Here is a 56,293-nt window from a genome sequence, read left to right on the forward strand (position 1 = left end):
GTTCGCGAACGCGAAGAACAACGGCGTCGCGAAGAACAGCAGCATCACCGTGCCGTGCATGGTGAACAACTGGTTGTACTGCTCGTTGGACAAGAACTGCAGACCCGGACGAGCCAGCTCACCACGCATGAGCATGGCCATCAGGCCACCGATCATGAACCAGGAGAACGACGTGGCCAGGTACATCAAGCCGATGGTCTTGTGGTCCGTGGTCCGCAGCATCATCGAGAGCCGCGAACCCTTCTCGGCCACGTGAACCGGGGAAGGCCGGCTCACGATCGGAGCGGGGGCGATCGTCACGTCCGGGAGCTTAGACGGTGCTGTGCCCGCCGGTGAGGCGGACGGCGGCGCGTCCCCCGCCGACGGGGCCCGACATCGGCGCATGATCCGTCAAAGCCGCCCTGACCTGCGAAAACGCGAGATCGCCGGCAAGGGCGGGCTCCCGGTCGGAACCAGATCGTGACCAAGGGACGGTTTGGCGCACACCGGGGCTGGACACATGATCCTCCGCGCCGGAGAGACCGACGCACGACAGCACCACCGTCACACCCTGGAGGTCCCTGTGCTCTGGAACATCATCGTCCTCATCGTCATCGGCCTGGTCGCCGGCTTCATCGCCCGTGCGGTCATCCCCGGCAAGCAGGACATGTCCATCGTCGCGACCATTGTGCTGGGCATCATCGGCTCCCTGGTCGGCAACCTGCTCGGCGGTCTGATCAGCGGCCGCGGCTTTGAGCTCGGCACCGCCGGCTGGATCGGCTCGATCATCGGCGCCATCGTGGTCCTCGGCGTCTACGTCGCCGTCACCGGCCGCAAGAGCGTCCGCCGCTGACCCACGGCGGCCCACGCCGCCACCCCGTGCCCCGCTGAGGGGCACACCGCAGGACCTCCGACGGGGGCCCGGTCCCACAGACCGGGCCCCCGTTCGCGTGCCCGGACCGATCAGGCGCGGCGGTGGATCGACACCCGCACCGCCAGGCTCACCTCGACGGGCTCCGGCAGCGTCGCGAGCGCCGCGTCCAGCGCACCCGGGGCCAGGTGCCGGGCGTGCGGCCCCATGCCCACCAGCACCCGCACCGCCGCCCTGTCCAGCCGGAGGGTCTCGCGGTGCACGCGTTCGTCGACCTGCACGAGGTGCGGTTGGAGGGAGACGGCCAACCGGTCTGCCTTGTCCGGGTCGACCCGCAGCAGACCCAGCGGGCCGACCAGCTCCGCCAGGTGGTCGGCGGCCGGTGTCACGACCACCAGCCGCCCGGCCGGGGACAGCACCCGAGCGGTCTCGGGACCGTTGCGCGGGGCGAACACGACGAGCACCCGGTCGACCGAGCCGTCCCGCACCGGCAGACCCGCCCACGTGTCGGCCACCACCGCCATCGCCCGGGGGTGCGCCCGCGCCGCCCGTCGCGCGGCGTACCGCGAGACGTCCAGCACCACACCCGCCGCGCCCGGGACGGCGTCGAGCACCCCGGCCAGGTGCGCGCCGGTCCCGCCGCCCAGGTCGAGCACCGTGCCCGGCTGCCCGTCGGCCAGCACGGCCCCGGTCAGTGCGGCCGTGACCCCGGTGTAGTGGCCGGCGGCCAGGAAGTCGACCCGGTCGGCGACCATCGCGGCCGAGTCGCCCGGGTGCGGGCTGCCGGTGGGCGGCAGCAGGGCCACGTGACCCTGCCGGGCCCGGTCGAACGCGTGCCTGGCAGCGCAGCGCAGACCCGTGCCGACGTCCTCGAGCCCGGCCCGGCAGACGGGGCAGGCCAGGACCGCGACGGCGGCCGGCGGCAGCGGCGGGGTCACGTGCGGGTCACGTGCGGGGCGGCAGCCGGTGCAGGACGACGTCCCGCAGCCGGCCGGCGTCGGCGACGGCCGTGAGGTAGGTGCAGTGGGGCTGCCGGCGCCGGTCGGTCGGCGACCCGGGGTTGAGCAACCGGAGACCACCGGGGGCGACGGTGTCCCACGGGATGTGGCTGTGCCCGAAGACGAGGACGTCGACGTCGGGGTAGGCCGCCGCGCACCGCGCCTCCCGCCCGCTCGCCGTCCCGGTCTCGTGGACGACGGCGAACCGCACCCCCTCGAGCTCGACCCGGGCGACCTCGGGCAACCGCTCCCGCAGGACACCGTGGTCGTTGTTGCCCACGACGCCGACCAGCCGGCGGGACCGCACCTCGAGCTCGTCCAGCAGGGCGACGTCGACCCAGTCACCGGCGTGCAGCACGACGTCGGCGGACTCGACGGCGTCCCACACCTCGCCGGGGAGGTCCCGGGCCCGGCGGGGCAGGTGGGTGTCGGCGAGCACCGTCAGCGCGAGGGCCACCGGCGGCTCAGGCCTGCCGGCCGGCGAGGGCGCGCAGCCGTGCGTTGTAGGCGTCCAGCTCGCCGTTGCCGCTGCGGTCGATGGCCCGGTCGCGGGCCTTGTTGCGGCGCTGCTCGGAGCCGGCCCACTGGAAGAACACGACGGCCAGCACCAGCACGGTGGGCAGCTCGCCGAAGGACCAGGCGATGGCCCCGGCGGTGTTCTGGTCGCCCAGCGGGTCGACGCCCCACGAGGCCGGTGGGTTGGCGAAGGTCTCGACGACGAGGCTGCCCGCCATCATGATCGCCACCCCGAAGAAGGCGTGGAACGGCATCGGCAGCAGCAGCTCGAGCATCCGGCCGGCGTGGCCGACGGTGCGCGGCCACGGGTCGGCGCCCAGGATCGGTCCGAAGAACAGCAGCCCGGTGACGAGGAAGTGGGCCAGCATGAACTGGTGGCCCAGGGGGTCGGCCATGAGGTCGTCGAAGACCGGGGTGAAGTAGACGCCGTACAGGCTGACGATGAACAGCGGGATCGTGAAGCCCGGGTGCGAGACGAACCGGGCGAATCGGCTGTGCAGCGCCTCCAGCAGCAACGCGCGCGGTGCGCCGGCCGCTCCCCTGCCCCGCGGGAGCGTGCGCAGCGCCATGGTCACCGGGGAGCCGAGCAGCAGCAGCAGCGGCGAGACCATGGACAGCACCATGTGCTGGGCCATGTGCACGCTGAACAGCACCATCGAGTAGCCGTGCAGCTCGGTACCGGTGACGGCGAAGAGCGACACGGCACCGGTGCCGAAGGAGAGCGTGCGCCACCACGGCCAGCGCACCCCGGCGCGGCGCAGCCGGGCGAGCCCGACGAGGTAGGCGACCAGGGCCAGGACCGTCAGGTAGGCGATCCAGGACCAGCCGTCGAGGTGGGGGGTGAACAGCCGCGCCCACGTGGGCGGGTCGGTGGGCATCCACATGTCCGAGTGGTCGTGCACTCCCCCACTGTTCCACCAGTGCCCCGGGTCGTGCTGGGGCGGCCTCGGTGCAGGGTCCCGCGGGACGCGGAGCGTCTCGCGGGGGGCACCGAGGTCCTTCCTCAATCGTGGACGGGTGCCTCGTGCGCCCGGTGCGAGGCCGACTCGAGCTGGAACGTGCAGTGCTCGACGTCGAAGTGACCTCCCAGGCAGGCGCACAGCGCGTCGAGCACCCGGCCGCCGTGCCCGTCGGCGAGGACGTCGTCGTCGACCACCACGTGCGCGGACAGGACGGGCAGGCCCGAGGTGATCGTCCAGGCGTGCAGGTCGTGCACCCCGACGACGCCGTCGACGCCGAGGACGTGGCTGCGGACCTCGTCGAGGTCGACCCCGCGGGGCGCGGCCTCGAGCAGGACGTCGAGGGCGTCGCGCAGCAGCGACCAGGCCCGCGGCAGCACCAGGGCACCGACGACGAAGGAGGCCACGACGTCGGCCGGCGTCCAGCCGGTGGTGGCGATGACGACCGCGGCGACGATGACCGCGACCGACCCCAGGGCGTCGCCGAGCACCTCGAGGTAGGCCCCCCGCATGTTGAGCGACTCGCCCTGCCCCTGCCGCAGCAGCGCCAGCGACACCAGGTTGGCCACCAGACCGACGACCGCCACGGTGAGCATGAGCCCGGACCGGATCTCGGGCGGGTCGCCGATGCGGCGCACCGCCTCGACGACGACGTAGACCCCCACGCCGAGGAGCAGGAGCCCGTTGCCGACGGCGGCCAGCACCTCGATGCGCTGCAGCCCGAAGGTGCGCCGCCCCGACGCCGGTCGCTGGGCGAGCGTCACGGCCACGAGCGCCAGGGCGATGCCGAGGGTGTCGGTGGCCATGTGCGCGGCGTCGGCGAGCAGGGCCAGCGACCCCGACAGCACCGCGCCGACGGCCTGCACGACGAGCACCGTGGCGGTGATGGCCAGCACGAGACCCAGGCGCCGGCGGTGGCCGGCGGAGGCCGTGCCACCCGGGGGCACGTGCGCGTGGGAGTGGGAGTGCCCGTGGTCGTGGCCCATCAGCCACGCCCGTCGCATGCAGGATCGCGCATACCAGCAGTGTGCCCCATCGCCCCCGCGACGACGAACGCCCCGCCCCGGGTACCGGGACGGGGCGTCGCGCAGGACTGCCTCAGGAGACGACGACGCCTCGCGCGGCCAACCACGGGACGGGGTCGACCTTCTCGCCGTCGATGCCGCCGACGTGCACCTCGAAGTGCAGGTGGGGGCCGGTGGACTGCCCCTGGTTGCCCAGCAGTGCGATGGTGTCGCCGGCCTTCACCACCTGGCCCTCGGTCACGAGGATCTGCTCCATGTGGCCGTAGACGGTGACGTCGCCGTTCTCGTGCTGGATGTAGACCGCCTGCCCGAAGCCACTGGCCGGGCCGGCCTTGACCACGACGCCGTCCATGGCGGCGTACTCGGGCGTGAGCATGGGCGCGGCGAGGTCGATGCCGGCGTGCAGGGTGCCCCACCGGTAGCCGAAGGTGCTCGACAGCCGGGCGCCGTCGACGGGCAGCACGGCCTTGGGACGGGCGGCCTCCTCGGCCGCGGCGACCGCGGCCTGGTCGGCAGCGGCCTGCGTCTCCGCGGCCGCGGCCTGGGCGTCCTCCCGCTGGGCGCGGCTGGCGGCGATGCGCTGCAGTTCGCTGACCGCGTCGGTCTCGGCGAGGGCGGCGTCGGGTGCGGCCTCCAGGCCGAGGGCGTCGGCCACGCTGGTGACCTCGGCCGCGGTGGCCTCGGCGGCGGTGACGGCGGCGCCGGCGGAGCTGTCGGCCTGGGCCTGCGGGTCACCGGTGGTCATCAGACCCACCCCGGTGGCACCGACGAGCGCGGCGGCCAGGTAGAGGGTGGGCTTGCGCATGCGGGCCGGGCCCGCGAGCACACCGCGGGCCGGCTTGGCCTGGCGGTGCCGGCCACGGGGTACGCGCCCCTCGGCGATGGCGGCGATGATCTCGGCGGCCGAGACCTCGACGTCCTCGCGTGGCTCGTCGGCGAGCACGAGGTCGCCGTCGCGGGCGTCGGCGAGGTCGACGGGCTCGGCGTCGGGGGCGACGTCACCGGTGATGTCGTCGGTGAGGTCGCGCCCCGAGCGGCGGGCGACCGCACGGATGGCGGCGTCGGTGGCGGGTCCTGCGACGAGCACGGGGCGGGCGGCGAGGTCGTCGGCCCACACGCCGACGATCGCGTTCCACTCACCCGTGGAGGGGTTGCGGGTGTCGAGGGACAGCGCCCCACCGAGCTGTCCGAGCCCACCTGTCGCCAGGAGCGGTTCCGGGTGTTGCGGGTTCATGCACCTGGCTTTCGTCAGCGTTCTCGGGGGGGTGGGCGGGGCCCATGTAAACATGCCGTGACCTGCTCGTGACCAGATCGGGGCGCAGATCACGTCGTCTTTGTGGTGCAGGTCACCACGAGACCTGCCAACGCGGCACCCTCCGTGATGTCGTGCGTGCACAGCGCTGCCCGCTCGACACGGGCTGTCGCGGGGTGTGACGGAATGCAGTCGAACGACAGCTGCGCGTCCGGTTGGTACGCCCGGGGGTGTCATCGCGTTTCGTCAGGAACAGAAGCGTTCCGGTCCCGCCGTGTCCGGCACGTGACCGGTCTCATGGGCGGGGCTGGATGGATCCGGGGCGTCGATGGCCTTGGCTGCAGGTAGACACCTGTACCCGTCGCAGAGGACCGTCGTGCCCCGCGCCCTGCTCGCCCTGTCCATCGGTGCCTTCGGCATCGGCACCACCGAGTTCGTCGTCATGGGGATGCTCCCCCAGATCGCCGACGGCCTGGACGTCTCCGTCTCCGCCGTCGGGCTGCTGATCAGCGCCTACGCCGTCGGCGTCGTCGTCGGTGCGCCCACCCTCACCGCCCTGGGTGTCCGGTTCACCCCCAAGCAGACGCTGGTCGCGCTCATGGCGGTGTTCGTCGTCGGCAACGTGCTCTCCGCGCTGGCCCCCACCTACGCCACGCTCGTCGTCGCCCGGGTGATCACCGCCCTGGCGCACGGCTCCTTCTTCGGCGTCGGAGCCGTGGCCGCCCGCCGGCTGGTCCCCCGCGACAAGGCCACCCAGGCGATCTCGCTGATGTTCGCCGGGCTGACCCTGGCCAACGTCGTCGGTGTCCCGCTGGGCACCTTCGTCGCCCAGCAGGCGAGCTGGCGCATCGTCCCCGCGGCCTGCGCGGTGATCGGCCTGGTCACGATCGCGGGCCTGCTGGCCTGGATGCCCGCGCTCACCGGCGAGCCCACCGACCTGCGCAGCGAGCTGAAGGCCTTCCGTCGCCGCCAGGTCTGGATGGTGCTCGGTGTGACCATGATCGGGTTCGCGGCCCTCTTCGCCGTCTACTCCTACGTCTCGCCCATCCTCACCGAGCTGGGCGGGCTGTCGGAGGGCTGGGTGACGCCGATCCTGGCCCTGTTCGGCATCGGCACCACCATCGGCATGCTCGCCGGTGGCCGCTTCGGCGACCGGTTCGGGCTCAAGGCCGTCGTGGGCAGCCTCGTGCTCAGCGCCGCGCTGCTGGCCGCCTTCGCGCTGACCGCCCGCACGCCGGTCGCCGCCGTCGTCCTGCTCGTGCTCTTCGGCGCGGTCTCCTTCGCCGCCGGTCCGGTCGTGCAGAACAAGGTGATCGAGGCCGCCCGCGTGCGCGGTGGCTCGCTGGTCTCCGCCGCCAACCAGGGCGCGTTCAACGTCGCCAACGCGGTCGGCGCCGCGCTCGGGGCCGCCGTCCTGTCGGCCGGGTACGGCTACACGGCCCCGATCTGGGTCGGTGCCGCACTGGCCCTCGCCGGCACGGTGCTCTGCCTGGTCGCCGTCCGCACCGAGCGGCGCGACACCCGCTCCCCCGACCCCGTCGTGGTCGACGTCGACGTCTGGGAGCGGGAGACCGCCTGCGTCGCCGTGCGCTGAGCGGCACCCGGGAGTAGACCGGGGACATGACGACGACGGCAGACCACGCCGGCCAGTTCCGCCTCGGCGACCGCACCGTGCAGCGCATGGGCTACGGCGCCATGCAGCTGGCCGGCCCGCACGTCATGGGCCCGCCGGCCGACCGCGACGCCGCCGTCGCCGTGCTGCGGCGGGCGGTCGAGCTCGGCGTCGACCACGTCGACACCAGCGACTACTACGGCCCGCACGTGACCAACGAGATCATCCGCGAGGCCCTGCACCCCTACCCCGAGCAGCTCACGGTCGTGACCAAGATCGGTGCCCGCCGGACGCCGGAGGGCGAGTGGCCCGAGGCGCTGGGCGCCGACGAGCTGCGGCAGGCGGTGCACGACAACCTCGACCACCTGGGCCTGGACGCGCTGCACGTGGTGAACCTGCGGATGCCCGGGTTCGCCGAGCCGGTCGAGCGGTCGGTGGCCGAGCCGATGGAGACGATGGCCGCCCTGCAGGCCGAGGGGCTGGTGCAGCACATCGGGGTCAGCAACGTCAGCCCCTCGATGCTCGCCGAGGCGCGGTCGATCGCACCGGTGGTGTGCGTGCAGAACCACTACAACCTCGTGCACCGCGACGACGACACCCTGGTCGACGCCCTCGCCGCCGACGGCATCGCCTACGTGCCCTTCTTCCCGCTCGGCGGGTTCAGCCCGCTGCAGTCGGCGGGGCTGGCCTCGGTGGCGCAGCGGCTGGGCCGCACCCCGATGCAGGTGGCGCTGGCCTGGCTGCTGGCCCGCTCCCCCAACCTGCTGCTCATCCCGGGCACGTCGTCGGTCGACCACCTCGAGCAGAACCTCGACGCGGGCGCGCTCGACCTGGGCCCGGACGACCTCGCGGAGCTGGACGCGCTGGCCTGATCAGGCCACGGCGACCGGGGCCCCCAGCACGCGGTCGAGGTAGGCGTTGGTCAGCACCCCGGTGGGGTCCAGGCGGTCGCGCACGGCCACGAACTCGCCGAACCGGGGGTAGCGCTCGGCCAGCCTGGCTGCGTCGAGGCCGTGCTCCTTGCCCCAGTGCGGCCGCCCGCCCACGTCGGCGGCCATCGCCTCGAAGGTGGCGAAGTAGTCGGTCGGGTCGCTGCGGGCCGGCACGTGGACGGCGACGTAGGCGGTGTCGCGCCCCGAGGCCGTGGACAGCGGGACGTCGTCGGCGGCGGCGTAGCGCACCTCGGTGGGGATGGGCAGCCGCCAGCCGCGCGCCACGGTCTGCCGGGCCAGCTCGCGGAGCAGACCGGGGACGGTGTCGCGCGGGACGGCGTACTCGCTCTCGCGGAACCGGAACCGCCGGGCGGAGACGAACACGCGGTGCGAGAGGTCGGTGGCGGTGCGCGGGCTCAGCGCCGTCGAGGCGAACCGGGCCAGCGGCGGCACCAGGGCCGGCACCCGGCGCCCGGTGGCGATGAGCGCTGCGTAGGCACCGTTGGCGAGCAGCTCGTCCTCCCACAGCGCCTGCCACCGGGGCAGCGGCGCGAGGCCCTCGGAGACCGGCACCCGGGTGTTGCGCTTGGCCAGGCACGTGTCGGTGTGCGGGAACCAGTGGAACTCGACGTGGTCGGCCGACGTCATGAACCCGTCGAGGTCCTCGAGCACCTCGGCCAGCGGCATCGGCCCCTCCTCCATGCGCAGCGCGAACGCCGGCACCGCCTGCAGCGTGACGGTGGACAGCACCCCGAGGGCCCCCAGGCCGAGCCGGGCGGCGGCGAAGACCTCGGGTTCGTGGTCCGCGGAGCAGTCCAGCACGGCGCCGTCCGGGGTGACCAGCTGCAGGGCGCGCACCTGGGTGGGCAGTCCGCCGAAGGCGGCCCCGGTGCCGTGCGTGCCGGTGGACAGCGCCCCGGCGACGGTCTGCCGGTCGATGTCCCCCAGGTTGGTCAAGGCCCAGCCCTCACGTGCCAGCGCCGTGTTGAGCCGGTGCAGGGGGATGCCGGCCTGCACGGTGACCAGGCCGTCGGGGGCGATGTCGACCAGGTCGGCGTGCCGGTCGAGTACGAGCTGCACCTGCTCGGGCCGGCCGATGCCGGAGAACGAGTGCCCGCTGCCGATCGGGCGCACCCGGCGGCCGGCGACGGACGCCTCGTGCAGCACCGTGGCGATCTCGCCGGTCGTGCGCGGGTGCCGCACGTCGATGCCCTCGGCCCGTTGGTTGCCCGCCCAGTTCCGCCACCGCACGGGCGTCATCGTGCCCGCTGCACCCGCGCCTCGTCGAACACCGGCTCGGGTGTCTCGCGCACCCGTCCGTCGGAGCCGAACACCAGGAACCGGTCGAACGAGCGGGCGAACCACCGGTCGTGGGTCACCGCGACGACCGTGCCGTCGAAGGCGGCCAGCGCCTGCTCCAGCGACTCGGCGGAGAGGACGTCGAGGTTGTCGGTGGGCTCGTCGAGCAGCAGCAGCGTCGCCCCCGACAGCTCGAGCAGCAGCACCTGGAACCGCGCCTGCTGACCACCGGACAGCGACCGGAACAGCGAGTCGCCGGCCGCGGCCAGCCCGTACCGGCGCAGCACCGCCATGGCCTTGCCGCGGTCGATGCCGGGGCGTCCGGGCTCGCCGTGCCAGAGCAGGTCGGTGAGGGTGCGCTCCATCCACTCGGGGTGGGCGTGGGTCTGGGCGAAGAACCCGGGGACGACGCGCGCGCCCAGCTTCCACGTGCCGGTGTGGTCGACGTCCTGACCGGCCAGCAGCCGCAGGAAGTGCGACTTGCCGGCCCCGTTGGACCCCAGGACGGCGACCCGGTCGCCGTAGTCGAGCTCGACGTCGAAGGGCTTCATCAGCCCGGTCAGCTCGAGGTCGGCGGCGACCAGCACCCGCACGCCGGTGCGGCCGCCCTTGAGCCGCATGGCGACCTCCTGCTGCGGCGGGCGCTCGGGCGGCGGGCCGGCGGCCTCGAACTTGGCCAGCCGGGTCTGCATGGCGTGGTAGCGGTTGGCCATGTCCGGGGAGTTGGCGGCCTGCTGCTGCATGGTGCGGGTGAGGTCGACCAGGCGCTGGTGCTCCTCCTCCCAGCGCAGCCGCAGCTCGGCCATGCGCTCGTGCCGGGCCTCCCGCGCCGCGGGGTAGGTCTGCCAGTTGCCGCCGTGCACCCAGGCGGTGCCGCCCTCGACGGTGACCACCCGGGTGGCGACGGTGTCCAGCAGCTCGCGGTCGTGGCTGACGAACAGCACGGTCTTGCGGGTCTCGGCCAGCCGGGCCTCCAGCCACCGCTTGCCGGGCACGTCGAGGTAGTTGTCCGGCTCGTCGAGCAGCAGCACCTGGTCGGGTCCGCGCAGCAGGCACTCCAGTGCCAGGCGCTTCTGCTCACCGCCCGACAGCGTCTGCAGCTCGCGGTACTTGCACTGCTCGTAGGGGACGCCGAGCGCGGCCACCGTGACGGTGTCCCAGGTGACCTCGACGTCGTAGCCGCCGACGTCGCCCCAGTGCGCCAGGGCGTTGGCGTAGGCCATCTGGGCCGGCTCGTCGTCGCGCTCCATCATCGTCAGCTCGGCGGCCTCGACGGCGTGCCACGCCTCCCCCACCGCCCGCGGGGCGAGGTCGACGAGGAACTGCTGCACGCTCGTGGCGTCGCGCACCGAGCCGATGAACTGGCGCATGACGCCCAGGCCGCCCACCAGCGCGACCGATCCGGAGTCCGGGGTCAGGTCACCGGTGATGATGCGCAGCAGCGTGGTCTTGCCGGCGCCGTTCTCCCCCACCAGCGCGGCGACCGCGCCGTCGCCCACCCGGAACGAGACGTCGTCGAGCAGCACCCGCCCGTCGGGCAGGGTGAAGCGGATCCCGGTGACGTCGACGTAGCCCACGCCGTCCAGTCTCGCCGACGGCGTCGAGCGGGTTCAGCCCAGCAGGATCGAGAAGACCACGGCACCGGCGGCGAGCACCATCGACAGGACGACGATGCCCGCCACCACGCGCTGCTTGTCCCGGTCCATCATGGCCGGACCGTAACCGGCTCAGACGGTGGCGGCTGGCTGGAACTGCGTGGGGGCGAAGCCGGCGGCCTGCTCCATCTCGCGCACCAGCGGCATCACCTTCGCGCCGAAGGCCTCGATCTCCTCCTGGAAGTGCAGGAAGCCGCAGAGGAAGAGGTCGACCCCGTGCCGGCGGAACTCGACGATGCGCTCGGCGATCTGCTCGGGCGTGCCGATCAGGTTGGTCTTGAAGCCGTCGTTGTACTGCACGAGGTCCTCGAAGGAGGAGTCGGCCCACATGCCCTTCTTGTCCCCGGTCGAGCTGCCGGCCTGCGCGACGGCGTCGCGGAACCCCTCGACGGCGGGCTTGTTCGCCTTGGCCACGATCTCGCGGAGGGTCTCGTGCGCCTCGGCCTCGGTGTCGCGGGCGATGACGAAGCCGTTCAGGCCGAAGCGCACCCGGCGGCCCAGCGGGTCGGCGACCGCGCGGACGTCGCGGATCTGCTCGTCGATGCCGGCGAGGTCCTTGCCGTTGGAGAAGTACCAGTCGCTGACCCGGCCGGCCATCTGCCGGGCCGCGGTGGAGTTGCCGCCCTGGAAGATCTCGGGGTGCGGCCGGCCCGGTGAGGACAGCGGCTTGGGCTGCAGGTCGAAGTCGCGGAAGCGGTAGAAGTCGCCGCCCAGGGTGTAGCCGTCCTCGGTCCAGATGCCGCGCAGGGCGGAGATGAACTCCTCCGAGCGGCGGTAGCGCTCGTCGTGCTCGAGCCACGGCTCGCCCATGGCGGTGAACTCGCCCTTGAACCAGCCCGAGACGACGTTGACCGCGAACCGCCCGTTGCTGAGGTGGTCGGCGGTGGCCCCGAGCTTGGCCAGCACACCGGGCTGCCACATGCCGGGGTGGACGGCGGCGATCAGCTTGAGCCGCTCGGTGGCCAGCAGCAGCGCGAGGGAGAAGGAGACCGACTCGTGCTGGTAGGCCGCGCTGTAGCTGGCCATGTAGCGCACCTGCGACAGCGCGTACTCGAAGCCGACCTGCTCCGCGGTCTGGGCGAGCTTCTTGTTGTAGTCGTAGCCCCAGTCGGTGCGCTGCTCGATGGTCGAGGTGACCAGGCCGCCGCTGACGTTGGGGACCCAGTAGGCGAACTTGGCGGCCTGCAGCTCGTCGTCGGGGGTGGTGGGTGCGCTCATGGCGGGATGTCCTCAGCAGGTCGGGAGATGGGCGTGCGAGGGCCGGCGGGATCGCCGCCGGGGTGGCGCCTGGGGTGGGAGCGGTCGCTCAGCGCAGACAGGCGGAGGTGCACACCAGGGCGAAGTCCACGACGCGACGACGCGTCAGCTCCTGGGTGCGCACGCGCCGAGGAAACCACACCGACCTGGTGGACTTCACCTCGAGGCGGGTCGCGTTCCCCACAACAACGTGTCCAGGGCGGTGCCGGCCTCGACCTCCCGGGTGACCTGCTCGCAGCGGTCGACGTCCAGCAGTGCGGCGACCGGGGCCAGCCGGTCGACCGAGTGCAGGATCGCGGTGTCCTGCGGGCCACCCACCCCGTGCACGACGTTGTCCACGTCGTGGCCCAGCACGAGCAGCCGACCACCGGGCCGCAGCCAGCCCACCGCACGGGTGAGCAGGTCCACGGTCTCGGCCTCGGGCAGGTGCAGGTAGGCCACGAGCACGAGGTCCAGGGACGTGTCGGCGGCCCGCCAGGTGGTCGCGTCGGCGACCGCCCACTGCACGTCCCGGCCGTAGGTGGTCGCCCGCCCGCGGTCGAGGCCGACGGCGGAGAAGTCGACCGCGGTGACCCGCCAGCCCCGGGCGGCCAACCAGAGCGCGTGCCGCCCCTCCCCCGCGGCCAGGTCGACGGCGTCGCCGGGCGGCAGGTCGGCGCACAGCTGCGCCACCAGGGGGTTCGGGGTGGCCGACCACTGCTGCTTCTCGGCGTAGCGGGCGTCCCAGTCGGTGGCGTGCACGGCGCGCAACCTAACCGCCGTGGCTGTGCGGTGGGGCCTCCCGCCGCACGGCACGCCCGTTTGGCCCTCCCGCGGCGACGGGCATGACGACGTGGTCTCGCGTCCAGAGAACCGGCGTCGGCATCCCCCACCCCCGAACCCAGGGAGAGCAATGCCTCCGGCACCCAAGCCCGACCAGTCCGCCCCCGCGCAGGTCAGCCCGACCGGTGTCCCGTTCGAGGCCGCCGACGGCGACCGCGACCCGCGCGCCCAGGGCGGCGACGTCCTGACCTCGCCGAACGGCGTGCGCATCCCGGACACCGATCACGCGCTCAAGGCCGGTCGTCGCGGGCCGACGCTGCTGGAGGACTTCCACCTCCGCGAGAAGATCAGCCACTTCGACCACGAGCGCATCCCCGAGCGGGCCGTGCACGCCCGCGGCGCCGGGGCGCACGGCGTGTTCACCGCGAACGGGTCGGCGGCCAGCATCACGCGGGCACCGGTGCTGGCGGAGAAGGGGCTGGAGACGCCCGTGTTCGTGCGGTTCTCCACCGTGCTGGGCTCGCGCGGCTCGGCCGACACCGCCCGGGACACCCGCGGGTTCGCGACGAAGTTCTACACCAAGGAGGGCACCTGGGACCTGGTCGGCAACAACATGCCGGTCTTCTTCATCCAGGAGGCCATCAAGTTCCCCGACCTCGTCCACGCGGCCAAGCCCAGCCCGAACCGGGAGATCCCGCAGGCGCAGTCGGCGCACGACTCGTTCTGGGACTTCGTGTCGCTGCACACCGAGGCCACCCACCACACGCTGTGGAACATGAGCGACCGGGGCATCCCGCGCAGCTACCGGATGATGGAGGGCTTCGGCGTCCACTCGTTCCGCCTGGTCAACGAGGCGCGGGAGACCGTGCTCGTGCAGTTCAAGTGGACCCCCAAGCTCGGCGTGCACTCCCTGACCTGGGAGGAGGCGCAGCTGGCGATGGGCACCGACCCCGACTTCCACCGCCGCGACCTCGCCGATGCCATCGAGGCCGGCGCGTTCCCCGAGTGGGAGCTGGGCGTGCAGGTGTTCCCGGACGACGAGGAGCAGATGTACGAGGGCATCGACCTGCTGGACTCGACGAAGATCGTGCCGGAGGAGATGGTGCCGGTGCAGACGATCGGCACGCTGCGGCTGACCGGCAACCCGACCAACTACTTCAGCGAGACCGAGCAGGTGGCCTACAACACCGGCCACGTCGTCCCGGGCATCGAGTTCACGAACGACCCGCTGCTGCAGGGCCGCAACTTCTCCTACCAGGACACCCAGCTCACCCGCCTCGGCGGGCCGAACTGGACCCAGCTGCCGATCAACCGCCCGCACGTGCCGGTGAACGACAACCAGCGCGACGGGTTCATGCAGCAGGGCGTGCCGACCGGCGAGGCGCCCTACTCCCCCAACACCGTCGACGGCGAGAGTCCGCAGCCGGCCGACTGGGCCGACGGCGGGTACGTCGTCGTGCCGCGGAAGGTCGAGGGCGAGGTCGTCCGCGAGGTCGCGTCGTCCTTCGAGGACCACTTCAGCCAGCCGGCGATGTTCTACGCCTCGCTGTCCGACGTGGAGAAGACGCACGTGGTCGAGGCGTACACGTTCGAGCTCGGCAAGGTGTACGAGCAGGCGATCAAGGAGCGCGTGCTCGGCGTGCTGGTGAACATCGACACCGAGCTGGCCACGCTCGTCGCCGAGGGCCTCGGCCTGCCGGTGCCCTCGGGCAAGCCCGCCGAGCACCTGCCCCCGTCGCCGGCCCTGGCCCAGGTGAAGGGTGAGTCGTTCCCGCTGGACGGCCGGCTGGTCGCCGTCGTCGCGGGGCCGGACTCCGACCTCGCCGGGATCGCGTCCCTGCGCACCGCCCTGCAAGCCGAGGGCGTGCAGCTCAAGGTGCTCGCACCCCGCGGCGGCGTGCTGGGCACGGGCAAGGACCAGCAGGTCGTCGAGCGGACGAACGTCACCGCCCGCTCCATCGAGTTCGACGCGGTCGTGGTCGCCGACGGCGCCCCCGACGACGGGGACATCAAGGCGACGATCCTGCTGCAGGAGGCGCTGCGCCAGCTCAAGCCGTTCGCCGCCTGGGGCTCGGGCGCCGACGTGCTCACCTCGGCCGGGGTGTCCGGGCCGGGCGTGTTCACCGGCTCGTCGGTGGACGACGTCGTCGCGGACCTGGTCGCCGCGATGGGTCAGCACCGGGTGTGGGAGCGGGCCGACCTGGTCACCGCCTCCGCCGTCCCGCCGGCGGTCTGATCGACCCACCTCCGCCGCCCCCGGGCGGCGGAGGTGGCAGCCTGACCGGGTGACCTGGTTCGTGCGCGGCTTCGCCGCGGTGGCCGCGGCGCTGGCCGTGGTCGCCCTCGTTGCCGGGCACCCGCTGCCCGGGTCGGGCATGGCGCTGACCGCGGTCGGGCTGCTCATCACCTCGGTGGACACCCGACGGCGCGAGGCCGAGCGGCGGGCGGCCTTCGCCCAGCGGCTGCGGGCCGCCCGCCGCGAACCGCAGGCCGCGGTCGTCGTCGGCCGCCTGCCGGGCGGCCTCACGGCTCGGCTGGTCCCGGTCTGGGTGGACGTCGACGGCGAGGCCCGCGGCCAGCTCGCACCCGGGGTCCAGGAGGTCTTCCCCGTGTCGGCGGGTGCCCGGGTCGTCACCGTCCGCCGTCCCTGGTCCTCGGGCCGCCCGCTGCAGGTGTTCGTCCCACCGGGCGGCACCGCCGTCGTCGACGCCTGACCCGGGGCCCGCTCAGTCCAGCTGGTCCGGCGTCCAGGGCGACGGGCCCCGGATCGGCGGCCGCTGTCGGTCGGGGGTCCGGGCTGTCGATCCACCCGAGGCGGCCCGGCGGCCACACGATGAGCGACGCCTTGCCGATGACGTCGTCGACCGAGATGGGGCCGTGGTCGCGGGAGTCCGCGGAGTTCGACCGGTGGTCGCCCATCACCCACAGCTGCCCGTCGGCGAGGGTCACCGGGCCGAACGGGCGGGCGTCGTCCTCGAACAGGTACGGCTCGTCGAGGGGCTGCCCGTCGACGAGCACCCGGCCCTGGTCGTCGCAGCACTGCACGGTCTGCCCGCCCGTGGCGATGACCCGCTCGACGAAGTCCTCGTCGCTGGGCGCCGCCAGCCCCACCGCCCGGCCCACGAACAGCGCGGCCCGGCCGAACCGCGACGACGGCTCGGAGGTGGTCACCTCGGGGTCCAGCTCGCCGGGCCCTGGAACACCGCCGTGCCGCAACCGGCGGTGACCGACGGAGCGCGGCCGACCTCGACGACCTTCGAACATCGGTTCTGAGCTGGGCTTTCGTCTTGTCCGGCCCAGTCCCGACCGGTAGACTTCGAACACCTGATCGAACAGCGGCGGGAGGTGTGCGGGGTGGGTGAGCTCGGCACCGGCGCTGCGTTCGACCCGTTCCCCGACACCGGCCTGTTCGGCGTCTCCTCCCCTGCCGACGCAGCGGCCGCCGCGTGGGCGGCGCTGGACGCCGAGGTCGCCGCGACCCGGTCAGCCGAGTGCGAGGCGGCGCCGGCCCCCGCCGCGACCGACCGGGCCGCACGCACCGCCGAGCGGGATGCAGCCCAGCAGCTGTCGACGACCGTGCCCGCCGACGTCGCCGCGGTCCTCGACGCCGCGATCGGCCTGGTCGCCGCCCAGACACCCCTCGGTGGGCCGGGGGTGGTCGCACCGGCTCTGCTGGCGCGGGTGCGGGGGCTGGCGCAGCTGGCCAACGTCGTCGACACCGCCCTGGCGCACGCAGTCCGGGCCGCGGAGAACGCCCAGGCCGCAGAGTTCGACGGCCACAAGACCATGCGGGCGTGGCTGCCCGGGCACCTGAACGTCTCACCCGCCACCGCGGCCCGCCTGGTCCGCGCCGGACGCACGCTGGAGCAGCTGCCCACCTGGGACGTCGAGGCCACCGCCGGGCGGATCACCCCGGACCAGACCGCCACGGTCTCCAAGGTCGCCACCCCCGCTCGCCTGGCCGCGGCCGCCGAGCTGGGCGTCGGGGTTGCCGACCTGGACGCCGAGCTCACCGCCTGCGCCACCGGACCCACCCCCGACACCCTCGGCCCGGTGGTCAAGCGCGCGTTGGACTGGATCGACCCCGACGGCCCCGAACCCGACCCCACCCGCCGCCGCGAACTCCACCTGAACCGGGACACCGGCTCCTTCCACGGCCGTCTCGACGAGGTCGGCTTCGAGAAGCTCGCCACCGCCCTGACCGCCTACCAGCAAGCCGGCCGCGGCAAGGACGACGACCGCACCCACGCCCACCAGATGGCCGACGCCCTCACCCAGCTCGCCGACAACGCCCTGGCCTCGGCGACCACCCCGGTGCTGCGCGGCAACCGAGCCCACGTCGCGGTCACCATCGACGCCGAGGACCTCTTCGACCCCGACACCGTGACCGACGCTGCGCGGCTGGGCTCCGGGCAGCAGGTGTCCAACGAGACGGCCCGGCACGTCGCCTGCGACTCGGCCATCACCCGCGTCCTGTTCGGTGAGGACGGCATGCCGCTGAACATCGGCCGCACCCAACGCCTGGTGCCCGCCCACATCCGCCGCGCCGCCGAGGCCCGCGACGGCGGTTGTGTCTTCGCCGGCTGCCACAACCCCACCTGGTGGTGCGACGCCCACCACGTCGCCGGGTGGGTCGCCGACCACGGCGAGACCAGCGTCGAGAACACCGCCCTGCTCTGCGAACGCCACCACACCCAGGTCCACCACGGCTACTCGGTGCGATGGGACCCCGACCACCACCGATGGCGCACCCACCGACCCGACGGCGACGAGATCACCACCGGCTACCCATCACCCCGGGGCGAGCCCGGTCGTCGTTGAGCAGTCGCCCCCCAGCTCAGGTCGAGGACCGGTCCAGCCGGGTCGCCGACACCTGCAGCGGCGGCGGGCCGACCGCCGAGTGGAACGGGTCGTGGCGACCATCGTGCTCGGCCGGCTCGGCTGAGCCGGCCAACCGCCCGGCTCAGTCCACCCCGGCCCGGGTCACCCTCGTGGTCTCAGCGGCGGAAGCGGACGGTCTGGCCCGGGGCGAGCTGGGCGCAGCAGTCGACGTCGGCGTCGGCCACGTAGCCGATGACCGGGTAGCCGCCGGTGACGGGGTGGTCGGCCAGGAACAGCACCGGCTGCCCGGACGGCGGCACCTGCAGCGCACCCCGCACCATGCCCTCGCTGGCCAGCTCGCCGTCCCGCTGCCGGGCGAGCTCCGGCCCCGCCAGCCGGAGACCGACCCGGTTGCTGTCGCCGGTCACCGACCAGGAGGTGGTGGCCAGGGTGCGGTGCACGTCGTCGGCGAACCAGTCCGCCCGCGGGCCCGGCCGCACCGCCACGACCAGTTCCCCCGCCGTCGGCTCGGCGACCGCGGCGACGTCGACGCCGGGCCACGGGCCCGCCGTCCCGACCGGGAGCACGTCGCCGGCTGCCAGCGGGGCCGGGCCCAGGCCCGAGAGCAGGTCGGTCGACCGGGACCCCAGCACCGGGTCGACCGCGATGCCACCGCGCACCGCGAGGTAGCTGCGCAGACCGCTCACCGGCGTGCCCAGCCGCAGCGTCGACCCCGCCGGCACCCAGGTCGGCGACGCGTACGGCGTCCCGGTGCAGCGCGCGCCGGTCAGCGCCACCCACACCCCGGCGTCGGCCCGCACGAGCAGCCCGCCGGCGGTCACCTCGAGCACCGCAGCACCCACCGGGTTGCCGACCAGCCGGTTGGCCAGTGCCGCCGACGCCCGGTCGCACGCCCCCGACCGGCCGATGCCCTCGGCGGCCCGGCCGGGTCGGCCCAGGTCCTGCACGGTCGTGAGCGGCCCCGGGGCCAGCACGGTGAGCGTCACCCGGCGTCCCGGAACCGCACCCGCACACCCGGCCGCAGCAGCGCCGCCGGGTCCCGGTCGACGTCGAACATCGCCAGGTCGGTGCGGCCCACCAGCTGCCAGCCGCCCGGGGACTCCCGCGGGTACACGCTGCTGAACTCCCCCGCCAGCGCCACCGACCCGGCCGGCACGCGGGTCCGCGGGGTCGACCGGCGCGGGATGGCCCAGTCGCCGTCCGCCGCCGTCGCGTAGCCGAAGCCGGGGGCGAAGCCGCAGAACGCCACCGTCCACACGGTGCCGGTGTGCCGGGCCACGACCTCGGCCGGCGAGCAGCCCAGGGCCGCCGCGACGTCGGCCAGGTCCTCGCCGTCGTAGACCACCGGCACCTCCAGCTCGCCGGCCTCCGGGCGGGCGCCCGCCACCGGCCGGGCCGCCTGCACCCACCGGACGACGGCGTCGCCCGGCACCGCAGCCGGGTCGAACGACACCAGGACCGTGCGCGCGGCCGGCACCACGTCGAGCACGCCGGCGGGTGGGGCGTCCAGCGCCGCGTGCAGTGCCAGCACCTCGTCGAGGTCGGCCAGCTCGGCGAGGACGGCGGCGTCCCCGCTGGGCAGCACCCTCACGCGAACGCGGCCAGCTGCACGCCGGCGTCGGTCAGCGCGGCCCGCACCCGGCGGGCGATCTCGACGGCACCGGGGGTGTCGCCGTGCACGCAGATCGAGCCCGGGTCCAGCCGCAGGTCCCCGCCGTCGACGTCGGTGACCGGCCGGCCCGAGGCCATGGCCACGCAGCGCGCGGCGATCTCGTCGGCGTCGTGCAGCACCGCCCCCGGCAGCCGGCGGGACACCAGGGCGCCCTCCGGGGTGTACGCCCGGTCGGCGAACGACTCGGCGACGGTGGTCAGCCCCGCCTCGGCGGCAAGCCGCAGCCACGCCGACCCGGGCAGGCCCAGCACCGGCAGCGTGCGGTCGTAGTCGAGGACGGCGGTGACGACGGCCGCGGCCTGCGCCTCGTGGGTGACGATCGCGTTGTAGAGCGCGCCGTGCGGCTTCAGGTAGCGCACCCGCGAACCGGCCACGCGGGCGAAGCCGTCGAGCGCGCCGAGCTGGTAGAGCACGTCCTGGGTCAGCTCGTGCGGGTCGACGTCGATGAACCGGCGGCCGAACCCGGGCAGGTCGCGGTAGCCGACCTGGGCGCCGATGGCGACGCCGCGCTCGACGCAGCGCTCGGTCACCCGCCGCATGGTCGTGGCGTCCCCCGCGTGGTACCCGCAGGCCACGTTCGCGCTGGTCACGATCTCGAGCAGGGCGTCGGAGTCGTCGAGGGTCCACTGGCCGAAGCCCTCGCCCAGGTCGGAGTTCAGGTCCACGGTGCTCATGAGAACAGCTCGATCACCGGACGGACGGAGTTCACCGCGAGGTAGAGGGTCAGCAGCCAGGCCACCCAGCCGACGCCCAGCAGCCAGCGCGGGTACCGGTACCCGCCGAGCAGGTCGGTGCGCCGGGTGGCGACCCACAGCAGCACGGCGATGCCGATCGGCAGCAGCAGCCCGTTGAACGCCCCGGCGAACACCAGCAGCGTGGTGGGTGCTGCGCCGATGAGCAGGTAGGCACCCGAGGTCACCGCGATGAACCCGACGACCAGCAGGGTGCGGGTGCGGTCCGACGTCCCCGTCCGGGAGGTCACGAACGACACCGACGTGTAGCTGGCGCCGATGACGCTGGTGATCGCCGCGGCCCACAGCACGACGCCGAACACCCGCAGCCCGACCTCGCCGGCGGCCTGCCCGAAGGCGGAGGCGGCCTGGTTCTCCGGGTCCAGCGCGGCGCCGCCGGTGACGACGCCGAGGATGGCCAGGAACAGCACGATGCGCATGACCGCGGTGATCAGGATGCCGGTGACCGAGCCGCGGGTGATGTCGCGGACGTGCTCGGGCCCGGTGACGCCGGAGTCCAGCAGCCGGTGCGCGCCGGCGTAGACGATGTAGCCGCCGATGGTGCCGCCGACCAGCGTCGTGATGGCCAGCACCGACACCTGCTCGGGCAGGACGACGTTGCGCAGCGCCTGCCCGACCGGCGGCCCGGAGGTGATCGCGATGTAGGTGGTCAGCGCGATCATGACCAGCCCCAGGACGACGACGATGCGGTCGACGGCCACCCCGGCCTTCTTGGACAGGAAGATGCCGATGGCCACCAGCGCCGACAGCGCCCCGCCGATCTTGGGGTCCAGGCCCAGCATCGCGTCCAGGCCGAGGCCGGCGCCGCTGACGTTGCCGATGTTGAACACCAACCCACCGACCAGCAGGAAGCCGGCCATCACCCAGCCCAGGCCGGGCAGCACCAGGTTGCCCAGCTCCTGCGCCCGGCGCCCGCTGACCCCGATGACCCGCCACACGTTCAGCTGCAGGGCGATGTCGACCAGGATCGAGATGACGATCGCGAACGCGAACGCGGCGCCGAGCTGCACGGTGAAGGTCGTCGTCTGCGTGATGAACCCGGGCCCGATGGCCGAGGTCGCCATGAGGAACATCGCGCCGAGCAGGGTGGACCGGGTGCTGGCGGCCAGGCGGCCACCGCCCGCCGGGGGTGCGGCGCCCGTGTCGGGCGCGTCGTCGGACGAGGTCATCGGGGTCTCCTCAGCGGCGGGCGGGGTGAGCTGCGCCTCAACCTAGAGAGTTGTTGAACAATCCCACAAGAGGTGACGTGAGAGATTGACTGGCCCGACACGTGCCCGTCACGGCACCATGGCGACGTGACGACCACCCAGTCCTTCCTCGACGGGCTGGCCGCCGAGGTGGCCGGGCTGCCCCGGGCCAGCACCGCCGAGCGGGTGGCCGAGCTGCTGCGCCGCCGGGTCACCGAGGGCGACCTGCCCCCGGGCAGCCAGCTGTCGGAGGAGCAGCTCAGCGCGGTGCTGCAGGTCTCCCGCAACACGCTGCGCGAGGCCTTCCGGCTGCTGGGCCACGAGGGCCTGCTGGTGCACCGCCTGCACCGGGGCGTATTCGTGGCCGAGCTCAGCGACGACGACCTGGTCGACGTCTACCGGGTGCGCCGGGCGATCGAGGGCGACGTCGTCCGCCGGCTGGGCACCGCCGCGGCCGAGGACCCCGGGCTGCTGGACCCGCTGCGCGCGGACGTCGCCGACGGCACGGCGGCTGCCCGGCGCGGTGACTGGTCGGGCGTCGGGACGGCGAACATGCACTTCCACGCCCACCTCGTCGCCCTGGCCGGCAGCCCCCGCCTGGACGCCGCGACCGCCCGGCTGCAGGCGGAGCTGCGGCTGGCCTTCCAGGGTGCGGACGCCGAGGCCATGCACGCCCCCTACGTGCAGCGCAACGCCGACCTGCTCGACCTGGTCGCCGCCGGGCGGGCCGCCGAGGCCGCCGCGGCGCTGGAGGAGTACCTCGACGCGTCGCTTGCCCACCTGCTCGCCCTGCGTGCGGCCGGTCGCCCGTGAGCGCCGGCGCCAAGGCCCGGGCTGCCTTCCGCGGCGGGGTCGCCGTCCCGTCGTCGGGGTGGGCGCCGGGGCTGACCCAGGCCAACCTCGTCGTCCTCCCCCGCGACTGGGCGTGGGACATGCTGCTGTTCGGCCAGCGCAACCCGCAGCCGGTGCCGTTGCTCGACGTCACCGACCCCGGCAGCACCTCCACCGTGCTCGCCCCGGACGCTGACCTGCGCACCGACCTGCCCCGCTACCGGGTGTGGCGCGACGGCGGGCTGGTCGACGAACCCACCGACGTCCTGGACCTCTGGACCGACGACCTGGTCGCCTTCCTGGTCGGCTGCAGCTTCAGCTTCGAGACCGCGCTGCTGGACGCCGGGGTGCCGGTGCGCAACATCGAGCAGGGCCGCAACGTGGCGATGTACCGGACCGACCGGCAGTGCCGCCCGGCGGGCCGGCTGTCGGGACCGCTGGTGGTCTCGATGCGGCCGGTCCCCGCCCACCTGGTCGCCACCGCGGTGCAGGTGACCGCCCGGATGCCGCAGGTGCACGGGGCGCCGGTGCACGTCGGGTCCCCGCGGGCGCTGGGCATCGCCGACCTGGACCGGCCCGACTTCGGCGACCCGGTCGAGGCCGAGCCCGGCGACGTCCCGGTCTTCTGGGCCTGCGGGGTCACCCCGCAGGCGGCGCTGATGGCCTCGCGGCCGCCGTTCGCGATCACCCACGCGCCGGGGCACATGTTCGTCACCGACGTCCCCGATGCGGCCTACCGCCAGCTCTGAGTCAGTCCTCCGGCTCCGGGGGGACGGCGGCACCGTCGGCCTCGTCGCGCGCGGCCCACTCCAGCAGCGGGGCGATGTCGAACACCTCGGCGTCGATGCCGGCGTGCAGGTCACCCAGCTCGGCGAAGCGGGCCGGCACCGTGGCGATGGTGAAGTCGCGCGGGTGGGCGTCGTCGACCTCGTCCCACCGGATCGGCGTCGACACCGTCGCGTCGGCGTTCCCGCGCACCGAGTACGCCGCGGCGATGGTGTGGTCGCGGGCGTTCTGGTTGTAGTCCAGGAACACCGCGCGGGGGTCGCGGTCCTTGCGCCACCAGGTGGTGGTGACGTCGGCGGTGCGCCGCTCGACCTCACGGGCGAACGCCAGGGCTCCCCGCCGGACGTCGGTGAACCCGTGCACCGGGGGGATGCGCACGTACACGTGCAGCCCGTTGCCCCCCGAGGTCTTCGGGAAGCCCACCGCACCCAGCTCGTCGAGCACCTCGTGCACGACGTGGGCGACCCGGCGCACCGCGGCGTAGTCGGCCTCGGGCATGGGGTCCAGGTCGATGCGCCACTCGTCGGGCAGCTCGGTGTCGGCACGGCGGCTGTTCCACGGGTGGAACTCGACCGTCGACATCTGCACCGCCCACGCCACGTGCGCCAGGTGGGTCACGCACAGCTCGTCGGCGGTGCGGTTCCAGCGCGGGAAGTGCAACCGCACCGTCTCGATCCACGGCGGCGCGCCGGCCGGGATGCGCTTCTGGTGCACCTTGTCGCCCTCGACGCCCTTCGGGAACCGGTGCAGCATGCACGGCCGCTCCCGCAGCGCGTTGACGATGCCGGGCCCGACGGCCAGGTAGTAGTCGAGCAGGTCCTTCTTGGTCCAGCCGTGGGCCGGGAAGTAGACCCGGTCCGAGCTGGACAGCCGCACGTCCAGCCCGTCGACCTCGACCTCGATCGCGTCGCCCGCCTTGCTCATGCGGGGAGTCTGCCTGGCCTGCGCGGCAGCTGCCCACCCGAGTTGATCATCGGCGACCGGCCGGGGCCACCGGCGCGCCCGACGACCACCCGGCGATGATCAACCACGCGGGAGGTCGACGAGGTCGGCCGAGAGGTCCCACAGGGACCGGGCGCGGCGGTCGTCGGTGGCCCAGGGCATCGCCCGGGACGGCGCACGGTCGGCGTGGAAGCCGCCGTTGCGCCAGCCGTCCTCGGCGGTCGCCAGCCAGACCAGGGTGTCGGCGCCCTGGGCCGGGGTGCGGAAGCTGCGCGAGAGGCCGAGCTTCCAGGCGAGCCCGGACAACCCGCCCGACCGGGCGCCGAACGACGTGGCCACCGCGCCGGGGGTGTAGCAGGTGGCGGTCACGTCGGGTGCCCAGCGGCGCGCCAGCTCGCGGGTGAACAGGGCGTTCATCGTCTTGGCCCGCGAGTAGGCGAGCATCCCCGAGTAGGGGCGCGGCGGGTCGGCGGTGACCGTGCGCGGCAGCGGACCGAGCCGGTGCATGAACGACGACGTCGTCACCACCCGGGCGCGGGCGGCGCGCAGCGGTTCCTCCAGCAGCCGGGTGAGCAGGTAGCCCGCGAGGTGGTCGACCTGGAACGTCGTCTCGTTGCCGTCGCCGGTCGCGCTCCGGCGGGGGAAGGACGCCCCGGCGTTGTTGGCCAGCACGTCGATGCGCGGGTGCCGCGCGCGCAGCGTCGCGGCCAGCGCGCGGACGTCGTCCAGGCGGGCGAAGTCGACGGTGTGCCGCTCGACGGCGCGGTGGTCCTCGGGGTGGCCCTGCACCTCGAGCTCATCGGCGACCGCGGCGGTCTTGTCGGCCGAGCGGCCCACCACCACGACCTGCCAGCCGTCGCGGTGCAGCCTGCGGGCGGCCGCCGCCCCGATGCCGTCGGAGGCACCGGTGACGACGGCGACGCGGGACCCGCTCAGGCCTTCTTCTCCACCAACACGACCGGGATCTCCCGGTCGGTCTTCTCCTGGTACTCGGCGTAGTCGGGGAACGCCGCGACGGCCCGCTCCCACCACACGGCCTTCTCCTCGCCGTGGATCTCCCGGGCGACGCCGTCCCAGGGCTCGGGGCCGTCCTGCACCGTGACCTCGTCGGGGTGGGCGGTGACGTTGAAGTACCAGGTGGGGTGCTTGGGTGCCCCGCCCTGGCTGGCGACCATCGCGTAGACGCCGTCGTGCTCGACCTTCATGAGCGGGTTCTTGCGCACCTTGCCGCTCTTCGCACCTCGCGTGGTGAACACGACGACCGGCTCGGGGCGGTTCGGGAGGGTGTTCGCCTCGCGGCCGCCGCTGCGCTCGTAGGCCTCGACCTGGTCGCGGACCCACTTCTCGGGGCTGGGCTCGTACTCGCCGTCCAGTGGCATGCCCCGACCCTAGGACTCCTCGGCGCCGGGCGCCTCAGTCCTCGGCCAGGACGTGGGCGACCAGGGCGTTGGCGTGGCCGTGGCCCATGCCGTGCTCGGACTTCAGCCACGACACCAGGGCCATGTGCTTCGCGTCGGGCTCGGCGGCCCGGCGCTCGCGCACCAGCTGCTGCCACTCCCCGATCGGCTTGCCGTACTTCTTCTCCATCGACGGGAAGTAGCTCGCCGGGCCCTGCACCTTCGTCTCCTGCGGCTCCGCCATGCCCGACATCCTGGCCGACGGGAACCCTCCCGGGCGCGCACTCGTGGCACGGGTGGCATGCGCGTCGCGGCAGCGGCAGGGTGTGCGCAGACGACGACCAGAGGAGGACGACGTGGTGGACTTCGGGAAGCTCGCGAAGCGGGCCCAGGACGCACTGGCCCAGGGCTCGGACAAGATCGAGGCGGCCCTCAAGGACAACGCCGGCAAGATCGAGGGCGCCGTCGACAAGGCCGGGCAGTTCGCCAAGGAGAAGATGCCCGACCGCGCCGCGCAGATCGACAACGCGACGCAGAAGGCCAAGGCCGCCGTCCCGCGGCACGAGGACGGCACGGGCACCGGCACCGCGTTCGGCACGACCGCCACGACCCCGGCGCAGGACCCGGCCGCGGCCCCGGACCCGACCCCGGTCACCCCGCCCGCACCGGTGGCCGAGCCCGGAGCGGTCGGTGCACCGGGCGCCGCCCCGACCCACACCGCACCCGACGACAGCGCGCCCGCGTGGAGTCCCGGCGCGGCCACCGCACCGCCGGCGCCCGAGCAGCACGCGCCGCCCTCGAGCGCCGGGTTCGCCCCGCCCTCCACCTCGCCCACCCCCGAGGTCGACCGCGCCGCGCGCGAGCAGGGCTGAGCGACACCGGTGAGCGCACCCACGGACGACGGCTCCACCAGCACCGCAGCGGCCATCGCCGCGGGCTACGCGTTCACCGGTCCCGCACTGGACCTGGGCTCGGTGGTGCACGGCGGGCAGCCGCACCCCGACGCCCAGGTCCGTGTCCCGCTGTCGATGATGACCCGGCACGGGCTCATCGCCGGGGCCACCGGCACCGGCAAGACCAAGACGCTGCAGCTGCTCGCCGAGCAGCTGTCGGCGCAGGGCGTTCCGGTGGTGCTCGCCGACGTGAAGGGCGACCTCACCGGACTGTCCCAGCCGGGCGCGCCCGGCGACCGGATCGACAGGCGGGCCGCCGACACCGCCGACGACTGGACGCCGACCGGCTACCCGGTGGAGTACCTGGCCCTCGGTGGCCTGGGCACCGGTGTACCGGTGCGCTCGACCATCACCTCCTTCGGCCCGGTGCTGCTGAGCAAGGTCATGGGCCTGAACAAGACCCAGGAGAGCTCGCTGGGCCTGGTCTTCCACTACGCCGACCGCGCCGGCCTGCCGCTGCTGGACCTCAAGGACCTCCGGTCGGTCATCAGCTGGCTGGTCAGCGACGAGGGCAAGGCCGACCTCGCGGGCCTGGGCGGGCTCTCCAAGGCCACGGCCGGGGTCATCCTGCGCAACCTGGTCGGCCTGCAGGACCTCGGCGGCGACGTGTTCTTCGGCGAGCCCGAGTGGCAGACCGCCGACCTCCTGCGCACGGCCCCCGACGGTCGCGGCGTGATCAGCTCGGTCGAGCTGACCGCCGTCCAGGACCGTCCGGCGCTGTTCTCGACCTTCCTCATGTGGCTGCTGGCCGACCTGTTCGAGGAGCTGCCCGAGGTCGGCGAGGTCGACGAGCCCAAGCTGGTGTTCTTCCTCGACGAGGCGCACCTGCTGTTCAACGGGGCCAGCGCAGCCTTCCTCGAGTCGGTCACCCAGACCGTGCGGCTGATCCGCTCCAAGGGGGTCGGGGTCTTCTTCGTGACCCAGAACCCCACCGACGTCCCCGCCCCGGTGCTCGGCCAGCTGGGCAACCGGGTGCAGCACGCGCTGCGCGCCTTCACCCCGGACGACGCCACCGCGCTGAAGAAGACGGTGAAGACCTACCCGAGGTCCGACGCGTACGACGTCGCCGAGACCCTGACCTCGCTGGGCACCGGCGAGGCGGTCATCACCGTGCTGTCCGAGCGCGGCGCCCCCACCCCGGTGGCCTGGACGATGCTGCGCGCGCCCCGATCCTTCATGGGCGCGGTCGAGCCCGCCCAGCTGCAGGCCGCGGTCGCGGCGTCCCCGCTGCTGGCCACCTACGGCACCCCGGTCGACCGGGAGTCGGCCTACGAGCGGCTGGCGGTCCGGCTCGCGCCGCCGCCGGCCCCGGTTCCCGCTCCCCCGCCGGCACCCGCCCCCGAACGGCAGCCGGGACCGCGGGCCGAACGCCCCCGGCGCGAACCGGCCCCGGAACCGGGGATGGTCGAGCAGGTGCTGGGCTCGTCGGCGTTCCGGGCCTTCGCCCGGTCGGCGGCGTCGGCGCTGGGGCGCGAGATCACCCGCGGTGTCTTCGGCACCCGCCGGCGGCGCTGAGCGCGTCCTGCTCAGCCGTTGGGCGGGCGGATCAGGCTGACCGCGGCCAGCCCGACGAACACGACGGCGAACACCCAGGCCGGGACGCCGAGCATCCACGAGGTCAGCAGCGCCGAGACCAGGCAGACCGCGCCCACGACCCCGACGGTCACGAACCGGCCCTCCGCACCTCGTCCGCCGGCCACGCACCGACCCTCGCAGCGCCGGGTCACAACCGCGTCACGGCTCGACAAGCGTTCTCCACCTGTGATCTGCCAGGGTGACCCGGTGACCGAACCGAGCCCGCGCGTCGTGGTGCGGGGCGAGACCACCCTGCGGGTGCGTCCCAGCCACGCGACCCTCTCCATCACCGCCACGGCCCGGGACAAGCGCCGCGACCGCGCCCTGGCGCTGCTGGGCGACCTGCAGCGCGGGGTCACCGACCTGCTGGCCGCCCACGCCGAGCTGGTCACCCGCTCCTCCACCGCGGCGGTCGGTGTCCACCCCGAGCAGGCCGAGCGCAACCGGATCAGCGGGTACCGGGCCAGCGTCACCACCCAGGTGCGCATCGACGACGTCGACCGCGTGGGCGAGCTGGCCGTGGCCGCCGCCGCCCTCGACGGGTGCTCGCTGTGGGGCCCCAGCTGGCGGCTGGACCGCGACGACCCCGCCCACGCCGAGGCCCGCACCGAGGCCATCGGCGAGGCGGTCGCCCGCGCCCGCGGCTACGCCGCGGCCGTCGGCAGCACCCTGACCGGGCTGGTCGAGCTGCGCGACGACGGCACGTCCTCCGGCACCCCGATGATGGTGATGGCCGGCTCCGCGCGGGGGGCCCGGGCCGCTGCGGCACCCGAGCTCGACCTGGAACCGACGCTGCAGGAGGTGCACGGCGCCGTGGAGGCCGTGTTCCTCATCTCCGCCCCGAACCTCGAGGAGCTCTAGATGGTGCGGTTCCGTGAAGGCGCTCGACTGGACACCTCGGGCGTGCAGGACCGCCGGGGCGGTGGCGGCCGGGCCGCGGCCGTGGGCGGCGGTGGACTGGGCGTCGTCGGGTTGATCGCCTTCGTGCTCATCCAGGTGCTGGGCGGGGGCGGCGGGTCCGGCGGTTCGGGCGCCGACGTCGCCAGCATCCTGTCCCAGCTGCAGGGCGGGGGCGGCGGGACGGCGGACAACACCGAGCTCGAGCAGCAGTGCCGCACCGGCGCAGACGCCAACGACAGCGCCGACTGCGCCGCGGTGGCGATCATCGACTCCATCCAGGACTACTGGACGACCGCGCTCCCGCAGACCGGCACCTCCTACGCCGAGACCGACACCGTGTTCTTCAGCGGGTCGGTGCAGACCGCCTGCGGTGGCGCGACCAGCGGCTCGGGCCCCTTCTACTGCCCCGGCGACCAGCTGGTCTACGTCGACCTCACCTTCTTCGACCAGCTGCAGACCCAGTTCGGTGCCCGCGGCGGCACCTTCGTCGACGCCTACGTGCTGGCGCACGAGTACGGCCACCACGTGCAGAACCTGCTCGGCACGAACCAGCGGGTCACCCCCGGCGAGACCGGCCCCACCTCGGGCACGGTGCGCCTGGAGCTGCAGGCCGACTGCTACGCCGGGGTGTGGGCCAACCACGCCACGACGACGTCGGACGACGGCCAGGAGCCGCTCATCACCGAGATCACCTCCGACGACGTGGACCGGGCGCTGGACGCCGCCAGCCGCATCGGCGACGACTTCATCCAGACCAACCTGGGCAACGGCACCGTCGACCAGGACGCCTTCACCCACGGCTCCTCCGAGCAGCGCGAGCGCTGGTTCAGCACCGGCTACGAGACCGGCGACCCGGGCGCCTGCGACACCTTCGCCACCGACGACCTCGGATGACCCTCACGCTCCAGGTCGACGGCGCGGTGGCCACGCTGACCGTCGACCGGGCCGAGAAGCGCAACGCGATGACCCGGGCGATGTGGGCCGCCGTCCCCGGGCTGCTGGCACAGGTCGAGTCCGACGTCTGGGTGCTGCTGGTGACCGGCGCGGGCCCCTCGTTCTGCGCCGGCGCCGACATCGGCGAGCTGCTCGGCGGCGAGGACCCGGCCGACCCGATGGCCGGGCTGCGCGCGGACAACCTGGCCGCCCAGGCCGCCCTCCGCGCCTTCCCGCACCCGACGATCGCGGTCGTGCGGGGCCACTGCATCGGTGGCGGCGTGGAGCTCGCCGCCAGCTGCGACCTGCGGTTCGCCGACGACACCGCGGTGTTCGGGGTGACCCCGGCCCGCATCGGCGTGGTCTACCCGCCGGCGCCGACCAAGGCACTGGTCGACCTGGTGGGCCCGGCGACCACGAAGTGGCTGCTGTTCTCCGGCGAGCTGCTGGACGCCGCGGCCGCGCTGCGGGTGGGCCTGGTCGACGAGGTGCTGGCCCCCGACCGGCTCGACGCCCGGGCGCAGGAGTTCGCCGCCGTCCTGGCCGGCCGGTCGGCGCTGACCCAACGCGCCACGAAGGAGATCGTCACCGCGCTCACCTCGGGGACCGATGCCGAGCCGGTGGCCGCGCGGCGGTTCCGGGAGACCATCGCCTCCGGCGAGCTGGCCGAGGGTGTGGCCGCGTTCGCCGAGCGGCGGGCACCCCGCTTCCCCTGGGGAATCCCGCGGGCCTGACGGCGTTGCACCGCGCATGACAACCATCGGCATCATCGGGGCCGGCCTGATCGGCTCGCAGCTCGCCCGCATCTCCACCGACGCCGGCTACGACGTCGTCATCGCCAACTCCCGGGGCCCGGAGACGCTGGCCGAGCTGGTCGCCGAGGTCGAGGCCCGCGACACCCGGCAGGGCTCGATCACCGCGGCCACCGCGGCGGAGGCCGGCGCGGCCGGCGAGGTCGTCGTGGTCACCGTGCCGCTGAAGAACCTGGGCGACGTGCCGGTCGAGCCGCTGGCCGGCAAGGTGGTCATCGACACCGACAACTACTACCCCGAGCGCGACGGCCACATCGCCGAGCTCGACGCCGAGACCACCACCACCGCCGAGATGGCGCAGGCCCACCTGCCCACCTCGAAGGTCGTGAAGGCGTTCAACCACATCTACGCCGAGCACCTCACGACCAAGCGCAGCCCGAGCGGCACCCCGCACCGGCGGGCGCTGGTCATCGCCGGGGACGACGCCGACGCCAAGGCGTGGGTGGCCGACTACATCGACCGCCTCGGGTTCGACACCTACGACGTCGGCCCGCTCGCCGAGGGTTGGCGCATCCAGCGCGACACCCCCGGCTACGGCCCGGAGTACGACGTCGAGCAGCTGCGGCAGGCCACCGCCGAGGCGAAGCGCTACCGCGACATGTGACCCGTGGGCCGCGCCCGCCGTCGCCTCAGACGGCGAGCGCGGCCTCGTCGGACTCCACGGCGGCGTTCCAGGCCGGCTTGTCGGCTCGCCAGCCCTCCTCGGTGCGACCGGTGCGCCAGTACCCCGAGACGCTGAGCAGCTCGCGCGGCACCTCGTAGCGGGCCCGCACCGCACGCCGCAGCTCGCGGACGAACCCGGCCTCGCCGTGCACGAACACGTGCGGCACCCCGTCGGGCAGCTCGGCCGAGAGCACGGCTGCCGTGAGCGCGCTGCCCACCGGGCGGTCACCGCGGTGCACCCACACCACGCCCGGCAGGTGCTGCTCGTCTCCGGCGCCCTCGACCTCGACGAACACGTGCGCCGGCGCGCCCGCGGGCAGCCGGGGCAGCGCGGCGGCGATGGCCGGCAGGGCGGAGTCGTCGCCGACCAGCAGGTGCCAGTCCGCGTCGGGCGAGGGCGCGTAGGCCCCGCCCGGGCCGGCCAGCTGCAGCAGGTCGCCCGGTCGCGCGCTCGCCGCCCAGGGCCCGGCGACGCCCTCGTCGCCGTGCACCACGAAGTCGATGGTCAGCTCGCCCGGCCCGGGCTCCCAGGCGCGCACGGTGTAGGTGCGGGTGACCGGCCAGTGCTCGCGCGGCTGCTCGGCCTGCACGACCTCGGCGTCGAAGGGTGCGGCGTAGGGCGCCCCCGGCGCGGGGAACTGCAGCTTCACGTAGTGGTCGGTGAACTCCCCCGCGCCGAACCCGGCGAGGCCCTCGCCGCCGAGCACGACCCGCACGAGGTGGGGGGTGAGCCGCTCGGCGCGGACGACGGTGCCCACGCGGGTGACCCGCTTCTTCTTGGTTGCCTGCGTCACGCCGTCCTCCTGGTCAGGTTTGCCTAACCGTACCTGGTGGAACTGGTTGCACGGCTCAACGTGCGGTTCCCGGGGTGTGGCGTGACGATCACGTCGCGCACCCCAGGAGGCACCCGTGACCACCCAGCTCGGCACCATCACCACCGACGTCCCGGCCCGGCTCGACCGGCTGCCGTTCTCCCGCTTCCACCGGATGGTGATCATCGGGCTGGGCACCGTGTGGGTGCTGGACGGCCTCGAGGTCACCATCGTGGGCAGCGTGGGCGCGCGGCTCACCGAGGCCGGCAGCGGCATCTCGATCACCGCCTCGCAGATCGGGCTGGCCGCGTCGATCTACATCGTCGGCTCGTGCCTGGGCGCGCTGTTCTTCGGCCAGCTCACCGACCGGTTCGGGCGCAAGAAGCTGTTCATGCTCACGCTGGGCATCTACGTCGTGGCCACCGTGCTCACCGCGTTCGCGACCGCGCCCTGGTTCTTCTACCTGTGCCGGTTCTTCACCGGCGCCGGCATCGGCGGTGAGTACGCAGCCATCAACTCGGCCATCGACGAGCTGATCCCGGCCCGGCTGCGCGGTCGGGTCGACCTGCTCGTCAACGGCTCGTACTGGCTGGGGTCGGCAGCGGGCTCCGGGGCGTCGCTGCTCCTGCTGGACGAGGACCTGCTCGGCGCCGGTGTGGGCTGGCGGTTGGCGTTCGGCCTCGGCGCGGTGCTCGGTCTGCTGATCCTCGTCGTCCGCCGGCACGTGCCCGAGAGCCCGCGCTGGATGTTCATCCACGGCCAGGCCGACGAGGCGAACCGCACCGTCGCCGAGATCGAGCAGGAGGTCGAGCGCGAGACCGGGCAGACCCTCGAGCCGGTGGACCAGCAGCTGCGCATCCGGCAGCGGCACGTCGTCCCGTTCCGCGAGATCGCGAAGGTCGCCTTCACGAAGTACCCGAAGCGCGCCGTGCTCGGGCTCGCGCTGTTCGTGGGCCAGGCGTTCCTCTACAACGGGTTCACCTTCAACCTCGGCACGCTGATGACCACCTACTTCGGGGTCGGCACGTCCACGGCGCCGGTGTTCCTGGTGGTCTACGCCGCCGGCAACTTCCTGGGCCCGGTGCTGCTGGGCCCGCTGTTCGACACGGTCGGCCGCAAGCCGATGATCGCGATCAGCTACCTGGGGTCGGCCGCGATGGCCGTGGTGATCGCGCTGGTGTTCACCGGGCTGAACGCCTGGACCTTCATCGGCCTGCTGGCCGTCACGTTCTTCCTCGCCTCGGCCGGCGCGAGCGCGGCCTACCTGACGGTGAGCGAGATCTTCCCGATGGAGACCCGTGCACTGGCCATCGCGTTCTTCTACGCGGTCGGCACCGGGCTGGGCGGCATCGTCGGGCCGGTGCTGTTCGGCACGCTGGTCGAGTCCGGCGACAGCGGTCAGCTGGTCACCGGGTTCTGGATCGCCGCCGGCGTGATGGCCCTCGGCGGGGTCGCGGAGCTGGCGTTCGGTGTGAAGAGCGAGAACGCGTCGCTGGAGGACATCGCCGACCCGCTGAGCGCGGCCGACTGAACGGTGCCGACTGAACGGGGCCGGCCCAGCGCTCAGGGTTGCTCGGCCCGGCCCTGCGGGTCGACCACGACGACTGCCACCCCGGCGGCCAGGAAGGGGGCCAGGGCCGCCGGCTCAGCGGCGTCGTCGGTGACCAGCGTCCACGGCTCGGGCAGCCGGGCCCAGGCATGGAAGGGACGGCGGCCGAGCTTGGCCGCGTGCGCGAGGACGTAGACGTGCTGCGCCCGCCGGGCCATCAGCTCCTTGAGCCGGGTCTGGTCCAGCCCCGCCTCGCAGATGCCGCTGTCGGCCGTGACGCCGTCGGCACCCAGGAAGACCCGGTCGAAGGTCATGCGCTCCAGGGCGGCCTCGGTCAGCGGCCCCACGAAGCCCTGCGAGAGGTGGCGCAGCGTGCCGCCCAGGCACTCGACGTGCACCTCGTCGACGTCGGCCAGCGCCTCCAGCACCGTCAGACCGGTGGTGGCCACGGTCAGCGGCACGGTCGTCCGCAGCTCGTGCGCCACCGCGCCGACCGTGGAACCCGCGTCCAGCAGCACGGTCTCCCCGGGCTGCACCTGGTCGGCCGCCCACCGCGCGATGCCCCGCTTGGCCGCGTAGGCCTCGCCGGTGCGCTGGCGCAGCGAGGTCTCGGGGTGCGCGACCAGCGCCATGGCCCCGCCGTAGGTGCGGGCCAGCCGGCCGTCGCCGGTCAGCTGGGCCAGGTCGCGGCGGATGGTGGAGGCGGTCACCTCGAAGGTCGCGGCCAGCTCCTCCACCGAGGCCAGCCCGGTGGTCGTGGCCAGCCGCACGATCTCCTCGCGACGGGCCCGCGAGCCCAGCTGCCGCGCCGTGCCGGCGTCGTCGATGTGCACGCGTTGCCTCCCGCGCTCAGGCCGCCGGGCTCGGCGACATCTGTGCAGCCTGCCGCAACGCCTCGACCATGCTGCGGACGTCGACCTTGCCGGTGCCGGCGATGTCGAAGGCCGTGCCGTGGTCGACCGAGGTGCGGATGACCGGCAGGCCCACGGTGATGTTGACCCCGGTCTCGATGCCCAGGATCTTCACCGGACCGTGGCCCTGGTCGTGGTACATGGCCACGATGAGGTCGTAGTCGCCGCGACCGGCCACGAAGAACGCCGTGTCGGCGGGCATCGGACCGCGGGCGTCGATGCCGTCGGCCTGCAGCACCTCCAGCGCGGGGACGATCTTCTCCTCCTCCTCGCCGTAGCCGAACAGGCCGTTCTCCCCGGCGTGCGGGTTGATGCCGCAGACGCCGATGCGCGGGTTCTCGATGCCCGAGCGCACCAGGGCGTCGTGGCCGCGGCGCACGGTCCGCTCGACCAGGCCCGGCTCGATCTTCGCGATCGCGTCGATCAGCCCGATGTGGGTGGTCACGTGGATGACCCGGATCTTCGGCGAGCTGAGCATCATCGAGACCTCCTCGATGCCGCAGAAGTGCGCCAGCAGCTCGGTGTGACCGGGGTAGACGTGCCCGGCGGCGTGCAGCGCCTCCTTGTTCAGCGGCGCGGTGCAGATGCCCTGCACCCGGCCGGCCATGGCCAGCTCGGCGGCGACCCGGATGTACTCGTAGGCGGCGTGCCCGGCCACCGGCGACAGCTGACCGAAGGGCAGGTCGGCCGGCAGCAGGCCCAGGTCGACGACGTTGATCCGGCCGGGCTCGAAGACGGCCTGCTCGGGGCCCTCGACCACCACGACCCGCGCGGCCAGGCCGAGCACCTCGGCGGCCTGCCGCAGCCGGGCGGCGTCGCCGATCACCACGGGACGGCAGTCGGCGAAGGATGCCTCCTCGACCAGGGCACCGACCACGACCTCGGGGCCGACCCCGGCGCCGTCGCCCATCGTGACCGCGATCCAGGGACGGGTGTCGGTGCTCGTGGAGGTCATGGGTGCGGTGCCTTCCGTCGGGGTCAATGCGGTGAGGATGGAGACCAGGGAGTCCGGGTCGCCGAAGCTGCCGGGCCGGGTGACCACGGTGCGGCCGTCGTCGGTGGTGCTGACGACGGCGCCGTGGTGCACGGAGCCGCGCGGGGTGAGCGCGGTGACGTCGAGGGCGTCGAGCACCCGCCGGGCGGTCTCGCCGCCGGTGAGCACGAGGTCGACCAGGGCATCGGTGAGCTGCAGCGCGTCGGCCACCAGCCGGGCGAGGCCGGCGGACAGCGCACGGGAGGCGCCGTGGTCGACGGCGTCCGTCGGGTCGGGTCGCAGCACCAGCGGGCCGCGGGCCAGGGCGGTGGCGACCTCGGCGGCCCACCCGGCCTCGGCCTCCGGCTCGGTGAGCGCGGCCACCGGGACCACGAGCTCGGCCACCCCCGCGGCGGTCAGCCGGCCCACCTGGACGGCGGCCACGGGCTCAGCCGTCCCGACCACCACGAGCGGACCGGCCGTGGCGGCCGGGCGCCGGCGGTCCACGGGTGCGGCAGCCGGGTCGACGGCGGTGGTGGGGAGGGTGCGCCCGAGGGCGGCGGCCAGGCCGCCGGAGCCGGCCAGCGCGACACCGTCCAGCTCCGCCACGGCGGCGACGACGGCGTCGAGGTCGGCGTCGGTCTCCCCGTCGCACACGGGGACGCGGCCGGCGGTCAGCAGGGCGTGCAGCGCCCCGGCCAGCCCGGTCGAGCGGACGGTCGCGAGGTCGACGACCGCGACCGGCAGGGGGGCGAGCGCCTCCCCGACCGAGGCCGGGGCTGGGCGACCCTCGGTCGCCCAGGCGTCGGTGGCCGACAGCGGGCGACCGGCGACGGCGGCCGTCCCTCCCACCACGACCCGGTCCAGTGCGGGCAGCGCGGGGGCGACGACGACCGGGCCGGCGGCGCCCACCGCGGCCGCGAGCGGGCCGCGGAGCAGGGAGTCGACCTTCACCAGCACCTGCGCGGATCGCGCAACGGTCAACGCAGCCCGCACGCGGTCGGCCACGATGTCGTCGGGCCGGTGGCGGGTGTCCAGGTCGAGCACGCAGCTGCCCGGGAGCACGGTGGGTGCGGTGTCGCCGCCGAGCAGCAGCGCCGCGCCGGATCCCAGCAGCACGGCGGTCTCCGCGGCACCGGACAGGTCGTCGGCGACGGCCACCACGACGGGGGTCGACGGACGGGTCACGGGGCACCTCCGACCGGTCGGGCGGTCCGGTGCGGACCGCGTTGTCCTGTGCAGCGTGGCACAGAGTGCGCGAAACGCGCCAGTGTCTTGCGCGAAACGCGCACACCGTGGCACGGTGACCCAGGCAACACCGAACTGACCGGCGCCCGGCCGGCCGACGATCCGAGAGGTCGACGATGACCACAGCCACGAGCAGGGAGTTCTCCCGCCGCTCGCTGTTCCGCCTCGGCGGCGTGGTGGGGGCCGGGCTCGCGCTCGGCCCCGCGCTGGCCGCCTGCGCCGGTCCCACCGGCACCCCCGGCCCGGGCACCCTGACCATGGCCCTGAACCGGTCGCTGGTCAGCCTGGACAACAAGCTCAACCAGTTCGACGCCGCCGTCACCGTGCAGCGCGCCGTGCGCCAGGGCCTCACCCGCATCGGCGCCGACCTCACCCCCGAGCTGGTCCTCGCCGAGCGCTTCGAGCTCACCGGCGACACCGAGTGGACCGTCCAGCTGCGCGAGGGCGTCGTCTACTCCGACGGCACCCCGGTCACCCCGCAGGACGTCGCCACCGCCCTGGAGATGTACCAGGGCGTCAACGGCTCGTTCCTGGCCTCGTTCTTCCGCGAGTGGCCCACCGTCGAGGTGCTCGACGAGCGCACCTTCACGATGAACACCGAGCTCCCCGAGCCCAACCTCGACTACCTGTTGGCCAACATCCTCATCACCCCGGCGGCGGCCAACGCCCCCGAGGAGCTGCAGAGCGGCGTCGGGAGCGGCCCCTACGTGGTCACCGCCAGCAACCGCGGCACCGGGGACTACACGCTGACCCGCAACGAGAACTACTGGGGTGCACCGGCCGCGATCGAGACCGTGCGGGTGCGCTTCGTGCCCGAGGAGTCCAGCCGGGTCGTGTCGATGCGCTCGGGCGAGGTCGACGTCATCGACACCATCTCGCCCGACTCCGCCGACCAGCTGGCCGGCGTCCGCGACGTGACGATCGAGCGGGTCGACGGCCTGCGGATCAGCCAGCTGTTCTACAACTTCCGCAAGCCCGCCGACCACCCGCTGGCCAACGTCCGGGTCCGCCAGGCGCTGTCCATGGGCATCGACGGCCGCGCCCTGGTCGACGACGTCCTGGTCGGGTCGGTCACCGCCGCGAAGGGCGTCGTGCCCGAGGGCCTGGCCGGGGGCACCGGTGACCACGAGTACGTGTTCGACCCGCGCGGGGCCAAGCAGCTGCTGGCCGCCGAGGGCATCCAGGACGGCGACCTCGAGCTCACCATGATCTGGGAGACCGGCGAGTTCGCCAACGACACCTCCGTCATGGAGGCCGTCGTCCAGATGATGGGCGACATCGGCGTGCGCACGAGGCTCGTCCAGTTCCAACCCGGCGGCGACATCTCGCTGTGGCGGCAGGGCCGGGCCGGCGACTGGGACGTGCTGGGCAACGGCTTCGCCTCCCCCACCGGCCTGGCGCTCACCATGCTGCAGGGCATGTACGGCGGCACCGCCGAGCGCGAGGCCACCCGCGACACCTACCACGGCTACGTCGTCCCCGAGGTGCAGCAGCTGATCGCCGCTGCCGGCACCGAGGTCGACCCCACCCGCCGCACCTCGCTGCTCGCGCAGGCGCAGGACGCCGTCTGGGAGACCTGGCCGTGCATGTGGGCCTTCGTCCCCGACGCCGTGCTGGCCCGCCGCGACCGCGTGGGCGACCTGGTGCTCAAGCCGTCCAACTCCTTCGAGCTCTCGACGACGACGCTGGGGCGCAGCTGACATGGCCACCTACCTCGCCAAGCGGGTCGGGCAGAGCGTGCTCACGCTCTTCCTGACCATCACCACGGTCTTCGTGCTGCTGCGGCTGGCCCCCGGCGACCCGGCTGCGGCCTACGCCGGGCCCAACCCGACCACCGAGGACCTCGAGCGCATCCGCGCCCAGTTCGGCCTCGACGACTCGATCCTGGTGCAGTACGGCACCTTCCTGAAGGGCCTGGTCACCGGCGACCTGGGCACGTCGTTCTCCTTCCAGGCCCCCGCGCTGGACGTCGTGCTCGAGCGGTTGCCGTACACGATCACCCTGGCGCTCTCGGCCATCCTGGTGACCGCCGTGGTGGCCATCCCGCTGGGCGTGTGGATGGCCCGACGGGCCGACACCGCCAAGGAGTTCGGCGCCAACCTGCTGACCATCACCGGCCAGTCGATGCCCGACTTCTGGAGCGGCATCATGCTGCTCACCGTCTTCGCCGTCGTCCTCCCGGTGTTCCCGGCCTCGGGCTTCACCAGCTGGGGCGGTCTGGTGCTGCCCACCATCACCATCGCGATCCTGCAGATCGCGCTGATCAGCCGCATGGTGCGCCGCGAGATGACCACCAACATGGCCGCGCCCTACCTCACCGTCGCCCGCTCGCGCGGGGTCGCCGAGCGGGCGTTGACCTGGCGCTACGCGATGAGCAACTCAGCCATCCCGGTGCTCACCGCGCTGGGCACCCGGTTCGCCGCGATGCTCAACGGCGTCGTCGTGGTCGAGGTGGTGTTCGCCTGGCCCGGCGTCGGCTCGCTGGTCGTGCGGGCGCTGGAGACCCGCGACTACCCGCTGATCCAGGCCACCGTGCTGGTCACCGCCGCGCTGACGGTGCTGGTGCAGCTGCTGGTCGACCTGGCCTACCCGCTGCTGGACCCCCGGGTGCGGCTGGCGAAGACGTCGAAGAAGACGGCCCCCGCCGTCGCCGCCCCCGAAGGAGCCCTGGCGTGACCACCACCCTCTCCCCGGAGCCCACCGCCACGGGGGCCCGCCCCAGCGCGGTGACCCCGGCGGACCTCAAGCGGGCCGGCGCCCGGCGCCGCGAGCGCAGCGCCCGGGTCAAGCTGTGGGTCGGCGGCGTGTGCACCCTGCTGGTGGTCGCGCCGGTGCTGCTGGCCGGGGTGCTCCCCCTGCCCGGCCCCGACGAGCAGGACCTCGCCCAGCGCCGCTTGCCGCCCTTCACCGACGGCCACCTGTTCGGCACCGACCAGCTCGGCCGCGACCTGCTCTCACGGGTGCTGCACGGCGGGCAGACCTCGCTGATGATCGGCCTGCTGGCCGTCGTGGTCTCCGGGCTCATCGGCATCGCGCTGGGTGCCGCGGCCGGGTTCTTCGGTGGCTGGGTCGACGCGGTGGTCTCCCGCCTGCTGGAGGCCCAGCTCTCGCTGCCGCTGCTGCTCATGCTGCTGCTGGTCGTCGCCCTGTTCGGCCCCTCGATCCCGGTGATCACCGGCGTCATCGCCATCGCGCAGTGGCCCGAGGTCGCCCGGCTCACCCGGTCGCTGGTGCTGGTCGAGCGGGGCAAGCCCTACGTCGCCGCGGCCACCGTGCTGGGGCTGCGCCGCATCACCGTCCTGACCCGGCACGTGGTGCCCAACGTGCTCTCGCAGGCCACGCTCGTCGTCCTGCTGCTGCTGGCCCAGGCCGTGCTGCTGGAGTCGGCGCTGTCCTACCTGGGTGCCGGGCCCGAGCGGCCCTTCGCCACGTGGGGCCGCATCATCTCCGACGGCCAGGACTACATCACCACCTCGTGGTGGCTGGTCACCCTGCCCGGCCTGTTCATCGTGCTGCTGGTCGTCGGGGTCAACCTGCTCGGCGACGGCCTGCGCGACCGCACCCGCCGACCCCGCGGTCTCCTGCGCCGCATCCTCTCCCGCAGGCCCCAGGAGGCGTGAGCACCGTGGTCTTCCCCATCCCGCACGACACCACCCCGATCCTCGAGGTCACCGACCTCCAGGTCGAGCTGGTCACCGCCGACCGGGTGGTCCGCGCGGTCGACGGCGTCAGCTTCCGCATCGGCCGTGGCGAGACCGTGACGATCATCGGCGAGTCCGGCTCGGGCAAGTCGACGACGGCCATGGGCGTGCTGCAGCTGCTGCCCGAGGACCTCGCCGTGCTCTCGGGATCGGTGAAGGTCGGCGGCGTCGACCTGCTGGTGGACCGCGACGCCGCTCGACGCATCCGCGGCCGCATGGTGTCGCTCATCCCGCAGGACCCGATGACCGCGCTGTCCCCGGTGCACTCCGTCGGCAAGCAGCTCACCGGCGCGATCCGGCTGGCCGGCCACCCGCGGTCGGCGGCCCGGGCCCGCGCGGTCGAGCTGCTGGAGGCCGTGCGCATCCCGCGGCCGGCCGAGCAGCTGGACAAGTACCCGCACCAGCTCTCCGGCGGCATGCTGCAGCGGGTGCTCATCGCCATCGCGCTCGCCGGGCACCCGGTGCTGCTGGTGGCCGACGAGCCCACCTCGGCCCTCGACGTCACGGTGCAGGCAGGCATCCTCGACCTGATGCTCGAGCTGCAGGAGCGCACCGGCATCGGGATCCTGATGATCACCCACGACCTCGGCGTCGCCCGGCTCGTCAGCGACCGGATCCACGTCATGAAGGACGGCCGGTTCGTCGAGTCCGGCGAGGCCGAGCAGGTCGTCGACGCCCCGCACGAGGAGTACACGAAGCGGCTGCTGGCCGCCGTCCCGCAGCTGGGCACGTTCGAGGAGGTCCCCGCATGAGCGCGTTCCTGAGCGTCCGCGACCTGGTGGTCAGCTACGGCGGCTTCCGGGCCGTCGACGGCGTCAGCTTCGACATCGGCAAGGGCGAGACGCTCGCCGTGGTCGGTGAGTCCGGCTGCGGCAAGTCGACCATCGCCCGCGCCCTGGTGCGGCTGGTCACCCCGACGTCGGGGTCGATCGAGCTCGACGGCACCGACATCGCCCAGCTGAGCGAGAAGCAGCTGCGTCCGGTGCGGCACCGGGTGCAGATGGTCTTCCAGGACCCCTACGGCTCGTTGGACCCGCACCTCACCGCCGAGCGGATCGTGGCCGAGCCGCTGCGCGGGCGGTCCGCGGCCGACCGGCACCGCGAGGCCGCCCGGCTGATCGACCTGGTCGGGCTGCCGGCCAGTGCGCTCGACCGGCGGCCCGCCGAGTTCTCCGGCGGCCAGCGCCAGCGCATCGGCATCGCCCGGGCTCTGGCGTCCTCCCCCGACCTGCTGGTGCTCGACGAGGCCACCAGCGCCCTGGACGTCAGCGTGCAGGCCCAGGTGCTCGCCCTGCTCGCCGACCTGCAGCGGGAGCGAGGGCTGACCTACCTGTTCATCAGCCACAACCTGGGCGTGGTCAAGCAGATCAGCGACCGCATCGTGGTCATGCGGGCCGGCCGGCTGGTCGAGACCGGGGCCACCGACGACGTGCTGCGTTCCCCCGCCGAGCCGTACACCCGGGCGCTGCGCGCGGCCGCGCTCGACCCCACCACCATGCGTGGCCGCAAGCCGCGCGACGTCGTCCGCCAGCTGCAGGGAGCCCCCGCATGACCATCGAGATCCCCGGTGCGCCCGTGCCGATGAGCCGGTTGGTGCTGGGCACCATGACCTTCGGCGACACCGTCGACGCCGCCGGCTCCGCCGCGATGCTCGACGCCGCGCTCGAGGCCGGCATCACCGGCCTGGACACCGCCAACGGCTACGCCGGCGGGGCCACCGAGACCATCCTCGGCCCGCTGCTGGCCACCCGCCGCGACTCCGTCGTGCTGGCCACCAAGGCCGGCATCCCGCACCCCGACGCCGGTGACCACTCCCCGCTGTCGCGGGCCGGGCTGGAGGCCTCGCTGGCCGGGTCGCTGGCCCGGTTGCAGGTGGACCGGGTCGACCTGTACTACCTGCACCAGCCCGACCGGGCCACGCCGGTCCGCGAGACCCTGACGACGCTGGCCGGGTTCGTCGCCGACGGCCGGGTCGGCGCCATCGGGGTGTCCAACATGGCCGCCTGGCAGATCGCCGAGCTGAACGCCGCAGCCGACGAGGTCGGCTGCCCGCGGCCGGTGGTCGCCCAGCAGCTGTACAACCTGCTGGCCCGCCGGGTCGAGGAGGAGTACCTGGAGTTCGCCCGGGTCAGCGGGCTGGCCACGATGGTCTACAACCCGCTGGGCGGCGGGCTGCTGACCGGCAAGCACTCCTTCGACGAGGCGGCCACCAGCGGCCGGTTCGGCGACTCGAAGCTCGCCGCGATGTACAGGCAGCGGTACTGGAACCCCGAGCTGTTCGACGCGGTCGCCCGGCTGGCCGAGGTCGCCGACGGCGCCGGCATCCCGCTCGCGGAGCTGGCCCTGCGCTGGCTGCTGGGGTCCCCCGACGTCGGCGCGCTGCTGCTCGGCGGGTCGAGGGTGGCCCAGCTGCAGCAGAACGTCGCCGCCGCCGCGGCCGGCCCGTTGCCGGCCGACGTCGTCGCCGCCTGCGACGAGGTCGGTGCCACCCTGCGCGGCCCGATGCCCGCCTACAACCGCTGACCCCGACGCCTTGGAGCCCGAGTTGACCCGCCACACCGACCTGACCACCGCGATCCGGGCCCGCCAGCGCGTGCTCGGCTACTGGATCACCCTCGACTCCCCCGTCTCCACCGAGCGCATCGCCCGCACCGGCTACGACTACGTCGCCCTCGACGCCCAGCACGGCCTGTTCTCCTACGAGGGCATGCTGCGGGGCATCACCGCCGTCGACGCCGCGGGCGGGGTGGCGTGGGTCCGGGTCGAGGCCAACGACCCCACCTACATCGGCAAGGCGCTGGACGCCGGCGCGAGCGGGGTGATCGTGCCGCTGGTCGACGACGCCGAGCAGGCCGCCGCCGCCGTCGCCGCGGCGAAGTACCCGCCGGTCGGCCGGCGCAGCTACGGCCCCATGCGCTCGGCCCTGCGGGTCGGGCCGAAGCCTGCGGACAGCAACGACGCCACGCTGGTGCTCGCGATGATCGAGACGCCCGAGGGCCTGGCGAACGTGGCGGAGATCTGCGCGACCCCCGGGTTGGACGGCGTCTACGTGGGCCCCTCCGACCTGTGCATCGCCGTCGGCGGCGCGTTCCCCAACGACCCCGCCGTGGCCGACGTCTTCGAGGCCGCGCTGGTGACCGTGCGCGAGGCCGCCGCGGCCGCCGGGGTGGCCGCCGGCATCCACACCGCCGCCGGCGCCCAGGCCGCGCAGCGGCTGGCCGAGGGCTACACCTTCGCCACCGTCTCCTCCGACCTGACCCACCTCGAGCAGGCCGCCGCCGACCACCTCGCCCGCGCCCGGGGCTCGGCGTCCGCGACCGGCGACGGGACGGGCTACTGATGACCGCCACCGAGCTGGTCCGCGACGGCGTGCTCCGCGACACCGGCCCCGGACGCCGCGACGCCTTCCTGCCCACCACCACCGTGCAGGTGCACGCCGCGAACCTCATGACGCTGCCCGACGGCACGCTGGGCTGCGTCTGGTTCGGCGGCACCCAGGAAGGCGTCCCGGACATCTCGATCTGGTTCTCCCGGCTGGTCGGCGAGGCGTGGTCCCCCGCCGTCCAGCTGTCCGACGACGGCACCCGCTCCGAGCAGAACCCGGTGCTCTTCCCGGCCCCCGACGGCACGACCTGGCTGCTGTGGACCGCCCAGCACGCCGGGGACCAGGACTCCGCCGAGGTGCGCTGCCGGGTGTCCCCCGACTCCGGGGCCAGCTGGGGCGAGGTGCGCACGCTGTTCCCGGCCACGCCGACCGGCGGGGTGTTCGTGCGCCAGCCGGTCGTGGTGCTGCCCTCGGGGCGCTGGCTGCTGCCGGTGTTCTCCTGCGTCACGGTGCCCGGCCAGAAGTGGGTCGGCGACGTCGACACCAGCTCGGTGATGGTCTCCGACGACGCCGGCGCCACCTGGCGCGAGGTCGCCGTCCCTGGGTCGACCGGGTGCGTGCACATGGACGTCGTCCCGGTCGACGGCGGGCTGGCCGCGTTCTACCGCAGCCGCTGGGCCGACTGGGTGCACCGCTCGACGTCGGCCGACGACGGCGACACCTGGTCCGCCCCGGTGCCCACCGGACTGCCCAACAACAACAGCTCGATCCAGGTCACCGCGCTGGCCGACGGCCGGTTGGCCATGGTGCTCAACCCGACCCAGGCCGGGCCGGGCACCCCGCGCCGGCTCTCGCTCTACGACGAGATCGACGACTCCGGGCTGGCCGACGCCCAGGGGGTGGCCGAGCCGGTCGTCGACGACGGCGCCCGGCACGCGTTCTGGGGCACTCCGAGAGCGCCCATGACGCTGGCGCTGTCCACCGACGGCGGGGTCACCTGGCCCGCGCGGCGCGACGTCGAGACCGGCGACGGCTACTGCCTGTCCAACAACAGCCGCGACGGGGTGAACCGCGAGCTGTCCTACCCCTCGGTGCACCAGACCCCCGACGGGCTGCTCCACCTGGCCTTCACCTACCACCGCACGGCGATCGAGCACGTCGTGGTCGACCCGTCGTGGGTGGACGTAGGCTGATGCACGCACTGGTCACCGGGGCGAGCTCGGGCATCGGCGCCGCCGTCGTCGACCGGCTGCTGGCCGACGGCTGGACCGTCACCGGCCTCAGCCGCACCGACCCCGGGCCACGCCCGGGGCTGACCTGGGTGGCCGCCGACCTCACCTCCCCCGGGGCGGTCGGCGACCTGCTGGCGGACGTCGGCCCGCTGGACGCCGTCGTGCACTCGGCCGGGGTGCAGCGCTCGGCCCGGCTGGGCGCCCTGTCCCTGGCCGACGGGGCGCTCATGTGGCGGCTGCACGTCGACGCCGCGACCGCCGTCGTCGACGCGGTGGTCGACCGGCTCGCCGACGGCGGCCGGGTGGTGCTGATGGGCAGCCGCACGGCGGTCGGGGTGGCCGGCAAGAGCCAGTACGCCGCGACGAAGGCCGCCCTGGTGGGGCTGGCCCGGTCGTGGGCCATCGAGCTGGCCCCGCGCCGGATCACGGTGAACGTGGTCGCGCCCGGGCCGACCCAGACGCCGATGCTGGCCGACCCCGGCCGGGCAGCCACCCCGCCGCAGCCCCCGCCGCTGGGACGGTTCGTGCGGCCCGAGGAGGTCGCGGCGCTCACCGCGTTCCTGCTCGGGCCCGACGGCGGGATGGTGACCGGCCAGCAGCTCGTGGTGTGCGGCGGGGCCAGCCTCTAGGTCAGACGAAGGCGGACATCCCGGTGACCGAACGGCCCACGATGAGGGTGTTCATCTCGCGGGTGCCCTCGTAGGAGTACAGCGCCTCGGCGTCGTTGAAGTACCGGACGACGTTGTTCTCCAGCACGATGCCGTTGCCGCCGAACAGCTCGCGGGCCATCGCCACCGTCTCGCGGCCGCGGGCGGTGACGTAGGCCTTGGCCAGCGCCGCCTGGTCGTCGCGCAGGTCGTCGGTCTCCTGCAGCTGCGCCACCCGCACGACCATGCCCAGCGAGGCGGTGACGTTGCCCAGCATCTTGGCCAGCAGGTCCTGGATGAGCTGGAAGCTGCCGATCGGCTTGCCGAACTGCTCGCGCTCCTTGGCGTAGGCCAGCGCGTACTCGTAGGCGCCCATCTGGCAGCCCACGCCGGACCACGCGACGCCGCCGCGGGTCACCTTGAGGACCTTGTTGACGTCCTTGAACGAGTTGCCGCCCTCGAGCTTGTGGTCGGCGGGGATGCGGCAGTCGGTGAAGGTCAGGTCGGCGTTCTGCACCGTGCGCAGCGCGAACTTGTCCTCGATCTTGGTCGCGGTGAAGCCCGGGGTCCCCTTGTCGACCACGAAGGTCTTCACCTGGTCGTCGGCCTCGTCGCGGGCGAACACCACCACGTGGTCGGCGAAGGTGCCGTTGCCGATCCAGCGCTTGGCCCCGTTCAGCACCCACTCGTCGCCGTCCCGGCGGGCGGTCGTGCGCAGGCCGCGGGCGACGTCGGAACCGCCCTCGGGCTCGGTCAGGGCGAAGGCCCCGATCGTGTCCATCGTCATCATCGCGGGGATCCAGCGCTGCCGCTGCTCCTCCGAGCCCAGGATCATGATCGAGCCCATGGCCAGGCCGTTGTGCACGCCGAGGAAGGTGGCGATGGAGGGGTCGACCCGCGCCAGCTCGAGGGCCTGGAACCCGCCGTACAGCTTGGACGCCGGCACCCGCCCGTCCCACTCGTAGGCGCGGCCGACGACGTCGATCGAGGCGAACTCGGGGATGAGGTCCATCGGGAACTCCGCGGCCGCCCAGGAGGGGTTGACCCGGGGCCGCACCTTCTCGTCGAGGAACTCGCGCAGCGCCTGGAGCTCCTTGCGCTCGGTGTCCGACAGCAACGTCTCGTAGCCGAAGAAGTCCCCGGTGAGCAGGTCGGCGGTCATGGTGGGCGGTCCTCCCGGTGGCGCAGTGGCTGAACTCGTCCCCGCTCCCTACCCACGAGTAGCGATCTCACGCGGGGCGCGGCGCCCAGGCCTCCCCTACGCTCGCCGGAGCCCGTCCACCGGTGATCGAGGAGTGCGCGTGCGGTTCGTGCAGGGCCTGCTGCTGGGGGTGTCCGCCGGCTGCCTCGTCGGGGCCGCCGCCGACGTGCTCCGGTCGTACTCCCTCGTCGGTGCCGTGCTGGCGTTCGTGCTGTTCGCCGTCCTCTCGGGGAGGGGGTCGGCAGGCCGGCAGGACGCCGCCCGCCGGCGCACCGACGCGCGGCTGCGGGCCACCCGGGCCCGGCTGCAGCCCGACACCCCGTCCACCCCGGGTGGCTTCTTCGCCGGCCGGCGCCTCGGCGACGCCCTCGCCTGGCTGGCCGCCGAGCACGCGATCAGCACCCTCGAGCGGGTCGGCGTCACCGAGGACGACCTGGTCGTGCTGTTCCCCGGGCCGCAGGGTCCGCGCCTGGCCGTCGTCCACGAGGCCGGGTCCGGCTTCGAGGTCGGGTTCGTCGACGAGCCGGCCGATCCCCGAGCCCTGCTGGGCGGGACGGGCCGGTTCCAGGCACGCGACCTGGCCCCCGACGTCCTGCCCCGGGTGCTGGAGCGGGCCCGCCGCGACCACCCGGACACCTGGACCCACGTGCAGGACCCCGAGGCGGTCCTGCACCGCCCCGACCGGCTCCGCGACGACGTCACCGTCCAGCTGCACAACGGCGCCCCCACCGGCGCCGACCAGACCGTGTGGGCCTCGGGGTCCGGCGACCTGCTGTACGTGCAGGAGTCGCTGTCGTGACCGCGCCCGGCGTCGTCCCCGCCGAACCCGTGGCCCGCCGCCCGCGCGGGTTCGCCGTCGGCCTGCTGCTCGGCCTGCTGCTCACCGCCGGGCCCGTGGTCGCCATCCGCACCGGCGCCCTGCCCGAGCCGGCGCTCGGGTCGGGGTCCAGCAGCGACGCGGACGACGCCGACGACGACGTCCCGTTCAGCGACCCGGTGCGGCTGCAGGGCGCGCTCGACGCCGCGGTGGCCGAGGTCGGCAGCGACCGGGCCACCCAGGTGGTGGTCGAGGCCCGCGAATTCGCCGTCGTCCTGTTCGACCCGGCCACCAACCTGTGGACCCGCTACCAGGAGTACGCCTTCGACCGCCCCGGCGACGGCCGCTCCGAGCCCCTGCCCGCCCAGCCCCCGGCCGAGGCCGAGTTCCCGCTCGGCACGGTCTCCGCAGCCGGGCTGACCGCAGCCCTGGTGACCGGCAACCGGGCCATCGGCAACGACGCCGACGAGGTCGGCTACCTGCAGCTGGTCGCCGAGCGCCCCTTCCCGGTCTACGGCGACGTGCTGCTCACCGTGGTCGACCGCTACAGCGCCGGCGCCCGGGCCTGGCTGTCCCCCGCCGGCGAGGTGCTGCGCTCCGAGGTCGGCTGAGGCAGCTCAGTAGCCTGCCCGCATGGTCTCCCTGGGCACGCCCCTGTCCCCCGCGGCCACCCGCGTGATGCTGCTGGGCAGCGGTGAGCTGGCCAAGGAGGTGCTGATCGCGCTGCAGCGGCTGGGCGTGGAGACCATCGCCGTCGACCGCTACGACGACGCCCCTGGCCACCAGGTCGCCCATCACGCCCGCACCATCACCATGAGCGACCCCGAGCAGCTGCGGGCCCTGATCGAGGCCGAGCGGCCCGACGTCGTCGTCCCCGAGATCGAGGCCATCGCCACCCCGACGCTGGTCGAGCTGGAGGCGGAGGGCGTGCGCGTGGTGCCCACCGCCCGGGCCGCCCGGCTGACGATGGACCGCGAGGGCATCCGTCGGTTGGCCGCCGAGACCCTCGGCCTGCCGACCAGCCCCTACCGCTTCTGCGACTCGCTCGAGGAGCTGCAGGCCGGCGCGGCCGCCGTCGGGTTCCCGTGCGTGGTCAAGCCGGTGATGTCGTCCTCGGGCAAGGGCCAGAGCACCGTGCGCACGGCCGGGGACGTCGAGACCGCCTGGGAGTACGCGATGGCCGGCAGCCGGGTGGCCGGCACCCGGGTCATCGTCGAGGGGTTCGTCGACTTCGACTACGAGATCACCCTGCTCACCGTGCGGTCCCGCCGCGGCGAGGAGACCGTGACCGGCTTCTGCGCGCCGATCGGGCACCGGCAGGAGTCCGGTGACTACGTGGAGAGCTGGCAGCCCCAGCCGATGAGCGACCTGGCGCTGCAGCGGGCGCAGGAGATCGCCGCCGCCGTCACCGCCGACCTCGACGGCCTGGGCCTGTTCGGCGTCGAGCTGTTCGTGCGCGGCGACGACGTGTGGTTCTCCGAGGTCAGCCCCCGCCCGCACGACACCGGCATGGTCACCATGGCCACCCAGTGGCAGGACGAGTTCGAGCTGCACGCCCGGGCCCTGCTCGGCCTGCCGGTGGACACCTCGCTGCGCAACCCCGGGGCCTCGGCCGTGGTCTACGGCGGCGTCGAGGCCGCCGGCATCACCTTCGACGGCGTCGACGAGGCGCTGGCGCTGCCCGGCGTGCAGGTGCGGCTGTTCGGCAAGCCCGAGAGCTTCACCCGGCGTCGCATGGGCGTCGCGCTGGCCCGCGGCGAGGACGCCGAGGCCGCCCGCGCCACCGCCCGCGAGGCCGCGAGCCGGGTGCGACCGCGGGCCTGAACAGCCGCGGAACCGGTGCGCGACGGCCGCCGCCTCCCGGGCCGCCGGGGTGTCGGGGGTGACCTGGACGGCGCCCTGGACCAGCTTCCAGGTGCCGACCACCTCGCCGTCGTCGACCAGCATCGGCAGGAAGACTCCGTTGCCCCCGGGGACGACGGCGTCGAACCGCTCGGCGGCGACCACGTGCGAGCGGTCGGCGTGGCCGAGCAGCAGCTCGTCGAACCCGGCCAGCGCGCGGACGCCGTCGGGGTGCGCCGGCGGGGGGTCGCCGAGGGTCCAGAGCACCTGGTCGCCGCAGCGCACCTCGGTGAGCTCGTCGCGCACCGCGGCGAAGCCGGCGCGCACCTCGGTCAGCGTCAGCCCGCTCCACCACGCCAGGTCGCGCTCGGATGCCGGGCCGTGCCCGGCGAGGTACCGCCGCACCAGGACGGCGACCGCACCCGCCCGGTCGGCCGGCGCCGCACCGGGCGCCCACTCGTCGAGCAGGACGAAGGCCTGCACCGGCCCACCCGCGGTCTCCCCGCGCGGCGGCCCCAGGCACAGCAGGCCCTGGTGGGCGAGCCGGCCGTAGAGGTGCGGGGTGCGCTGACCGGTCACGTCCAGCCCTGCCGCAGCCCAGCGGGCGGCGAGCTCGGGGCGGGTGAGGGCACCACCGCCGGCCAGCTCGGCGCGGGCCACGTCGGCCGCCCGGGCGACGTCGGCGGCGGTGATGCCCAGCTGACGGTGCCGGGGCTCGGCGGAGCGCATCTGCCGGTCAGCGGTGAGCGACAGCAGCAGCCGCAGATCGGCGGGGGTGGTGGCGAACAGGGTGCCGCGCATCGGCCACGAGCGCACGACCCGGCCGGCGGCGAACGCGGCCCACACGTCGGCGAGCGTGCTGCCGGGGACCCGGGAGCCGATCGCCCACTCGGCCTGCCGCAGGTCCTGGGCCTGCACGGCGAGCAGCCCGCGCACGGCCGCGGCACCGTCGGGCCGGGGCACCGTCAGGCCCTGGGCGGACAGCCGCATGCGGCGCAGCGTGCCCACGTCGATGTCCACGGCGCTCCCCTCGGGTGGGCGCGACGGTAGCGCGGGGCACCGACAGGACCGGCTCCGGCGTCCACCGTCGGGACCGGTGTCCACAGCGGCACCGGACCCGGCCTCCTCCGCCGGCGCCCTGGGGCAGGCTCCTGGGCATGCGCACCCCGCGGCCCCCGACCACCTCCCCGCTCGAGCTGCTGCAGACCGCGGTGCAGGTGGCGCGCCGTCCCGGGAGCACCGCCGAGGAGCTCGACCCGTTCACCGCTGCGCTCGCCCGGCAGTGCCCCGACCTCGACCTGCCCGGTCTCGAGCCGCTGGTCGACGACGCGGTGCACCGCTGCTACGACCGCGGGTGGCAACCGGCCGACCTCGTGCACGTGACCGGCCGACGCACCAGCCGGCGGGCGGCCCGGCTGGTCGGGTCGGCGCTGCTCGCCGAGGCCGAGCGGTCCCGGGCGGCCGACCGCGCCCCGCGGGAGTGGGTCGAGCAGCTGGCCACCCTGCCGGGTCCGGCGTCGGGGGCGTCGGGGTGGTGGGCCCGCAGCGGTCTCGACGCCGCCACCGGGTGGCGGGACCTGGTGCGGGTGCTGGCCCTGCTGACCGGCCTCCCGGCTCTGCAGGCGCTGCTGCCCGGGCCGGCCGCGTGGCCGCGGCACCACCGGGCGACGTCGTCCGCCCGCCCCGTGCCCGGGCCGGTCGACGAGAAGGTGCTCGGCCGCGTGCGGGGTCTGCTGGCCAAGGCCGAGCGCACCGAGTTCGCAGAGGAGGCCGACGCGCTGACCGCCAAGGCCCAGGAGCTGATGAGCAGGTACGCCATCGACCACGCCGTGCTGGCCGGTGCGCAGGTGGGCGGGCCCGGCGTGGGCGCGGACGTCGTCGCCCGCCGGCTGCACCTGACCGACCCCTTCACCGGGGCCAAGGCCGCCCTGCTGCACGCCGTCGCCGACCCGAACGGCTGCCAGGTGGTGCTCCTGCGCGACCTGGGCATCGCCACCGTGGTGGGTCTGCCCGTCGACGTCGCGCTGGTCGAGCTGCTGTTCACCTCGCTGCTGCTGCAGGCCACACGGGCGTTGTCCGGCGACGCACCACCGGGCACGAACCCGTCCCCCGTGTACAAGCGCGGGTTCCTCCTCGCCTACGCCACCCGCATCGGCGAGCGGCTGACCGAGGCCGGTGACCGGGCGACCGCCGAGGCGTCCGCGGAGCACGGCCGGTCGGTCCTGCCGGTGCTGGCCCGCCGGCAGGCGGCCGTGGCCGACCGGGTCACCGAGCTGTTCCCGCACGTGCGACGCAGCCGCCGACGCACGGTGGACCCGGAGGGGTGGTGGGCCGGGCGCCGCGCAGCCGACACCGCCGACCTGGGGGCGCCACGCACGCCGTTGGCGCCCGGGCCACCGCCGAGCCGCGCCCACGTTTAGGTTAGCCTCTCTTGGCTTCGCGACCCGCCGCGGAGGACCGCTCGCCGCACCCGGCGCGCCGACCACGGAGGACGACCCGGCATGCCCTTGATCACCCACCGGCTCCGCACCACCGCCGCCGCGCTGGCCTGCGCCGGTCTGCTCACCGCGTGCGGGGCGTCCGAGGCCGTGCCCGAGTCGGCCGCGGCCACCGGGGGCGAGCAGGCCACCGAGTACCCCCTGGTCCTGGACAACTGCGGCACCGAGGTCACCGTGGACGCCCCGCCGCAGCGGGTCGTGTCCCTCGACCAGGGCAGCACCGAGCTCATGCTGTCCCTCGGGCTCGGCGACCGCATCGTCGGCACCGCCTCCTGGACCGACCCGGTGCTGCCGTCGCTGGCCGACGCGAACGCCGACGTGCCCCGGCTGGCCGACAACGCCCCCGGCTACGAGGCCGTCCTGGGCACCGACCCCGACTTCGTCACCGCCTCCTTCGGCCGGCACTTCGCCACGGGCGGGGTGGCCGAGCGGGCCCGGTTCACCGAGACCGGCATCGGCACCTACCTGTCCCCCACCGACTGCTCCGGCGGGCAGAGCGTGAACGCCGGCGGCAAGCGGTCCGAGCCCCTGCAGGTCGACGCCCTGTACCAGGAGATCCGCGAGCTGGCCGCGGTCTTCGACGTGCCCGAGCGCGGTGAGCAACTGGTCGCCGAGCTGCAGCAGCGCGCCGCCGCGGCGACCGCCGAGATCGAGGCAAGCGGCGTCACCCTCGGCTTCTGGTTCGCCGACACCCGCAGCCCGTACTTCGCCGGCGGCGTCGGGGCCCCGCAGCTGCTCGCCGAGGGCGTCGGCGGTGCCAACGTCTTCGCCGACCTCGCCGACGACTGGTCCGCGGTCTCGTGGGAGGCGGTGGTCGACCGGGAGCCCGACGTCCTGGTGCTGGGCGACCTCGCCCGCGACCGCTTCCCCGGTGACCGGCTGGCCGACAAGGAGGCCTTCCTCGCCGCCGACCCGCTGACCAGCACGATGCAGGCCGTCCAGGACCAGCAGTACGTCGCCCTCAGCGGGGCCGAGCTCAACCCGTCCATCCGCTTCGTGGACGGCCTCGAGGACCTCGCCGCCGGCCTGGCCGAGCTCGGGCGCACGTCCTGACCGCCGCACCGGCCCTCGAGCCCGCCACCGACGACGACACCGGCACCGGGCCCCGCTCCCGTCGCCTGCCGGCCGGGGCCGTCCTGGCCCTGCTCGGGCTCGCCGCGGTCGTGGCGTCGGTGGCCGGTGCCATCACCCTGGGCCCCGCCGAGGTGTCGCTGGTGAACATCCGCGACGTGCTGCTCAACCACCTCGGGCTGACCGACGTCCCGGTGCGGGCGGTCAAGGAGGCCATCGTCTGGGAGGAGCGCCTGCCCCGGGCGCTCACGGCCGCCGCGTGCGGCGCCGGTCTCGGGCTGTGCGGCGCCGTGCTGCAGGCCCTGCTGCACAACCCGCTCGCCGACCCCTTCCTGCTCGGCATCTCCTCTGGCGCGTCCACCGGCGCGGTCGTCATCGGGGTGCTCGGGCTCGGCGGCTCGGTGCTGGGCCTGTCCGGGGGCGCGTTCGTCGGCGCCCTCGTCGCGTTCGGGCTGGTGCTGCTGCTGGCCGGGCTCAGCGGCGGCGGCACCGACCGCGTGATCCTCGCCGGGGTCGCCGGCACCCAGTTCTTCGCGGCGCTCACCTCGTTCGCGATCTTCGCCTTCGCCGACGCCGACGAGACCCGCGGGGTCATGTTCTGGTTGCTCGGGTCGCTGGAGGGCGTCCGCTGGGACGACGTGCTGCTCTGCGGGGTCGTCGTCCTCGTCGGTGGGGCCTGGGCGCTGCGGCAGTCCCACGCCCTCGACGCGTTCGCCTTCGGCGACGACGTGGCCGATTCCCTGGGCATCCCGGTGCGGCGCACCCGCCTGGTGCTGCTGGGGGTCACCGCCCTCATCACCGCGACCCTGGTCAGCATCGCGGGCTCCATCGGCTTCGTCGGCCTCGTGCTGCCGCACGCGGCGCGGTTCCTGGTCGGCCCCCGGCACGCCCGGCTGCTGCCGGCCACGGTGCTGATCGGTGCGGTGTTCATGGTCTGGGTCGACGCGGTCTCCCGGGTCGCCTTCCAGCCCACCCCGCTGCCGGTCGGCGTGGGCACGGCCCTGGTCGGGGTGCCCGCGTTCGTGCTCATCCTGCTGCGTCGCCGGCGGGTCGCATGACCCTGCACGCCGACCGGGTCCGCTGGAACCGCGGTGGTGCGCTCGTCGTCGACGGCGTCACCCTCACCCCCCGGCCCGGTGCCACCGTCGGGCTGCTGGGCCCCAACGGCTCCGGCAAGTCCTCGCTCCTGCGGCTGCTCTCCGGCACCGCGCGGCCCGACGACGGCACGGTCACCCTCGACGGCACCGACCTGCGAGCGCTGTCCCGCCGCTCCGTCGCCCGCACGGTCGCCGTGGTCGGGCAGCACACCCACACCGACGTCGACATCCGGGTGCGCGACGTCGTGCGGCTGGGGCGCATCCCGCACCGCGGGCCGCTGGGCTCGCGGCCGGCCACCGACGCCGCCGCGGTCGACGCCGCGCTGGCGGCCACCGGCATGACCGACAAGGCCGACCGGTTCTGGCACAGCCTGTCCGGGGGCGAGCAGCAGCGGGCGCACATCGCCCGGGCCCTGGCGCAGGAGCCGCGCGAGCTGCTCATGGACGAACCCACCAACCACCTCGACATCCGCCACCAGCTCGAGCTGCTGGAGCTGGTGCAGCGGCTGCCGGTGACCACCGTGGTGGCGCTGCACGACCTCAACCTGGCCGCGGCGTACTGCGACGAGGTGGTGGTCATGGCCGCCGGTCGCGCCGTGGCCGCCGGCCCCCCGGCCCAGGTGCTCACCCCCGAGCTGATCGGCGAGGTCTACGGGGTGCGGGCGACCGTGCTGGTCGGCGAGGACGGCGTGCCCACCGTCGTGCTGCGGCCCGCTGCGGTCAGCGCTCCGGCCTGACCGGGGCGGTCGAGGCGCGCACCACCAGCCGGCCGGGCACCACCACGGGCCGGCCCTGGAACCACCGCTCGGCGGCCTCGATGCGCTCCAGCAGCACGTCGACGCAGCGCCGGCCGACCTCGGCGAAGTCCTGGTGCACCGTGGTCAGCGGTGGCCGGAGGTAGGCGGCCTCGGCGATGTCGTCGAAGCCGACCACGCTGACCTCGCCCGGGATGTCCACCCCGGACTCGGCCAGGGCGCGGATCAGCCCCAGCGCCATGTGGTCGTTGGCCACGAAGACCCCGGTGACCTCGGGCCAGCGCTCGCGCAGCACCAGCCCGGCGTCGTAGCCCGACCGGGCGCTCCAGTCGCCCAGCAGGGGCTCGCGCACCCGCAGCCCCGCCTGGGTCATCCCGAGCTGCCAGCCCTCCAGCCGTGCCTCGGCCTCGATCCAGTCCTGCCGGCCGCGCACGTGCACGATCTCGGTGTGGCCCAGCTCCACCAGGTGGCGCGTGGCCTGCAGGGCGCCGTCCACCTGGTCCACGACCACCGAGGGCACGCCCGGGGCCGCCCCGCCCTCGACCGCCACCGCCGGGAGGTCGGCCGGGAGCCCCACCATCACCTGCACCGCGGCGCGCTGGGGGGCGAGCACGACCACGCCGCACACCGACTGGGCGACCAGCCGGTCGACGGCGTCGGCGAACGACTGCGGCTGCAGGTCCGGCACGGTCACCACGTGCACCTCGTAACCGGCCGTCCGCGCGGCCTGCTCGAGGCTGAACAACGTGCTCGCCGGCCCGTGCAGGCTGGTGTCGAACGCGATGACGCCGATGGTCTCGGACTGCCGCCGGGCCAGGGCCCGCGCGGTCAGGTTGCGCCGGTACCCCAGCTTCGCCATCGCCTCGAGCACCCGGGCCCGGGTCTCCTCCTTGACGTACGGGTGGTCGTTCAGCACCCGCGACACGGTCTGGTGCGAGACCCCGGCCAGCTGGGCGACGTCGGCCATGACGGCCGGCCTGCCCGCCCGTGGTTCCACCCCGACCCTCCGTCCGTGCGCCGGCGCTCGCCGGACGTCGAGGTCGGATGCTGCCACCCCCGGGGCCGGAGCGGGTCGGTCGTCCCCCGGGGGAGCGAGCAGCGTCAGCGGGAGGACCGCGTGCTCAGGCGCTGGACGACGACGAAGACCAGCAGCAGGACACCGATGGTGATCTTGGTCCACCACGAGCTCAGCCCGCCGTCGAAGGAGATCAGCGACTGGATGGTGCCCAGCACCAGCACGCCGAGCAGCGAC

Annotated in this window: 57 protein-coding genes and 1 pseudogene (1 of these 58 cut by a window edge); 31 read left to right on the top strand and 27 right to left on the bottom strand. The window is 74.2% G+C overall.

Translation table 11 applies throughout. The features are described from left to right. Positions 1–252 (bottom strand): cbb3-type cytochrome c oxidase subunit I (locus tag BLP29_RS00005; RefSeq protein ID WP_243469575.1); only part of this gene is annotated, 252 nt, incomplete at its 3' end. A 247-nt stretch (positions 253–499) separates the two neighbouring features. Here BLP29_RS00005 and BLP29_RS00010 point away from each other — a divergent pair. Next, positions 500–832, top strand: a complete 333-nt coding sequence (locus BLP29_RS00010; protein ID WP_243469576.1) for a GlsB/YeaQ/YmgE family stress response membrane protein — start codon at positions 500–502, stop codon at positions 830–832. 110 nt (positions 833–942) lie between these two features. On the opposite strand, the gene BLP29_RS00015 is transcribed toward BLP29_RS00010, so the two are convergent. From BLP29_RS00015 to BLP29_RS21375, 5 genes are all read right to left on the bottom strand, one after another. Then, entirely contained in the window at positions 943–1,788 is an 846-nt protein-coding gene (locus tag BLP29_RS00015) for a putative RNA methyltransferase (RefSeq protein ID WP_092798708.1), read from the bottom strand. 7 nt (positions 1,789–1,795) lie between these two features. Then, the gene (locus tag BLP29_RS00020) at positions 1,796–2,305 is read right to left on the bottom strand and encodes a metallophosphoesterase family protein (protein ID WP_092798710.1); all 510 of its coding nucleotides are present in this window, start codon (positions 2,303–2,305) and stop codon (positions 1,796–1,798) included. Between the two features lie 7 nt (positions 2,306–2,312). Then, positions 2,313–3,266: a cytochrome c oxidase assembly protein gene (locus BLP29_RS00025; RefSeq protein ID WP_243469577.1), complete on the bottom strand. Its 954-nt coding sequence runs from the start codon at positions 3,264–3,266 to the stop codon at positions 2,313–2,315. 101 nt (positions 3,267–3,367) lie between these two features. Beyond that, complete coding sequence (locus BLP29_RS00030; protein ID WP_243469578.1) at positions 3,368–4,327, bottom strand: cation diffusion facilitator family transporter; 960 nt, start codon at positions 4,325–4,327, stop codon at positions 3,368–3,370. A 94-nt stretch (positions 4,328–4,421) separates the two neighbouring features. Beyond that, complete coding sequence (locus tag BLP29_RS21375; RefSeq protein ID WP_243469579.1) at positions 4,422–5,582, bottom strand: M23 family metallopeptidase; 1,161 nt, start codon at positions 5,580–5,582, stop codon at positions 4,422–4,424. Between the two features lie 394 nt (positions 5,583–5,976). Here BLP29_RS21375 and BLP29_RS00040 point away from each other — a divergent pair, with 394 nt between their 5' ends. Both BLP29_RS00040 and BLP29_RS00045 read left to right on the top strand, forming a co-directional pair. Beyond that, the gene (locus BLP29_RS00040) at positions 5,977–7,194 is read left to right on the top strand and encodes an MFS transporter (protein WP_092798712.1); all 1,218 of its coding nucleotides are present in this window, start codon (positions 5,977–5,979) and stop codon (positions 7,192–7,194) included. 26 nt (positions 7,195–7,220) lie between these two features. Then, positions 7,221–8,084, top strand: coding sequence for an oxidoreductase (locus tag BLP29_RS00045; protein WP_092798713.1), 864 nt, complete (start codon positions 7,221–7,223; stop codon positions 8,082–8,084). Here the strand turns inward: BLP29_RS00045 and BLP29_RS00050 are convergent, their stop codons facing one another. From BLP29_RS00050 to BLP29_RS00065, 4 genes are all read right to left on the bottom strand, one after another. Further along, the gene (locus BLP29_RS00050; protein WP_243469580.1) at positions 8,085–9,395 is read right to left on the bottom strand and encodes a D-arabinono-1,4-lactone oxidase; all 1,311 of its coding nucleotides are present in this window, start codon (positions 9,393–9,395) and stop codon (positions 8,085–8,087) included. Positions 9,396–9,400: 5 nt separating this feature from the next. Next, a complete protein-coding gene (locus tag BLP29_RS00055; RefSeq protein WP_092798715.1) occupies positions 9,401–11,020 on the bottom strand; it encodes an ABC-F family ATP-binding cassette domain-containing protein in 1,620 nt (539 codons plus the stop codon). Between the two features lie 150 nt (positions 11,021–11,170). Then, positions 11,171–12,316: a dimethylsulfone monooxygenase SfnG gene (gene sfnG / locus BLP29_RS00060; RefSeq protein ID WP_092798716.1), complete on the bottom strand. Its 1,146-nt coding sequence runs from the start codon at positions 12,314–12,316 to the stop codon at positions 11,171–11,173. Positions 12,317–12,511: 195 nt separating this feature from the next. Beyond that, complete coding sequence (locus BLP29_RS00065; protein WP_092798717.1) at positions 12,512–13,096, bottom strand: class I SAM-dependent methyltransferase; 585 nt, start codon at positions 13,094–13,096, stop codon at positions 12,512–12,514. A gap of 151 nt (positions 13,097–13,247) precedes the next feature. Between BLP29_RS00065 and BLP29_RS00070 the strand changes: the two genes are divergently transcribed. Together BLP29_RS00070 and BLP29_RS00075 are read left to right on the top strand one after the other, a co-directional pair. Next, positions 13,248–15,353, top strand: coding sequence for a catalase (locus BLP29_RS00070; RefSeq protein WP_092798718.1), 2,106 nt, complete (start codon positions 13,248–13,250; stop codon positions 15,351–15,353). Positions 15,354–15,402: 49 nt separating this feature from the next. After that, positions 15,403–15,831, top strand: coding sequence for a hypothetical protein (locus tag BLP29_RS00075; RefSeq protein ID WP_092798719.1), 429 nt, complete (start codon positions 15,403–15,405; stop codon positions 15,829–15,831). Here the strand turns inward: BLP29_RS00075 and lepB are convergent. After that, entirely contained in the window at positions 15,749–16,288 is a 540-nt protein-coding gene (lepB, locus tag BLP29_RS00080; RefSeq protein WP_243469581.1) for a signal peptidase I, read from the bottom strand. The two genes, BLP29_RS00075 and lepB, sit on opposite strands and share 83 nt — an antisense overlap. A gap of 183 nt (positions 16,289–16,471) precedes the next feature. On the opposite strand from lepB, the gene BLP29_RS00085 reads away from it, so the two are divergent. After that, positions 16,472–17,938, top strand: a complete 1,467-nt coding sequence (locus BLP29_RS00085; RefSeq protein WP_243469582.1) for an HNH endonuclease signature motif containing protein — start codon at positions 16,472–16,474, stop codon at positions 17,936–17,938. A 176-nt stretch (positions 17,939–18,114) separates the two neighbouring features. On the opposite strand, the gene BLP29_RS00090 is transcribed toward BLP29_RS00085, so the two are convergent. From BLP29_RS00090 to BLP29_RS00105, 4 genes are read right to left on the bottom strand one after another with little or no spacing between them, the layout of a single operon-like run. Beyond that, positions 18,115–18,945, bottom strand: coding sequence for a 5-oxoprolinase subunit C family protein (locus tag BLP29_RS00090; protein WP_092798722.1), 831 nt, complete (start codon positions 18,943–18,945; stop codon positions 18,115–18,117). Next, the gene (locus BLP29_RS00095; protein ID WP_092798723.1) at positions 18,942–19,550 is read right to left on the bottom strand and encodes a 5-oxoprolinase subunit B family protein; all 609 of its coding nucleotides are present in this window, start codon (positions 19,548–19,550) and stop codon (positions 18,942–18,944) included. The genes BLP29_RS00090 and BLP29_RS00095 overlap by 4 nt, the downstream gene beginning before the upstream one ends. Further along, the gene (locus BLP29_RS00100; RefSeq protein WP_092798724.1) at positions 19,547–20,305 is read right to left on the bottom strand and encodes a LamB/YcsF family protein; all 759 of its coding nucleotides are present in this window, start codon (positions 20,303–20,305) and stop codon (positions 19,547–19,549) included. Before BLP29_RS00100 ends, BLP29_RS00095 begins: the two co-directional genes overlap by 4 nt. Continuing rightward, a complete protein-coding gene (locus BLP29_RS00105; protein WP_207798230.1) occupies positions 20,302–21,552 on the bottom strand; it encodes an NRAMP family divalent metal transporter in 1,251 nt (416 codons plus the stop codon). Before BLP29_RS00105 ends, BLP29_RS00100 begins: the two co-directional genes overlap by 4 nt. Positions 21,553–21,678: 126 nt before the next feature. Between BLP29_RS00105 and BLP29_RS00110 the strand changes: the two genes are divergently transcribed. Together BLP29_RS00110 and BLP29_RS00115 are read left to right on the top strand one after the other, a co-directional pair. Then, on the top strand, positions 21,679–22,383 hold the full coding sequence (locus BLP29_RS00110; protein WP_092798725.1) for a GntR family transcriptional regulator: 705 nt from the start codon (positions 21,679–21,681) through the stop codon (positions 22,381–22,383). Then, positions 22,380–23,150: a putative hydro-lyase gene (locus tag BLP29_RS00115; RefSeq protein ID WP_092798726.1), complete on the top strand. Its 771-nt coding sequence runs from the start codon at positions 22,380–22,382 to the stop codon at positions 23,148–23,150. Before BLP29_RS00110 ends, BLP29_RS00115 begins: the two co-directional genes overlap by 4 nt. Before the next feature lies 1 nt (position 23,151). Here BLP29_RS00115 and ligD read toward each other — a convergent pair whose 3' ends face one another. From ligD to BLP29_RS00135, 4 genes are all read right to left on the bottom strand, one after another. Further along, on the bottom strand, positions 23,152–24,111 hold the full coding sequence (gene ligD / locus BLP29_RS00120; RefSeq protein WP_092798727.1) for a non-homologous end-joining DNA ligase: 960 nt from the start codon (positions 24,109–24,111) through the stop codon (positions 23,152–23,154). A gap of 99 nt (positions 24,112–24,210) precedes the next feature. Further along, positions 24,211–25,161 (bottom strand): SDR family NAD(P)-dependent oxidoreductase, encoded by a 951-nt coding sequence (locus BLP29_RS00125; RefSeq protein ID WP_341537334.1) that lies wholly within the window; start codon positions 25,159–25,161, stop codon positions 24,211–24,213. Further along, positions 25,062–25,508, bottom strand: coding sequence for a nitroreductase family deazaflavin-dependent oxidoreductase (locus tag BLP29_RS00130; protein ID WP_092798728.1), 447 nt, complete (start codon positions 25,506–25,508; stop codon positions 25,062–25,064). Before BLP29_RS00130 ends, BLP29_RS00125 begins: the two co-directional genes overlap by 100 nt. Before the next feature lie 34 nt (positions 25,509–25,542). Then, positions 25,543–25,770, bottom strand: a complete 228-nt coding sequence (locus tag BLP29_RS00135) for a DUF4287 domain-containing protein (RefSeq protein ID WP_092800467.1) — start codon at positions 25,768–25,770, stop codon at positions 25,543–25,545. Between the two features lie 112 nt (positions 25,771–25,882). Here BLP29_RS00135 and BLP29_RS00140 point away from each other — a divergent pair, with 112 nt between their 5' ends. Beyond that, on the top strand, positions 25,883–26,398 hold the full coding sequence (locus BLP29_RS00140; RefSeq protein WP_092798729.1) for an antitoxin: 516 nt from the start codon (positions 25,883–25,885) through the stop codon (positions 26,396–26,398). Between the two features lie 9 nt (positions 26,399–26,407). Beyond that, positions 26,408–27,994, top strand: coding sequence for a helicase HerA-like domain-containing protein (locus BLP29_RS00145; protein WP_092798731.1), 1,587 nt, complete (start codon positions 26,408–26,410; stop codon positions 27,992–27,994). A gap of 11 nt (positions 27,995–28,005) precedes the next feature. Here BLP29_RS00145 and BLP29_RS20825 read toward each other — a convergent pair whose 3' ends face one another. Further along, positions 28,006–28,179: a hypothetical protein gene (locus tag BLP29_RS20825; RefSeq protein ID WP_165839227.1), complete on the bottom strand. Its 174-nt coding sequence runs from the start codon at positions 28,177–28,179 to the stop codon at positions 28,006–28,008. Positions 28,180–28,261: 82 nt separating this feature from the next. Here BLP29_RS20825 and BLP29_RS00150 point away from each other — a divergent pair, with 82 nt between their 5' ends. From BLP29_RS00150 to BLP29_RS00165, 4 genes are read left to right on the top strand one after another with little or no spacing between them, the layout of a single operon-like run. Next, complete coding sequence (locus tag BLP29_RS00150; RefSeq protein WP_165839228.1) at positions 28,262–28,915, top strand: SIMPL domain-containing protein; 654 nt, start codon at positions 28,262–28,264, stop codon at positions 28,913–28,915. Beyond that, entirely contained in the window at positions 28,916–29,848 is a 933-nt protein-coding gene (gene ypfJ / locus BLP29_RS00155) for a KPN_02809 family neutral zinc metallopeptidase (protein WP_243469583.1), read from the top strand. It begins immediately after the preceding gene. Beyond that, the gene (locus tag BLP29_RS00160; RefSeq protein ID WP_092798733.1) at positions 29,845–30,621 is read left to right on the top strand and encodes an enoyl-CoA hydratase/isomerase family protein; all 777 of its coding nucleotides are present in this window, start codon (positions 29,845–29,847) and stop codon (positions 30,619–30,621) included. The genes ypfJ and BLP29_RS00160 overlap by 4 nt, the downstream gene beginning before the upstream one ends. 16 nt (positions 30,622–30,637) lie before the next feature. Beyond that, positions 30,638–31,303 (top strand): NADPH-dependent F420 reductase, encoded by a 666-nt coding sequence (locus BLP29_RS00165; RefSeq protein ID WP_092798735.1) that lies wholly within the window; start codon positions 30,638–30,640, stop codon positions 31,301–31,303. 25 nt (positions 31,304–31,328) lie between these two features. On the opposite strand, the gene BLP29_RS00170 is transcribed toward BLP29_RS00165, so the two are convergent. Further along, positions 31,329–32,156: a siderophore-interacting protein gene (locus BLP29_RS00170; protein ID WP_243469584.1), complete on the bottom strand. Its 828-nt coding sequence runs from the start codon at positions 32,154–32,156 to the stop codon at positions 31,329–31,331. Between the two features lie 115 nt (positions 32,157–32,271). Between BLP29_RS00170 and BLP29_RS00175 the strand changes: the two genes are divergently transcribed. Next, the gene (locus BLP29_RS00175) at positions 32,272–33,705 is read left to right on the top strand and encodes an MFS transporter (RefSeq protein ID WP_243469585.1); all 1,434 of its coding nucleotides are present in this window, start codon (positions 32,272–32,274) and stop codon (positions 33,703–33,705) included. Positions 33,706–33,737: 32 nt separating this feature from the next. On the opposite strand, the gene BLP29_RS00180 is transcribed toward BLP29_RS00175, so the two are convergent. Both BLP29_RS00180 and pdxA read right to left on the bottom strand, forming a co-directional pair. Continuing rightward, entirely contained in the window at positions 33,738–34,556 is an 819-nt protein-coding gene (locus BLP29_RS00180; RefSeq protein WP_207798232.1) for a DeoR/GlpR family DNA-binding transcription regulator, read from the bottom strand. A gap of 16 nt (positions 34,557–34,572) precedes the next feature. Further along, the gene (gene pdxA / locus BLP29_RS00185) at positions 34,573–36,795 is read right to left on the bottom strand and encodes a 4-hydroxythreonine-4-phosphate dehydrogenase PdxA (RefSeq protein WP_092798741.1); all 2,223 of its coding nucleotides are present in this window, start codon (positions 36,793–36,795) and stop codon (positions 34,573–34,575) included. 176 nt (positions 36,796–36,971) lie between these two features. On the opposite strand from pdxA, the gene BLP29_RS00190 reads away from it, so the two are divergent. From BLP29_RS00190 to BLP29_RS00230, 9 genes are read left to right on the top strand one after another with little or no spacing between them, the layout of a single operon-like run. Then, positions 36,972–38,555: an ABC transporter substrate-binding protein gene (locus tag BLP29_RS00190; protein ID WP_092798743.1), complete on the top strand. Its 1,584-nt coding sequence runs from the start codon at positions 36,972–36,974 to the stop codon at positions 38,553–38,555. A gap of 1 nt (position 38,556) precedes the next feature. Then, positions 38,557–39,531: an ABC transporter permease gene (locus BLP29_RS00195; RefSeq protein WP_092798745.1), complete on the top strand. Its 975-nt coding sequence runs from the start codon at positions 38,557–38,559 to the stop codon at positions 39,529–39,531. After that, entirely contained in the window at positions 39,528–40,475 is a 948-nt protein-coding gene (locus BLP29_RS00200; RefSeq protein WP_092798746.1) for an ABC transporter permease, read from the top strand. Before BLP29_RS00195 ends, BLP29_RS00200 begins: the two co-directional genes overlap by 4 nt. Then, positions 40,472–41,308, top strand: coding sequence for an ABC transporter ATP-binding protein (locus tag BLP29_RS00205; protein ID WP_207798233.1), 837 nt, complete (start codon positions 40,472–40,474; stop codon positions 41,306–41,308). Before BLP29_RS00200 ends, BLP29_RS00205 begins: the two co-directional genes overlap by 4 nt. After that, on the top strand, positions 41,305–42,108 hold the full coding sequence (locus tag BLP29_RS00210) for an ATP-binding cassette domain-containing protein (RefSeq protein ID WP_092798747.1): 804 nt from the start codon (positions 41,305–41,307) through the stop codon (positions 42,106–42,108). The genes BLP29_RS00205 and BLP29_RS00210 overlap by 4 nt, the downstream gene beginning before the upstream one ends. Further along, positions 42,105–43,079 (top strand): aldo/keto reductase, encoded by a 975-nt coding sequence (locus tag BLP29_RS00215; protein WP_092798748.1) that lies wholly within the window; start codon positions 42,105–42,107, stop codon positions 43,077–43,079. Before BLP29_RS00210 ends, BLP29_RS00215 begins: the two co-directional genes overlap by 4 nt. 22 nt (positions 43,080–43,101) lie before the next feature. Then, the gene (locus BLP29_RS00220) at positions 43,102–43,896 is read left to right on the top strand and encodes an HpcH/HpaI aldolase family protein (protein WP_092800482.1); all 795 of its coding nucleotides are present in this window, start codon (positions 43,102–43,104) and stop codon (positions 43,894–43,896) included. Continuing rightward, positions 43,896–45,074: a sialidase family protein gene (locus BLP29_RS00225; protein WP_092798749.1), complete on the top strand. Its 1,179-nt coding sequence runs from the start codon at positions 43,896–43,898 to the stop codon at positions 45,072–45,074. Before BLP29_RS00220 ends, BLP29_RS00225 begins: the two co-directional genes overlap by 1 nt. Further along, positions 45,074–45,742: an SDR family NAD(P)-dependent oxidoreductase gene (locus tag BLP29_RS00230; RefSeq protein ID WP_092798750.1), complete on the top strand. Its 669-nt coding sequence runs from the start codon at positions 45,074–45,076 to the stop codon at positions 45,740–45,742. The genes BLP29_RS00225 and BLP29_RS00230 overlap by 1 nt, the downstream gene beginning before the upstream one ends. A gap of 1 nt (position 45,743) precedes the next feature. On the opposite strand, the gene BLP29_RS00235 is transcribed toward BLP29_RS00230, so the two are convergent. Next, the gene (locus BLP29_RS00235; RefSeq protein WP_092798752.1) at positions 45,744–46,922 is read right to left on the bottom strand and encodes an acyl-CoA dehydrogenase family protein; all 1,179 of its coding nucleotides are present in this window, start codon (positions 46,920–46,922) and stop codon (positions 45,744–45,746) included. A 139-nt stretch (positions 46,923–47,061) separates the two neighbouring features. Here BLP29_RS00235 and BLP29_RS00240 point away from each other — a divergent pair, with 139 nt between their 5' ends. Genes BLP29_RS00240 through purT form a run of 3 tightly spaced genes read left to right on the top strand, consistent with a single transcriptional unit; the run spans position 47,062 to position 49,602 of the window. Beyond that, positions 47,062–47,760: a hypothetical protein gene (locus BLP29_RS00240; protein WP_092798754.1), complete on the top strand. Its 699-nt coding sequence runs from the start codon at positions 47,062–47,064 to the stop codon at positions 47,758–47,760. Then, positions 47,757–48,389 carry a hypothetical protein gene (locus tag BLP29_RS00245; protein ID WP_092798764.1) on the top strand — a complete coding sequence of 211 codons (633 nt, stop codon included), beginning with the start codon at positions 47,757–47,759 and terminating at the stop codon, positions 48,387–48,389. Before BLP29_RS00240 ends, BLP29_RS00245 begins: the two co-directional genes overlap by 4 nt. 22 nt (positions 48,390–48,411) lie before the next feature. After that, positions 48,412–49,602 carry a formate-dependent phosphoribosylglycinamide formyltransferase gene (purT, locus tag BLP29_RS00250; RefSeq protein ID WP_092798774.1) on the top strand — a complete coding sequence of 397 codons (1,191 nt, stop codon included), beginning with the start codon at positions 48,412–48,414 and terminating at the stop codon, positions 49,600–49,602. A gap of 75 nt (positions 49,603–49,677) precedes the next feature. Here the strand turns inward: purT and BLP29_RS21930 are convergent. Next, positions 49,678–50,610 (bottom strand): annotated as a pseudogene (locus tag BLP29_RS21930) (winged helix DNA-binding domain-containing protein); the annotation flags it as partial. A gap of 167 nt (positions 50,611–50,777) precedes the next feature. On the opposite strand from BLP29_RS21930, the gene BLP29_RS00260 reads away from it, so the two are divergent. The 4 genes from BLP29_RS00260 to BLP29_RS00275 all read left to right on the top strand — a co-directional run bounded on the left by BLP29_RS00260 (position 50,778) and on the right by BLP29_RS00275 (position 55,023). Beyond that, positions 50,778–52,040 carry a DUF2786 domain-containing protein gene (locus tag BLP29_RS00260; RefSeq protein ID WP_092798775.1) on the top strand — a complete coding sequence of 421 codons (1,263 nt, stop codon included), beginning with the start codon at positions 50,778–50,780 and terminating at the stop codon, positions 52,038–52,040. A gap of 81 nt (positions 52,041–52,121) precedes the next feature. Then, entirely contained in the window at positions 52,122–53,171 is a 1,050-nt protein-coding gene (locus BLP29_RS00265) for an ABC transporter substrate-binding protein (RefSeq protein ID WP_092798776.1), read from the top strand. Between the two features lie 119 nt (positions 53,172–53,290). Then, a complete protein-coding gene (locus BLP29_RS00270) occupies positions 53,291–54,247 on the top strand; it encodes a FecCD family ABC transporter permease (protein WP_243469587.1) in 957 nt (318 codons plus the stop codon). Then, positions 54,244–55,023 carry an ABC transporter ATP-binding protein gene (locus BLP29_RS00275; RefSeq protein WP_092798778.1) on the top strand — a complete coding sequence of 260 codons (780 nt, stop codon included), beginning with the start codon at positions 54,244–54,246 and terminating at the stop codon, positions 55,021–55,023. The genes BLP29_RS00270 and BLP29_RS00275 overlap by 4 nt, the downstream gene beginning before the upstream one ends. On the opposite strand, the gene BLP29_RS00280 is transcribed toward BLP29_RS00275, so the two are convergent. Continuing rightward, positions 55,007–56,008 (bottom strand): LacI family DNA-binding transcriptional regulator, encoded by a 1,002-nt coding sequence (locus tag BLP29_RS00280; RefSeq protein WP_092798779.1) that lies wholly within the window; start codon positions 56,006–56,008, stop codon positions 55,007–55,009. The two genes, BLP29_RS00275 and BLP29_RS00280, sit on opposite strands and share 17 nt — an antisense overlap. A 134-nt stretch (positions 56,009–56,142) precedes the next feature. Next, positions 56,143–56,293 carry the 3' end of a galactofuranose ABC transporter, permease protein YjfF gene (gene yjfF / locus BLP29_RS00285; protein WP_092798780.1) on the bottom strand. The gene runs 902 nt beyond the window's last position, so the window shows 151 of its 1,053 coding nt (coding positions 903–1,053); the start codon falls outside the window, past its right edge; it ends in the stop codon at positions 56,143–56,145.

Origin of the sequence: Klenkia marina, from assembly GCF_900101025.1 — a bacterium.
Classification (GTDB): domain Bacteria; phylum Actinomycetota; class Actinomycetes; order Mycobacteriales; family Geodermatophilaceae; genus Klenkia; species Klenkia marina.

Coding starts and splice junctions, on each gene's coding strand:
- BLP29_RS00010 (WP_243469576.1), top strand. CDS start 500: ATGATCCTCCGCGCCGGAGAGACCGACGCACGACAGCACCACCGTCAC.
- BLP29_RS00030 (WP_243469578.1), bottom strand. CDS start 4,327: ATGCGACGGGCGTGGCTGATGGGCCACGACCACGGGCACTCCCACTCC.
- BLP29_RS21375 (WP_243469579.1), bottom strand. CDS start 5,582: ATGAACCCGCAACACCCGGAACCGCTCCTGGCGACAGGTGGGCTCGGA.
- BLP29_RS00045 (WP_092798713.1), top strand. CDS start 7,221: ATGACGACGACGGCAGACCACGCCGGCCAGTTCCGCCTCGGCGACCGC.
- sfnG (WP_092798716.1), bottom strand. CDS start 12,316: ATGAGCGCACCCACCACCCCCGACGACGAGCTGCAGGCCGCCAAGTTC.
- BLP29_RS00070 (WP_092798718.1), top strand. CDS start 13,248: ATGCCTCCGGCACCCAAGCCCGACCAGTCCGCCCCCGCGCAGGTCAGC.
- BLP29_RS00100 (WP_092798724.1), bottom strand. CDS start 20,305: ATGAGCACCGTGGACCTGAACTCCGACCTGGGCGAGGGCTTCGGCCAG.
- BLP29_RS00105 (WP_207798230.1), bottom strand. CDS start 21,552: ATGACCTCGTCCGACGACGCGCCCGACACGGGCGCCGCACCCCCGGCG.
- ligD (WP_092798727.1), bottom strand. CDS start 24,111: ATGAGCAAGGCGGGCGACGCGATCGAGGTCGAGGTCGACGGGCTGGAC.
- BLP29_RS00130 (WP_092798728.1), bottom strand. CDS start 25,508: ATGCCACTGGACGGCGAGTACGAGCCCAGCCCCGAGAAGTGGGTCCGC.
- BLP29_RS00135 (WP_092800467.1), bottom strand. CDS start 25,770: ATGGCGGAGCCGCAGGAGACGAAGGTGCAGGGCCCGGCGAGCTACTTC.
- ypfJ (WP_243469583.1), top strand. CDS start 28,916: ATGGTGCGGTTCCGTGAAGGCGCTCGACTGGACACCTCGGGCGTGCAG.
- BLP29_RS00160 (WP_092798733.1), top strand. CDS start 29,845: ATGACCCTCACGCTCCAGGTCGACGGCGCGGTGGCCACGCTGACCGTC.
- BLP29_RS00165 (WP_092798735.1), top strand. CDS start 30,638: ATGACAACCATCGGCATCATCGGGGCCGGCCTGATCGGCTCGCAGCTC.
- BLP29_RS00190 (WP_092798743.1), top strand. CDS start 36,972: ATGACCACAGCCACGAGCAGGGAGTTCTCCCGCCGCTCGCTGTTCCGC.
- BLP29_RS00195 (WP_092798745.1), top strand. CDS start 38,557: ATGGCCACCTACCTCGCCAAGCGGGTCGGGCAGAGCGTGCTCACGCTC.
- BLP29_RS00210 (WP_092798747.1), top strand. CDS start 41,305: ATGAGCGCGTTCCTGAGCGTCCGCGACCTGGTGGTCAGCTACGGCGGC.
- BLP29_RS00215 (WP_092798748.1), top strand. CDS start 42,105: ATGACCATCGAGATCCCCGGTGCGCCCGTGCCGATGAGCCGGTTGGTG.
- BLP29_RS00225 (WP_092798749.1), top strand. CDS start 43,896: ATGACCGCCACCGAGCTGGTCCGCGACGGCGTGCTCCGCGACACCGGC.
- BLP29_RS00230 (WP_092798750.1), top strand. CDS start 45,074: ATGCACGCACTGGTCACCGGGGCGAGCTCGGGCATCGGCGCCGCCGTC.
- BLP29_RS00235 (WP_092798752.1), bottom strand. CDS start 46,922: ATGACCGCCGACCTGCTCACCGGGGACTTCTTCGGCTACGAGACGTTG.
- purT (WP_092798774.1), top strand. CDS start 48,412: ATGGTCTCCCTGGGCACGCCCCTGTCCCCCGCGGCCACCCGCGTGATG.
- BLP29_RS00260 (WP_092798775.1), top strand. CDS start 50,778: ATGCGCACCCCGCGGCCCCCGACCACCTCCCCGCTCGAGCTGCTGCAG.
- BLP29_RS00265 (WP_092798776.1), top strand. CDS start 52,122: ATGCCCTTGATCACCCACCGGCTCCGCACCACCGCCGCCGCGCTGGCC.
- BLP29_RS00275 (WP_092798778.1), top strand. CDS start 54,244: ATGACCCTGCACGCCGACCGGGTCCGCTGGAACCGCGGTGGTGCGCTC.
- BLP29_RS00280 (WP_092798779.1), bottom strand. CDS start 56,008: ATGGCCGACGTCGCCCAGCTGGCCGGGGTCTCGCACCAGACCGTGTCG.